This is a genomic window from Nostoc sp. EspVER01 (assembly GCF_034530635.1).
Classification (GTDB): Bacteria; Cyanobacteriota; Cyanobacteriia; order Cyanobacteriales; family Nostocaceae; genus Nostoc.
This window is the reverse complement of the sequence record NZ_JAVRCS010000041.1, coordinates 1-52316: the sequence shown is the minus strand read 5'-3', so window position 1 is coordinate 52316 and position 52316 is coordinate 1. Positions and strand designations below refer to the sequence as shown.

At 41.1% G+C, this 52316-nt stretch carries 47 protein-coding genes and 2 pseudogenes; 24 read left to right on the top strand and 25 right to left on the bottom strand.

Translation table 11 applies throughout. The features are described from left to right. Positions 1-407: 407 nt before the first annotated feature. Both RMX69_RS25040 and RMX69_RS25035 read right to left on the bottom strand, forming a co-directional pair. Positions 408-4547, bottom strand: a complete 4140-nt coding sequence (locus RMX69_RS25040; protein ID WP_322639043.1) for a PAS domain S-box protein — start codon at positions 4545-4547, stop codon at positions 408-410. Position 4548: 1 nt separating this feature from the next. Beyond that, positions 4549-4869 (bottom strand): helix-turn-helix transcriptional regulator, encoded by a 321-nt coding sequence (locus tag RMX69_RS25035; protein WP_322639042.1) that lies wholly within the window; start codon positions 4867-4869, stop codon positions 4549-4551. A gap of 472 nt (positions 4870-5341) precedes the next feature. On the opposite strand from RMX69_RS25035, the gene RMX69_RS25030 reads away from it, so the two are divergent. Next, on the top strand, positions 5342-6373 hold the full coding sequence (locus RMX69_RS25030) for a 1-acyl-sn-glycerol-3-phosphate acyltransferase (RefSeq protein WP_322639041.1): 1032 nt from the start codon (positions 5342-5344) through the stop codon (positions 6371-6373). A gap of 50 nt (positions 6374-6423) precedes the next feature. Here RMX69_RS25030 and RMX69_RS25025 read toward each other — a convergent pair whose 3' ends face one another. Together RMX69_RS25025 and rppA are read right to left on the bottom strand one after the other, a co-directional pair. Continuing rightward, the gene (locus RMX69_RS25025) at positions 6424-6579 is read right to left on the bottom strand and encodes a hypothetical protein (RefSeq protein ID WP_322639040.1); all 156 of its coding nucleotides are present in this window, start codon (positions 6577-6579) and stop codon (positions 6424-6426) included. A gap of 113 nt (positions 6580-6692) precedes the next feature. Then, positions 6693-7391: a two-component system response regulator RppA gene (rppA, locus tag RMX69_RS25020; RefSeq protein WP_322639044.1), complete on the bottom strand. Its 699-nt coding sequence runs from the start codon at positions 7389-7391 to the stop codon at positions 6693-6695. Between the two features lie 76 nt (positions 7392-7467). Between rppA and hisG the strand changes: the two genes are divergently transcribed. The 3 genes from hisG to RMX69_RS25005 all read left to right on the top strand — a co-directional run bounded on the left by hisG (position 7468) and on the right by RMX69_RS25005 (position 11104). Next, positions 7468-8112 carry an ATP phosphoribosyltransferase gene (gene hisG, locus RMX69_RS25015; protein WP_289795750.1) on the top strand — a complete coding sequence of 215 codons (645 nt, stop codon included), beginning with the start codon at positions 7468-7470 and terminating at the stop codon, positions 8110-8112. A 487-nt stretch (positions 8113-8599) separates the two neighbouring features. Continuing rightward, positions 8600-10054: a HAMP domain-containing sensor histidine kinase gene (locus tag RMX69_RS25010; RefSeq protein ID WP_322639039.1), complete on the top strand. Its 1455-nt coding sequence runs from the start codon at positions 8600-8602 to the stop codon at positions 10052-10054. 336 nt (positions 10055-10390) lie between these two features. Continuing rightward, complete coding sequence (locus RMX69_RS25005) at positions 10391-11104, top strand: hypothetical protein (protein WP_322639038.1); 714 nt, start codon at positions 10391-10393, stop codon at positions 11102-11104. A gap of 97 nt (positions 11105-11201) precedes the next feature. On the opposite strand, the gene RMX69_RS25000 is transcribed toward RMX69_RS25005, so the two are convergent. Both RMX69_RS25000 and RMX69_RS24995 read right to left on the bottom strand, forming a co-directional pair. Beyond that, positions 11202-12281 (bottom strand): tetratricopeptide repeat protein, encoded by a 1080-nt coding sequence (locus tag RMX69_RS25000; RefSeq protein ID WP_322639037.1) that lies wholly within the window; start codon positions 12279-12281, stop codon positions 11202-11204. An 89-nt stretch (positions 12282-12370) separates the two neighbouring features. Further along, positions 12371-13009, bottom strand: a complete 639-nt coding sequence (locus tag RMX69_RS24995; protein ID WP_289795752.1) for a sigma-70 family RNA polymerase sigma factor — start codon at positions 13007-13009, stop codon at positions 12371-12373. A gap of 332 nt (positions 13010-13341) precedes the next feature. On the opposite strand from RMX69_RS24995, the gene RMX69_RS24990 reads away from it, so the two are divergent. Then, the gene (locus RMX69_RS24990; RefSeq protein WP_289795753.1) at positions 13342-13938 is read left to right on the top strand and encodes a glyoxalase-like domain protein; all 597 of its coding nucleotides are present in this window, start codon (positions 13342-13344) and stop codon (positions 13936-13938) included. A gap of 155 nt (positions 13939-14093) precedes the next feature. After that, a pseudogene (locus RMX69_RS24985) lies at positions 14094-14378 on the top strand (Uma2 family endonuclease); the annotation flags it as partial. 25 nt (positions 14379-14403) lie between these two features. Here RMX69_RS24985 and RMX69_RS24980 read toward each other — a convergent pair. From RMX69_RS24980 to pstS, 5 genes are all read right to left on the bottom strand, one after another. After that, positions 14404-14685: a hypothetical protein gene (locus RMX69_RS24980; RefSeq protein WP_289795754.1), complete on the bottom strand. Its 282-nt coding sequence runs from the start codon at positions 14683-14685 to the stop codon at positions 14404-14406. Between the two features lie 119 nt (positions 14686-14804). After that, the gene (pstB, locus tag RMX69_RS24975) at positions 14805-15611 is read right to left on the bottom strand and encodes a phosphate ABC transporter ATP-binding protein PstB (RefSeq protein ID WP_289795755.1); all 807 of its coding nucleotides are present in this window, start codon (positions 15609-15611) and stop codon (positions 14805-14807) included. A gap of 57 nt (positions 15612-15668) precedes the next feature. Next, positions 15669-16550: a phosphate ABC transporter permease PstA gene (pstA, locus tag RMX69_RS24970; protein ID WP_289795756.1), complete on the bottom strand. Its 882-nt coding sequence runs from the start codon at positions 16548-16550 to the stop codon at positions 15669-15671. 19 nt (positions 16551-16569) lie between these two features. Further along, positions 16570-17520 carry a phosphate ABC transporter permease subunit PstC gene (pstC, locus tag RMX69_RS24965; RefSeq protein ID WP_289795757.1) on the bottom strand — a complete coding sequence of 317 codons (951 nt, stop codon included), beginning with the start codon at positions 17518-17520 and terminating at the stop codon, positions 16570-16572. Positions 17521-17665: 145 nt separating this feature from the next. Then, positions 17666-18847: a phosphate ABC transporter substrate-binding protein PstS gene (gene pstS / locus RMX69_RS24960; protein WP_289795758.1), complete on the bottom strand. Its 1182-nt coding sequence runs from the start codon at positions 18845-18847 to the stop codon at positions 17666-17668. A 594-nt stretch (positions 18848-19441) separates the two neighbouring features. Between pstS and RMX69_RS24955 the strand changes: the two genes are divergently transcribed. Together RMX69_RS24955 and lspA are read left to right on the top strand one after the other, a co-directional pair. Then, on the top strand, positions 19442-20029 hold the full coding sequence (locus RMX69_RS24955; protein WP_289795759.1) for a biotin transporter BioY: 588 nt from the start codon (positions 19442-19444) through the stop codon (positions 20027-20029). Positions 20030-20258: 229 nt separating this feature from the next. Then, a complete protein-coding gene (lspA, locus tag RMX69_RS24950; protein WP_289795760.1) occupies positions 20259-20735 on the top strand; it encodes a signal peptidase II in 477 nt (158 codons plus the stop codon). Between the two features lie 223 nt (positions 20736-20958). On the opposite strand, the gene RMX69_RS24945 is transcribed toward lspA, so the two are convergent. Next, entirely contained in the window at positions 20959-21588 is a 630-nt protein-coding gene (locus tag RMX69_RS24945; protein ID WP_322639036.1) for a hypothetical protein, read from the bottom strand. 435 nt (positions 21589-22023) lie between these two features. Here RMX69_RS24945 and RMX69_RS24940 point away from each other — a divergent pair, with 435 nt between their 5' ends. The 3 genes from RMX69_RS24940 (at position 22024) to RMX69_RS24930 (ending at position 25405) form a co-directional block, all read left to right on the top strand. Beyond that, positions 22024-24294, top strand: a complete 2271-nt coding sequence (locus RMX69_RS24940; RefSeq protein WP_322639035.1) for a transglycosylase domain-containing protein — start codon at positions 22024-22026, stop codon at positions 24292-24294. Positions 24295-24576: 282 nt separating this feature from the next. Beyond that, entirely contained in the window at positions 24577-25101 is a 525-nt protein-coding gene (locus tag RMX69_RS24935) for a J domain-containing protein (RefSeq protein ID WP_289799929.1), read from the top strand. Positions 25102-25132: 31 nt separating this feature from the next. Next, a complete protein-coding gene (locus RMX69_RS24930; RefSeq protein WP_094351119.1) occupies positions 25133-25405 on the top strand; it encodes a DUF3143 domain-containing protein in 273 nt (90 codons plus the stop codon). A gap of 70 nt (positions 25406-25475) precedes the next feature. Here the strand turns inward: RMX69_RS24930 and RMX69_RS24925 are convergent, their stop codons facing one another. Further along, positions 25476-26594 carry a glycosyltransferase gene (locus tag RMX69_RS24925; RefSeq protein WP_322639034.1) on the bottom strand — a complete coding sequence of 373 codons (1119 nt, stop codon included), beginning with the start codon at positions 26592-26594 and terminating at the stop codon, positions 25476-25478. Positions 26595-26739: 145 nt separating this feature from the next. Here RMX69_RS24925 and RMX69_RS24920 point away from each other — a divergent pair, with 145 nt between their 5' ends. After that, positions 26740-26946, top strand: coding sequence for a hypothetical protein (locus RMX69_RS24920; protein ID WP_289795764.1), 207 nt, complete (start codon positions 26740-26742; stop codon positions 26944-26946). Between the two features lie 239 nt (positions 26947-27185). Here RMX69_RS24920 and RMX69_RS24915 read toward each other — a convergent pair whose 3' ends face one another. The 3 genes from RMX69_RS24915 to RMX69_RS24905 all read right to left on the bottom strand — a co-directional run bounded on the left by RMX69_RS24915 (position 27186) and on the right by RMX69_RS24905 (position 29131). Further along, positions 27186-27743: a methylmalonic aciduria and homocystinuria type D protein gene (locus tag RMX69_RS24915; protein ID WP_289795765.1), complete on the bottom strand. Its 558-nt coding sequence runs from the start codon at positions 27741-27743 to the stop codon at positions 27186-27188. A gap of 382 nt (positions 27744-28125) precedes the next feature. After that, the gene (locus tag RMX69_RS24910; protein WP_322639033.1) at positions 28126-28332 is read right to left on the bottom strand and encodes a glycogen debranching protein; all 207 of its coding nucleotides are present in this window, start codon (positions 28330-28332) and stop codon (positions 28126-28128) included. Positions 28333-28477: 145 nt separating this feature from the next. Next, the gene (locus RMX69_RS24905; RefSeq protein WP_289795767.1) at positions 28478-29131 is read right to left on the bottom strand and encodes a MotA/TolQ/ExbB proton channel family protein; all 654 of its coding nucleotides are present in this window, start codon (positions 29129-29131) and stop codon (positions 28478-28480) included. A 176-nt stretch (positions 29132-29307) separates the two neighbouring features. Here RMX69_RS24905 and RMX69_RS29520 point away from each other — a divergent pair, with 176 nt between their 5' ends. Next, positions 29308-29487, top strand: a complete 180-nt coding sequence (locus tag RMX69_RS29520; protein ID WP_416211627.1) for a DUF6888 family protein — start codon at positions 29308-29310, stop codon at positions 29485-29487. Beyond that, positions 29484-29708 carry a DUF6887 family protein gene (locus RMX69_RS24900; RefSeq protein ID WP_322639032.1) on the top strand — a complete coding sequence of 75 codons (225 nt, stop codon included), beginning with the start codon at positions 29484-29486 and terminating at the stop codon, positions 29706-29708. The genes RMX69_RS29520 and RMX69_RS24900 overlap by 4 nt, the downstream gene beginning before the upstream one ends. Before the next feature lie 3 nt (positions 29709-29711). Here the strand turns inward: RMX69_RS24900 and rsmH are convergent, their stop codons facing one another. Both rsmH and RMX69_RS24890 read right to left on the bottom strand, forming a co-directional pair. After that, positions 29712-30596 (bottom strand): 16S rRNA (cytosine(1402)-N(4))-methyltransferase RsmH, encoded by an 885-nt coding sequence (gene rsmH / locus RMX69_RS24895; protein ID WP_322639031.1) that lies wholly within the window; start codon positions 30594-30596, stop codon positions 29712-29714. 170 nt (positions 30597-30766) lie between these two features. Further along, the gene (locus RMX69_RS24890; protein ID WP_322639030.1) at positions 30767-32677 is read right to left on the bottom strand and encodes a M48 family metalloprotease; all 1911 of its coding nucleotides are present in this window, start codon (positions 32675-32677) and stop codon (positions 30767-30769) included. Between the two features lie 330 nt (positions 32678-33007). Here RMX69_RS24890 and RMX69_RS24885 point away from each other — a divergent pair, with 330 nt between their 5' ends. Next, on the top strand, positions 33008-34192 hold the full coding sequence (locus tag RMX69_RS24885; protein WP_179072694.1) for an NAD(P)H-quinone oxidoreductase subunit H: 1185 nt from the start codon (positions 33008-33010) through the stop codon (positions 34190-34192). Positions 34193-34566: 374 nt separating this feature from the next. Here RMX69_RS24885 and RMX69_RS24880 read toward each other — a convergent pair whose 3' ends face one another. The 3 genes from RMX69_RS24880 to RMX69_RS24870 form a co-directional block, all read right to left on the bottom strand. Next, positions 34567-35748 carry a catalase gene (locus tag RMX69_RS24880; protein ID WP_289795770.1) on the bottom strand — a complete coding sequence of 394 codons (1182 nt, stop codon included), beginning with the start codon at positions 35746-35748 and terminating at the stop codon, positions 34567-34569. Between the two features lie 125 nt (positions 35749-35873). After that, positions 35874-37505 (bottom strand): peroxidase family protein, encoded by a 1632-nt coding sequence (locus RMX69_RS24875; protein ID WP_322639029.1) that lies wholly within the window; start codon positions 37503-37505, stop codon positions 35874-35876. Between the two features lie 80 nt (positions 37506-37585). Further along, the gene (locus RMX69_RS24870) at positions 37586-38593 is read right to left on the bottom strand and encodes a DUF2235 domain-containing protein (RefSeq protein ID WP_322639028.1); all 1008 of its coding nucleotides are present in this window, start codon (positions 38591-38593) and stop codon (positions 37586-37588) included. Between the two features lie 364 nt (positions 38594-38957). On the opposite strand from RMX69_RS24870, the gene mtnA reads away from it, so the two are divergent. Then, the gene (mtnA, locus tag RMX69_RS24865) at positions 38958-40025 is read left to right on the top strand and encodes an S-methyl-5-thioribose-1-phosphate isomerase (RefSeq protein WP_322639027.1); all 1068 of its coding nucleotides are present in this window, start codon (positions 38958-38960) and stop codon (positions 40023-40025) included. A gap of 688 nt (positions 40026-40713) precedes the next feature. Here mtnA and RMX69_RS24860 read toward each other — a convergent pair. After that, positions 40714-42135, bottom strand: coding sequence for an NADP-dependent isocitrate dehydrogenase (locus tag RMX69_RS24860; protein ID WP_069070841.1), 1422 nt, complete (start codon positions 42133-42135; stop codon positions 40714-40716). 275 nt (positions 42136-42410) lie between these two features. On the opposite strand from RMX69_RS24860, the gene RMX69_RS24855 reads away from it, so the two are divergent. From RMX69_RS24855 to RMX69_RS24835, 5 genes are all read left to right on the top strand, one after another. Beyond that, on the top strand, positions 42411-43130 hold the full coding sequence (locus RMX69_RS24855; RefSeq protein WP_289795774.1) for a GUN4 domain-containing protein: 720 nt from the start codon (positions 42411-42413) through the stop codon (positions 43128-43130). Between the two features lie 107 nt (positions 43131-43237). Then, positions 43238-44359, top strand: coding sequence for an ABC transporter ATP-binding protein (locus tag RMX69_RS24850; protein ID WP_322639026.1), 1122 nt, complete (start codon positions 43238-43240; stop codon positions 44357-44359). A gap of 518 nt (positions 44360-44877) precedes the next feature. Beyond that, positions 44878-45501 carry a Uma2 family endonuclease gene (locus RMX69_RS24845; protein ID WP_322639025.1) on the top strand — a complete coding sequence of 208 codons (624 nt, stop codon included), beginning with the start codon at positions 44878-44880 and terminating at the stop codon, positions 45499-45501. A 242-nt stretch (positions 45502-45743) separates the two neighbouring features. Then, positions 45744-46511, top strand: coding sequence for a superoxide dismutase (locus RMX69_RS24840; RefSeq protein WP_289795776.1), 768 nt, complete (start codon positions 45744-45746; stop codon positions 46509-46511). A gap of 816 nt (positions 46512-47327) precedes the next feature. After that, on the top strand, positions 47328-48209 hold the full coding sequence (locus RMX69_RS24835; protein ID WP_322639024.1) for a hypothetical protein: 882 nt from the start codon (positions 47328-47330) through the stop codon (positions 48207-48209). Between the two features lie 35 nt (positions 48210-48244). On the opposite strand, the gene rsmG is transcribed toward RMX69_RS24835, so the two are convergent. Together rsmG and RMX69_RS24825 are read right to left on the bottom strand one after the other, a co-directional pair. Continuing rightward, a complete protein-coding gene (gene rsmG, locus RMX69_RS24830; RefSeq protein ID WP_289795778.1) occupies positions 48245-48982 on the bottom strand; it encodes a 16S rRNA (guanine(527)-N(7))-methyltransferase RsmG in 738 nt (245 codons plus the stop codon). An 81-nt stretch (positions 48983-49063) separates the two neighbouring features. After that, positions 49064-49738 (bottom strand): ABC transporter ATP-binding protein, encoded by a 675-nt coding sequence (locus RMX69_RS24825; RefSeq protein WP_094353410.1) that lies wholly within the window; start codon positions 49736-49738, stop codon positions 49064-49066. Between the two features lie 332 nt (positions 49739-50070). On the opposite strand from RMX69_RS24825, the gene RMX69_RS24820 reads away from it, so the two are divergent. The 3 genes from RMX69_RS24820 to RMX69_RS24810 all read left to right on the top strand — a co-directional run bounded on the left by RMX69_RS24820 (position 50071) and on the right by RMX69_RS24810 (position 52018). Beyond that, positions 50071-51027 carry a Sll0314/Alr1548 family TPR repeat-containing protein gene (locus RMX69_RS24820; RefSeq protein WP_322639023.1) on the top strand — a complete coding sequence of 319 codons (957 nt, stop codon included), beginning with the start codon at positions 50071-50073 and terminating at the stop codon, positions 51025-51027. Between the two features lie 98 nt (positions 51028-51125). Next, a complete protein-coding gene (locus tag RMX69_RS24815) occupies positions 51126-51578 on the top strand; it encodes a DUF3531 family protein (protein WP_322639022.1) in 453 nt (150 codons plus the stop codon). Positions 51579-51586: 8 nt separating this feature from the next. Next, a complete protein-coding gene (locus tag RMX69_RS24810) occupies positions 51587-52018 on the top strand; it encodes an NUDIX hydrolase (protein WP_289795781.1) in 432 nt (143 codons plus the stop codon). Between the two features lie 63 nt (positions 52019-52081). On the opposite strand, the pseudogene RMX69_RS24805 reads toward RMX69_RS24810, so the two are convergent. After that, positions 52082-52316: pseudogene (locus RMX69_RS24805) on the bottom strand (hypothetical protein); the annotation flags it as partial.

Sequence of the window (52316 nt, the reverse complement as noted above, 5' to 3'; positions counted from 1 at the left end):
TTCATACTAAAAGCCCCATGCTCCACAGCTTGGGGCTTTTTGTTTATTAAACTTGTTGGGTAATGTATCCCTCTTCATCCCGTTTAGAAGACTGTATAATTCCGTCAACCTTGGTCAAGGCATACTCTCAACTTTGATACTGCTTGAGACAAGGGGAACTAAAATGAAGAAAAGAAAAAACAGAAATCTTCAGTTCCGAATCGCCAATCTGTAACCAGTACATTGAAGCTTAATCCAATTCATCCTAATGCTGCTGGTATTGATATTGCTTCCCAACATCGTTTTATGTAGCTATATCCGTCAACATGATTGCTTTGGGCACGTTTTATCGTCATTTACGTTCTCGCTTTGGCGCTCCCAAAGCTATTACTGCTACCGCTCATAAGATTGCACGGTTTTTCTACCAATCAACAATTGCTACAACTATAAATTAGGTTAGCGATCGCACGAAGTAATTTAGCTGGCTCCACTGGTTTGGTGATATGCTGCCCAAATCCAGCGGCAATTGCCTGTTGATAATCAACCTCACCAGCATAAGCTGTAAGGGCGATCGCGGGAATTTCCCCTCCTTGTTCTGATGACATAGCTCTAATTTTACGAATCAGCATATAGCCGTCTATTTCTGGCATTCCAATGTCGCTCAACAGCAGATTTGGCTGGAACTGAGGCATAATTCGTAGTGCTTCCATTGCAGATGCAGCCTGGATTACTACCGCACCAGACTGCTCCAAAATGAAGGCAATTAACTCTCGTGTATCTCGCTCATCATCCACAAGCAGAACTTTCAACCCTTTGAAATTGGGCAAATCATCGGTTTGAGAGGCAATCTGATGGCTATTTAGATCGACCTCGATTAACGGTAGCATGACTGTAAAGGTTGCTCCCTGTTCTTCACCCAAACTTTCTGCTTGAACTGTGCCGCCATGTAGCTCGACAATGTGACGAACAATAGCTAATCCTAAGCCCAGTCCGCCGAATTTTCTAGTGGTTGCGCCATCAGCTTGTCGAAAGTAGTCAAAGACGAATGGTAAAAAGTCAGGGCTAATTCCCTTACCTGTATCACTGACTCGCAATTGAACCTGAGACGCAACAGACTCTAAACTGATTTCTATCTTTCCACCCTGAGGTGTAAACTTAATAGCATTGGAAACTAGATTCCAGATGACTTGCTGCAAGCGACTGGAATCACCTCTGACTAAAAATTTAGAATTTGAAGTTTGGTATTTTAAATTGTTAAGTTGCTTATTAAAATCGATTGAGTCTAAATTTATTTGAGAATTGTCTAATCCCAAATCGTTCGATGGTTCCTGAGCCTTGTCGTTCGCGTAGTGTCCCACAGAGAAAGACTGAGTACCCGCGTCGAAGTCTGAAATCGTAAATCGCAAATCGATCGATTTGGCTTCAGCGGCTAGACGTACAGTTTCTATTGCTGCGGCGATCACAGTTTCTAGATTTACAGGAGCAATATTCAGACTCAGCTTACCTTGAAGAATGCGAGAGACATCCAGTAAATCTTCGATTAATTGGGTTTGTAGCTTGGCATTGCGCTCAATGGTTTCGAGAGCGCGAGTAGTGGTTGCTTCATCATACTTTTTCGTTTGTAGTAATTTCGACCATCCCAAAATCGGGTTTAGTGGCGTGCGAAGTTCGTGGGAAAGCACCGCTAAAAACTCATCTTTAATTCGATTAGCTTGGATTAATTCTTCTTTCCGGCGCTGTAACGAAGCCATTAACTGAGCGCGTTCCAGAGCAACCGCCACCTGATCGGAAGTTGCTTGTAATAGAGCTATTTCCCCAGAAGTGAAATTGGTACGGGTGCGACTGGCAAAAGAGAGGACACCAAGCAGCTTTCCCTGAGCAATTAACGGTTGACCTGCATAGGCTGTAATTCCTAAAGCATGGAGGATGTTGGCATGGGGATGGGTAGAGTGCGGCACATTATTGACGACGATTTGACGGCGTTCTTGCACCACTAGTCCGCATATCCCTTCATCAAATTCTAGGTATTCAATTGCTTTAAATACTTCATCACTAATACCGTTCCAAGCTACTAACCGGAGTTTCTGCTTATTTTCGCGTGTCTCGATTAAATAGTGAAAGTAACAATGCAAATCCATTTGCGCCGAGAGTTTGCTAAACAAGCTGTTCATTAGATCCAAGGGGCGCTCGGTTGAAAGCAAATCGCTGGTTGTTTCCGAAAGCAGTTTAAGTCTTTCACTGCGTTCTTGTAAGGCTTGTTCTGCAAGCTGTCGTTCGCGAAGGGCACGTTCGCGTTCGGTAATGTCAATTGCAACCCCTCCTACCAGGCGTTGACCAGACGCATTGGCAATGGGAAACTTATAGACCAAAAATTCGCCAAGGGTGCCATCTGTGCGTGGGACAGACTCAATCGTTTGAATAACCTGATTAGTTTCGGCAACTATTCTAATGTTATCGAGGAGGGGTTGAGCGATTTGGACTGGGTATAGGTCAAAAATGTTTTTATTGATCGCCTTATTTATTGGCACATTGAATGTGCTGAAATAAGTTGGACTTAGGTAAAGTACACGTCCGTCTGCATTTGTAATCCATGCGGCGGCGGGAATATTGTCCATAAAAGCTTGAAATTGCTCTTGACTCTGACTCAGCGCTTTTTTAACTTGTTTGAGATCGCTAATATCCAGAATGAATGCGACTGATTTATGCCGAGATTCTCCTAAAAGGGAGTAGCCAATTATAACTGGGACGCTGGAACCATCTTTGCGAATAAATTCCTTCTCATAAGGAGTACAGGTTCCCTTCGCTATTGCTTCGGCAATAGCCAGTTCATCTAAATATTGATACTCAAATGGCGTGATATCAGCCCAGCTTAATCTACCTGCTTGGATATCCTCTTGGGTATAGCCGACAATTCGCAAAAACTCGTCGTTGGCTTCAGTGATGCTACCATTCACATCACCAAAGAGAATGCCAACTATATTCGCTTTCACAAAACTCCTGAGCCGTTCCTCACTTGCTTGGACTGCCTTCTCTGCATGTTTGCGTTTGCTAATATCTGTAGTGCTGCCAACTAAACGTAACGGGTTTCCATCTGCATCCCGTTGTACCACTATCCCTTGATCTAATACATAGATATACTGATTGTTTTTGTTGCGAATTCGGTATTCGGCAGCATAGCGATCGCTATTTACCAATGCAAGTATCGCCTCTTGTACGCTTGGCAAATCCTCTGGATGGATAAGCTCAGACCACCAATTACCAGTTGCTTCAGCTTCTAGCAGGGAATAGCCCAAAATTCGGGTTAACCCATCGGTTCTTTCAACGCTATCCTGTTGGATATTCCAGTCATAAATCAGACAGTTTACCGCAGATGCTGCTAACTCAAACCGCTCGTTTGCTAACTTCAGACGTTCCTCTTTCTGTCGCAAAGCTCGTTCTATTTGTTTGCGATTGCTGATGTCGCGATAGAAAATGTCAAGACCATCTTCACTAGGGTAGGCGTGAATCTCCAGCCACAAGTCATATTTGGGTGGTAAGTAGTAGTGATGCTCGAAATGGACGGGAATTTGCTCTGCCATCGCCCGTCGGTACTGATGCTCTACATTCGTACCTAATGATATAGGCCACTCCTCCCAGTGTGACTTACCAATGACCTCTGTCCGGGGTTTACCGTTAATTCGCTCTGCTTCGGCATTTTGGTAGATGATTCGCCAGTCTCGGTCTAAAGTAATAAATGCATCACTCATGTTTTCTAGAGTGCGTGTATTCCGCTGATTAGCTCGCTGTAATGCCGCTTCTGCTTGTTTGCGTTCGCGTAGCGCAGCTTGCTGTTGGCTCAAATCAACAACAAAGGCAATGACCGTTTCTTGAGTGTCTCCCAGCATCACAGAACCGAGCAGAACGGAAATGCGATCGCCATTTTTACAAATGTATTCTTTTTCAAAAGGCTTACATACTCCAGTAGTTTTTACTTCTTGCACAGAACGTTCGCTCAAAAGAAGATACTCAGGTGGGGTAATTTCGTGCCAGTTTATTTGGTTAGCCGAGAAATCTTCTCGCGTATAGCCGAGCATTTTCAGAAAAGCATCATTGGCTTCGATAATAAAGCCGTTGTTCATATCAGTTACGATTACCCCAATGATGTTGGATTTTGCCAGTCGGCTAAACCGCATTTCGCTATTTTGCAACAACTTGAGGCTTGTCTCTGCTTTGCGTCTAGCAGTTCGCAACTCTGAAGAAAGCGCAGTAATTAAGAAGGATACTAGTGAGAATGTGGTTAATCGTACCAGGACTTTCAGGCTGAGTAAATCGAAGGAGTAGACTGGATCGATCGAGAAATAGAGTGTAGTTGTAACAGATAAAGCGATCGCTAGCACTCCCAGTCTCATACCGCCATACCAAGCGCTGACTGCCACAGCAGCATAAAATAATGTAAATACGCTCGGATCAAAAACTGGCAGTAAGACTTTTGTCAACAGCAGCGCCGTTATCACTGCCAAAATCATCACACTAAAAGCTATGAACCGATAACGCATTATCAAAAATTTTTCAGGTACTTTCACCATCATCTTAAGAGTCCTCCCGTTGCTCCGATTTTGGGAGATACTCGTTCGCTAATCTTTTATCTGCTTTGCCCATCCTCTCTAACATTTCTTCAATCAGCTTTAGTGCCATCTGTGAAGGCACTGTAGATCCGTTCTCCCAACGATTGATTGTTCGTTGGGAAACTCCTAACTTGGCTGCAAACTTTTCTTGAGAAAGATGGAGTTGCTGCCGAAGTTCACGGATCAAATCTGGAGTTTTGAGTGGTTTTCTTAGTTCCATAGTAGGAAGAGTAGGACAGATGTCTCGCCATTCGTCTCCAGCTTGAGGATGAATTTTAATAATCATCAGTCGTTATCAATTTCATCTTTTGGCGGAACATCAATATTCAGTTATCAGTGTTTACGGCTTACTGTTGCCTGTAGAAGGTATATCTAAAATAAACATTAAATTTTGCCTAGTATAAGATTCCCAATAGTATTATTTAAGGCGATTTAACTAAATAATTACCAGCCATCGCACACAGCTAAAAATTTGGTGATGCATCATGTTTTCATGAATTGTATTGAGATTAATTTTTCATATTTTTTATATATAAAGTATTTATATGCAAGTTCATTTTGTATTGGATGAAAGCTTTTATATCGCTAGTTTAGCAACTACAACAGATTGCAAAATGGTAAGTTACAGATAATCGTAAGGGCAGAATATGTTGTGCCCCTAACCGTGTACTTCTATGGTATGATGGCAGTTACAAAACTAAGAAGCTATAATGCACTTTTAATAAAGTTCTTTTGCCTAATCCTAATCTTTAACTGTTTTGATTAATCAACGCTCCGAAAAGTTAGTAAACAGTCAACTAGAAAATGCACCAGGTGAAGGCTATATATTTAACTGGTTTGATTGGTTTTGTCTTTGGTATCCTCCAGGGTGGTTAATTTTATTCAATCGCCATTGGCAGCACTATCACCCAGATCCAGATGGTTGGAATTGGCTAGAATATGGATTATTCTTAATTCCTGGCGGATTTTATCTAGCGTTGCTGAGTCGTTGGTTACGTCTGGGTTTTCGTTCACCTCGAAAAGAAGTTGGTGAATTCGATCCTAAATATCAACAAGCTTTTGGCAAAGAAATTCTAGCCCCTATCGTTAAATACTATTTTCGGGGAGAGTTACAACAAGTAGAAAACTTGCCGCCAACAGGGCCATTGATTGTGGCAATGAATCATGCCGGAATGTGTTTTCCTTGGGACTTTTTAACCTTGGCTTATTTATTAAGTGAAGCCAAAGGATGGGTAGTACAACCCATCGCAAATACAGCGTTATTTGAGCATCCTTGGGTGATTTGGTGGCTACCATCTCAATGGTCGCAGGTTTTAGGTGGTGTGCGAGCCGAATTAGATGATTTTGAATCAGCTATTGCCCAAGGTAAAATTCTTTTATATGCACCCGAAGGTATTCGCGGGCCTTTGAAAGGTTGGAGAAAACGCTATCAACTAGAAAAGTTTAATGTGAGCTTTATTCAGTTGAGCGATCGCTATCATATTCCGATTCTGCCAGTAGTTTGCATCGGCAGTGAATCTCTGCATCCTTGGGCTGTTAATTTCATCAAGTTACAACGACTAGTCAAACTACCATTCTTACCTTTGTCGCCTTTGATGTTTGCCTTACTTCTGTTTCCCTCAATGGGAGTTTGGGCAATGAAAACTCGTTTGCGTTACTTTATTCAACCTTTGCAACCAGCAGGATTAGATAACCACTCAAAGAAAGAGCGTGCAGTAGCCTATCAACAGGCACAACAATTAAGAGAAAAACTGCAACTTCAAATTAATCAACTTTTGGGTAAATTTTAATAGTACAAGCTGAATTTTTGTGATTTTAACAGGTTTACGCTGTGGTTCAATTAAATGAAAACTGCTGTAAGTTTGTAGTGATGACGAATGTTGGGAGTGCGATCGCCACTATACTGTTGACTAAGCCAATAATAGAGAAAATCGTTGAAAATATTGGTAATGCTGTATGGACGTGTTGTTAGAAATAAAGTTATTGTTCTTACCACAGCTTGTCCGTTATACCAAATCTATGTGAGCCTGCATAGAATAATTACCTTGTCTAGCATGGAGCTTCAAGTGTGTTATTCTGTGCATCTTCATAGAGAATTGGTATTAGGCACTAAACTAACTCTACTGAGGAAGCACCGAAACGATAACCTTTACCGTAGACTGTGTGAATTAGCGTAGTTTCTTTACCTACCTCAATCTTACGGCGCAGCAAACGAATTAATGCCGCAATTACATTACTACTGGGTTGTTCTGACTCTTGCCACAAATTTTGCATAATCTGGGCATGAGTCAGAAGTTGTCCAGTGTGTTCCATAAAATATTGCAACAACTGGCTTTCTTTTTGCGATAGCTCAATTATTCGTCCTTGGCGATAGGCCACTTGATTTTCACAATCCAGTTCTAAATCAGCAACGGTTAAACGTCCGGTGGTGGTTTCATAGGTTTGAGTACCGGAACGACGCAATAAAGCACGGACTCTTGCTAATAATTCCCGCAGCTCAAAAGGTTTCACCAAATAGTCATCAGCACCAGCATCTAAACCTTGTACGCGGTCATCGAGAGTATCTTTAGCTGTGAGAAACAATACGGGAGTGGTTTTGCTTTGGCGGCGCAATTCCTGACAAATCTCTAACCCCGTTTTTCCTGGCAGCATCCAATCTAAAATAAGTAGGTCATAACTACCTGTCTGTGCAAGTTCGCTGCCAGATGTCCCATCATAAACGGCATCTACGGCATAACCCTCACGAGTTAACAAGCGGCTCAAGGGTTGAGTTAGTTCAACTTCATCATCAACTAATAAAATTCTCATGCTGCTTGTGGTAAGCATATAGAGATATTCTCAATATTATTCAACTGCCAAGACGCTAAGGATACCAATAAAAAAAATGCTGACTGTTGCATTGCCAAAAGGGGAACTACTTAAAAATAGCATCCGCTTGCTACAAGCTGTCGGATTAGATTTTAGTGCTTTTTTAGATTCAGGAACTCGCCAACTTCAAATTCCTGACACTAAGGGAGTTGCAAAAGCTTTACTGGTGCGGGCACAAGATGTACCTGTTTATGTGGAATATGGTCAGGCACAACTAGGGGTTGTTGGTTACGATGTACTGCGGGAGAAGCAGCCGCAAGTTGCTCACTTGGTAGATTTACAGTTTGGTCATTGTCGGATGTCAGTGGCGGTAAAAGAATCAAGTTCTTACCGATCGCCTTTAGATTTACCACCGCATGGTAGAGTTGCTTCAAAATATGTGAATTGCGCTCGTGAATATTTCCATAGCCTAGATTTACCTGTGGAAATAGTGCCATTGTATGGTTCAGTGGAATTAGGCCCAATTACTGGAATGTCAGAAGCGATCGTAGACTTGGTTTCTACAGGGCGGACTTTACGCGAAAATGGTTTGATTGAAATTGCTAGTCTGTATCAAAGCACGGCGCGGTTGATTGCCCATCCTCTGAGTTACCGCCTGAATACAGGTAATCTGAGTGATGTGATTAGCAAGCTGCGCGAGGCCGTTTTGGTAGAGGTTTAATATCATGTACGCTTCTCCAGATGCTCGTTCCTAACTAACGCTGCACTACTCGTTCGTACAGCGTCTCGTATTCAAGTGACTTGCAAATAAAAAATACTCAATTGTTATACCAATTCAATTAATGATTGCAACACATTCTTGGGTAAAGACGCGATTCCTCGCGTCTCTACAAATGGTCTATTTGTTGTATTCTTTTTTTAAATTGGTATAACTTTTAGCTAAAAACTAGGTTTTAAAAGCCCTTACCCTTTGTTGCATAAGACTTGTAGAAACTCACCGCATACAAAGATTAAATTTTTGTTTTGATTTAACCCCTCAGCAAATTGAATCAAAGTTATATTTATATTATTTTTGCAGACAAAGTAATATTTTTTTGAACGTCAAAATTTGATGCGATCGCAAAAAATCAAACTAGTATTGTTTTGAGCAAAATTGTTAATCATAAAAAGCACTTTACAATTATTCTTAACACGAAGTAGGTGGAAATATGTTTCAAGCTACTCGCCGCCGTCTTGCAATCTGGTACACTGCCGTCACTGCTGTATTACTACTACTGTTTGCCAGTGGCGTTTATTTATACGTCCGCAGTACACTGATTGAGCGGATTGATGACACCCTTAACCATGTAGTAGAAATAGTGGAGCGTTGCCTGACAACCAGTGGTTGTGCATCTACACTAATATTTGAGCCAATTAATGCTGATACAGATAAATTTCGCATTAATGTAGAAGCCAGTTTTGGCGATAATACCGATACTGTAGAAGATGATCACATTGACCTAGAATGGTTTAGTCCAACTGGTAAATTACTTTGGTCAACGCTATCTGAACCCCTAAATATTCCCATACGTGCCAATCGCACTGGTGAAACTGTGCGCGTAGTCAAGAGAGAAAGTGAAAATTCAAAATTTAAAATTCCTAACTCCCCACTCTTATTGCGACAAGTTACCGAACGAGTAGAAGTGAGACGACAAGTATTAGGATATCTGCGCGTTAGTCATCCCTGGTTTGAAGTTACTAAACCTAGTCGCCAGTTAATTTTTGATTTGGCTTTAGGTATTGGGTTAATGGTGCTTTCTGTAGGCGCAAGTGGTTGGTTTCTTTCGGGTAAAGCGATGGAACCGGTGGGTGAATCTTATCAACGTCTTAAACAATTCACTGCTGATGCTTCCCACGAACTTAGAAGTCCGATCACTTTGATTCAAACTAATGTGCAAGTTGCCCTTGCTGACTTGGATTTAGCAGAAACAGAAACGACTAGTTCTTTGCAATATCGACAACAGTTAAAGGTGGTAGAACGGTTAACGCAGCGTTTGGGTAAGTTAGTCAATGACTTACTCTTCCTAGCAAGGCAGGATAGTGGTATTAGCAAAGATACTTTTTCACCTTGTCCGTTGGACGCTTTGCTAATAGAAGTAGTTGAAGAACAACAATTGTTAGTCCCTGAGAAAAAAATCGCCCTTTCTCTAGACTTAGTTGACCCTCCTATCTCTGAAACTAGCCCCGAATTACTGGAAAATTGGTTTACTCTTGTAGGTAATTGGGATCAATTGGTGCGGTTGTTCACAAATTTAATTGCTAACGCTTTGCATTACACTCCAGCAGGTGGACGGGTGAAAGTGGAATTGGCGCGGATAGAAGGAATAAATCGTGTTTCTGGATTACGTAACACCAGTGCCCAGTTGCAAGTTAAGGTGAGTGACACCGGAGTTGGAATTCCAGCGGAAGCACTACCACGCTTGTTCGATCGCTTTTATCGAGTAGATCCGGCACGTACTCATAGGACGGGGAATACAGCGACAGCCAGCGCTACAGGTTCAGGATTGGGATTAGCGATCGCTCAAGCTATTGTCGAACATCATCACGGTCATATTCAAGTTGAAAGTACCCAAGGCATTGGCACTACCTTTACTATCACTTTACCAATAACTCTTGAGTCTTAATTTGCTAATAAATTTTTATTTCCTGTGATAGATGTAAGATTTTAGTCTATTCAACTGGACTTTAATTTTTAGCGAAGAAATTTATTTTCTAGCGGTATATTGAATTTGACTGTTACAAAAACGTGCTTCATGACAATGGTTAAGATTGTAAATCTTGAGAATGAAATATTTCAAGTTTTTTAGATTATTTCTTTATCCTTAGCTAGATGCGATAAATCGAGTAGTTTGTTAAATGTTTAGATGTAGTTAACGACTGATAAAACTTAATTTAATTTCCGGCTGGAGAAATTTTTAGTAAGAAAAAAATTGAAGTTTTTTTAGGAGTCAAGAACAAATATGAAGTCTCAAAATTTTCGCAAGTCTAGCAAGTTATTTGGCGCTATTTGTGGGGGATTGCTAATTAGTCTGCCAGCAATTCCTCAAGCATTAGCACAAGAATCTACTGTCAAGGTTAACCCAAGTCCCAGTATTTTTAGCGAACCACCCTACAACCGCTCTCAGGCTCCCGTATCACCTCGCCCAGTTCCGCCGGCTGAAGGGCAACTGTCTCCCGTACCACCACAACCAGGTGCTAGAACACCACGCCCAGTTCCGCCGGCTGAGGGACAAGTGTCTCCCATACCACCACAACCAGGTGCTAGACCACCACGCCCAATTGGCGATCAAAATCAAGAACCTTCACCACCTACAGTTTCCAATGACCAACAACCACTGTTAGAACCACGGCAAACCCCCAGTGCGACGATCGCACTCACTAATGGTATGGTTAATATCAGGTTGGTGAATGATACTGCGGCTAAGATAACTTTCCAAGTGATTGGCGATACAGCACCGCGATCGCTAGAAGGTAAGTCAGATGTAACGCTACAAGCTTTAAAAGCACCAGTAACAGTAACATTTGAACGACAAGATGGCGGACAATTAATAGTGACTCCACAAGGTTCTTCAGAACCAGGAAGCTTGGAAGTCACATTTAAGGAAGCCACCAATGCAACACAGGGCAGAAGTGCGATGAGAATTGAACGAAACGGTTCAGTGTTCTTGAATTAGTAGAACTAAGGCGTGGATTAACTTATACAAAACTGTAGGGGCAATTCATGAATTGCCCCTACTTTGAATAATGCAAAAGATTTTCGGTGTCTTATTGCTACTTTCGCTGAAGCATTTTGGTTAATTGATCCCGCAATTGCACTTCTTGCCTGCTATCTTGCAATGTCTGCGCCAGTATAATTGCCCTTTCGTAAAAATTGCGGGCAGTTAGGTAGTTACCTTGTTGCTTATATAACTGGGCATAAGATTCAAAAGATTTTAATTCTTCGCGTAAATTTTGCAATTCTTTAGCGAGTGCTAAACGCTGCTCTAGTAAGTCAAAGGCGCGTTCGTAACGTCCTACAGCAGTATGAGCCGTAACTAAACCGTCAATTGCCCGTAATTGATTAGTGCGATCGCGGTTGGTTTTAGCTGTGCGCATTGCTTCACCATAAGTAGCAATGGTATCTTGATAATTTCCAGATGCTAAATAAGCATCTCCTAAGTTATTCAAGGTATTTGCTTCACCGATGGCATCGCCAGTCTGACGGCGGAAAGTTAAAGCATTTTCGTACAGTTTAATCGCCTTGTTATAATCTCCCAACCTGGCACTTACCAAGCCCAAATTACTCAAAGACAGTCCTTCACCTTCAATATTTTTCACCCCGTGAGCAATTGCGAGTGCATCTTCAATTGTTTCACCAGCAGCAGCAGATTCACCTTTTTGCAGCAGAAATGTACCGATATTATTCAGCACAAAAATCTGAGATTGAAAGTCTTTAGTATCACGAGCGATCGCTAATCCTCTTCTGAAAGCATCTTCTGCCTCTTTTGAACTACCAAGCTGCACATAAGCCTTCGCAAGCAAATTATACGTTAGACCTTGTGCTTTCAGGTCGCCAATAGAATGATATAGTTCTAATGCCCGCAAACAAGACGCAATTGTTTTGTCGGCATATCCTGAAGTGTATTCTTGTTGACCAATACGCAGCAAGCTGTCTGCTTCATTTCTTGATTGTCGTCCAACGGAATTATTTAAAGGGCGATGGAGTTGTTCGGAAATATCAACCGCACCCGCTACAGGACTCAGCAAAAAAGCAAACAGTAAAAAGCTGTGTAAAAGTACCTGGGGAGAAGAAATCGCACCTACACAAATTAAGCCTACCTTTGGGCAGGGAAATACAAGCCGTTGTTTCATAAAAATTACCCGTAAAGTTGCGGGTTTAAGTAGAAGGTCTAAGAAAAAGTTTTAAGTTTTAAAATTGAAGACAACTAATATACGCATTTCTACTTAAGTTGTGATTGAGCTAAATCTTCCCCAAAGTATATAGCGCGGATATCTGTGGGCAATTTGTCCTCTAGCATACGATAGCCTTCCTGGAGAAAATTGGCTACTTCGTTAGGAGCGATCGCTTCTCCTTCAGCTTGTAGATAAGCAGCGATTCTAGTTTCACTCCAGTGGAAGGTTTGAGCCATTAACACGATTAATCTTAAAATTGGTGGTAGTTGGTCTAATGCCTGTTGTACATAGCACCATAGCGGCGGTGAAGTCGCTTGCAGAGAATAATGAATTGCTTCTGTGGGTGGTAGTTTAATCTCATTTATACAGAAAGCTGTCATATTAATTAACCAATTCTGCATGGTTAAAGCTTCCTCACCTGATTCTGAATCAGTTAACTTTAGTCCACCGAGTTCGTAATAAATATGTCGCCAGGTGAGGGCAAACAGATAATCTGCCTGCACAGGCGATCGCGCCGAATGCCGAATTAAGGTGTAGACTATGGGGCTATAGCGGCAAAAAATCACCGTAAAGTACTTTCCGGCATCTGGATAGCGCTGAAACAGAGTCAGTAGTTCATGGTCACTGTGATGGAATAGCGACTTCACCAGTGGGTGATTAGCTTCGGGAAAATGAGGAATTTGCACAAGTCTTGGAGTTGATAGTTGTTAAAATAGTTTTGGGAATTGCACTCCCCTAGTAGTCTGCCAACCCAAAATTGTTAGGTGAAGGCTGGGAAAAGGGTAAAGGTTAAAGGTTAAAGGTTAAAGGAGTAAACATCTTTTCCCTTTACCCCTTGCCCTTTACCCCGCCAAGTTTCCTTGGCGAACTACTAGTTAATCGCATAATATCTTGGTGTTGCTCAGTTTGTAGATAAGACTCAGACTAGTTGAGTATTGATAAACTAAAAACAAGGACTTAATTTTAGTCTTAATCGACAATCATAAAATCAACTCTCTTAAAGAATCCTTATTTGTTCATGGTTATAGCAGTTAGTGTGATCTCGTTCCTGCTCAGTCCCCTTACTTTAGGCTCCTTTCTGCCTTCCCTGCCTTTAGATAGCCTGTTCTCCACCCAAGGCATTATGGTAATGCTGCTAGCAGCTTACGCTGGTGCCATGTGGATGTTTCTCACCAGTGCCCCAAAAGTACACACTGTAATGGTGTCAGATTTGGAGATTGCCCGACAGTTGTATGAAGGACTGCTAGATTTGCCAGCAGCTGAGGTGCCATTGCACTATTACTACAACTACGAACAAACTATAGGCGCAACTGGCATCGATCCGTTATATATGTCTACTGGGCCCAGCTTGTCTAGCAAAATGATGAATAATGCTAACGATGGGCTGTGGTATCAATTGAAGAAAAACACCCAGCTACACGTCATTACTGGTGCGAGTTTAGGTAGCAAAAATCAACAACGCCACGTTTGTTTTGACCATGACTGCCTGGAAATGATTTTAATGCGAATCGAAATGCGCGGTTTGAAATTGAAGATTCGTAACCACAAACCCCTGAATTTTTTAGTCAAGGACTATGAAGGGCGAGTTATTGAGGTGGCTGAGGTAGCGAATTAGTAGTTAATGATTAGATTATTTTAGGTTGGGTGGGGCGAGCGCTCCACCCAATATTTTTGGAATTTAGATTTTGGATTTTAGCTTTACTCCTAACTAATGTCCCATTTTCACCCAGGCTAAAATAGGTAAATCCCCTAACCGAGATGATTTATGAACTGACTGGTGCGCCAGAATTGGTTGTAGAGGTATTATCTGCTGGTAGTGAAAACGAAAAACGGGACAAAGAACTAAAACTTAAGCTCTACTCATCACGAGGAGTCAGAGAATATTGGATTGTAGATTGGCGTAAGCAACAAGTGGAAGTATATCGACGCGAACAAGCAAGTTTAAAGTTAGCTGCTACGTTATTCAATGGTGACGAATTGAGTTCACCCATATTGCCTGATTTTACTTGTGCGATGTCTACGACGGGCTACGCCTACGCACAACTATTTAATTAATATAAAATTACGAATTACGAATTAGTTAATTGTGTTGTAAAAACTCAATTTTGGGCAATAATGGGTCAGTCACAATACCCACACCGCTAAAACCCCAGCGTTTAAGCAAGTTTCCCAGCTGTGTACGCGCAATAGATTCCACCGCAAAGCGATTTGCCACTTCTGCTGCGTGGGTGTTGAGATAGCTAAGGGCGTCAAAGTTTTCTTGAAACAGCAATAAATAACCCGATGTTTCAGCATCAGGACGAGCTATCAGATAATTCCCGTCAGTTTTTGAGCGCACTAAGTAATAGACATCGGACAACATGAATATGAAGTTTGTTAGGGAAAAAAAGTACTTCAAATAAAAAACATAGAGGAATATCGCACAGCTTTAATTTCCGAGTATCCCTCATTGCTTTAATATCAACAATGTGAAATAAATATTTATCCAAATTTGCCGCTGACGTAATCTCTGGTTTCTTCCTGTTGAGGATTGTTGAAAATTAATTCTGTTGCGTCGTACTCAACCATGTAGCCGCTACGGGTTCCTTTCTCTGAAGTCCGAACATTAAAAAAGGCTGTCTTATCAGAAACACGGGCTGCTTGCTGCATGTTATGGGTGACAATGACAATAGTATATTGCTCTTTAAGTTCGTGAATCAGTTCTTCAACACGCAAGGTGGAAATGGGGTCAAGAGCGGAGCAAGGTTCATCCATCAGTATAATTTCAGGTTGGACTGCGATCGCGCGAGCAATACATAATCGCTGTTGTTGTCCACCAGATAAAGACGAGCCACTTTGCTTTAGTTTATCCTTGACTTCATCCCACAAAGCTGCTTTTTTGAGACTGGTTTCTACTAATTCATCTAAATCACCTTTGTAGCCGTTGATTTTAGCTCCAAAAGTAATATTGTCATGAATTGACTTGGGAAATGGGTTTGGTCTTTGAAATACCATCCCAATTCTCCGACGCACTTCTACAGGGTCAATATCGGGTGCATACAGGTTTTTATCGTAAAAAAGTATCTTACCTTCTGCCCGAAATGACTCAATCAGATCATTGAGGCGGTTATAGCATCGCAACAACGTACTTTTACCACAACCGGAAGGGCCGATAAAAGCAGTCACCTGATTTTTCGGTATATCTAGCCAAATATTCTGTAAGGCTAAAAACTTGCCGTAGTAAATGTTGAGATTTTCAGCCCGTAAAACGGTTTCAGTGTCATTCACTGTCTTAGTGTTGGTAGCCATAAATTAAATCTAGTGTTACTTTAAGCGATGGGGATCTGCAATGTATATGGTTGTTTACTAAGCTTTTTGACGAGTTGCCCAGCGAGCGATGATACTTGTGATTAGAACCATCAATACCAAAATTAAAGATGCTGCCCAAGCTAGAGATTGCCAATTTTTAAACGGAGAAATGGCGTATTTGTAAACTAAAACAGCCAGTGAAGCTGTTGGTTGGAATAAACCATCTGGCCAAAAGTTAGAAAATAGAGCAGTAAATAACAAAGGTGCGGTTTCTCCAGAAGCTCTGGCGATCGATAGCGTTGCCCCAGTTACAATAGCTGGTAAAGCTGCTGGTAAGACTACTTGACTTACAGTTTGAAAGTTAGTCGCTCCCAACCCTACAGATGCTTGTCGCAAATCTTGCGATACTAACTGCAACGCTTCATCAGTAGTTCGCAGAATAATTGGCAACATCAAAATTGCCAGTGCAAACCCTCCAGCTAGAGCTGAATACGATCCTAAGTTCAACTTTACCATTGTCAAAACTACAATCCCATAGGCAAATACCCCAGCAATAATGGAGGGGACTCCGCTAAGGACGTTAGCCGAAAAACGCACCCATCTAGCTACTCTCGCCGAACTAAATTCTGTGATGTAAATCGCCCCTAAAACTCCAAAGGGGATACTAATCAAGGCAGCAATTCCTACCATCAGTAGCGTGCCTAAAATTGCATTACCAAAGCCTCCTCCTTTTTGGAGAGCTTTGGGTGGCAATTCAACAAACACGGCCAGATTCAGACTGCTAAAGCCTTTAATAATAACGTAAGAAAGCACTGCTAGCAAAGGAATAAGTGCCAATACTCCGCAAGTAAAAGCGATTACGGTCATCACTGTATTAAACAGTGTTCTTTGAGACATGGCGGAGCGAGTTAAACTGCGCTCTGGAAAATTAGAAGTCATAATTTAACCCAAAACTAAGCTATATTCGCTTGACTCTCAGAACGATCAACTCTGCCAGAATATTGACTACTAGTGTCAAGAAAAATAGAATTAAAGCCGCATACATTAAAGCCGAAACTTGCAAACCACTAGCTTCTGAGAATTGATTTGCCAATAGAGAAGAAATCGTATTGGCTGGTGCAAAAAGAGAGAGACTGATGTTGTTGGAGTTGCCAATTAACATCGTTACAGCCATTGTTTCTCCCATTGCGCGGCCAAGTCCCAACATCACAGCACTAACTATGCCCGAAAAGGCTGCTGGGATAAGAACTTGCAAAATCGTTTCCCAACGGGTTGCTCCTAATCCTATAGAGGCTTGGCGCAAGCTGGGGGGTACAGAAATCAAGGCATCACGGGATAAAGCTGTGATGATGGGCAAAGTCATAATCGCTAATATGACTCCCGCTGGCAACATTCCTGGCCCTGTAGGAGAAGTGCCAAAAAATGGCAGCCAGCTAAAGTAAGCATTAAGCCATTTTCCCAAGCTGGTTAGTATTGGCACTAAAACGAAAATACCCCAAACGCCATAGACAACGCTGGGAATAGCTGCGAGTAGTTCTACCGCAAAAACCAGTACCAGTCTCACTTTTGCAGGTAAAAAATCCTCGCTCAGTACAATAGCAGTACCAACACCAATTGGGACTGCTATCAGCAGCCCAATAAAAGAACTCACGAGAGTTCCATAAATTTGAGGTAGCACCCCATAGGTATCATTAACCGGATTCCAAGTGGTATTGGCCAAAAAGCTGACACCAAACTGTTGAATGGCAGGCCAAGCACCAATTGCAACCTGCGACCCAATCCATAATAAAGTACCAGCAACCCCAAAAGCGAAAATTTTAGTCAGCCAGATAAAACCCAAATCTAGGGATTTTTCGGCGTCAGAGCGATTTTTCATCGCTGATGACAGATTTTGAGAATTTGTAGTCATGAATACCGACTTTCAGAATTAAATCAGAGAAAAATATGGGAGGCAACCAGATTAGTAAAATTGTCGCCTCATCATCTATTTAAACTGACTTATACAATAGTAACTCCGTGTGCAAAGTTACTACTGGATAGGCATGTTTTATTGCTTACTTGCTAGCACTACTACCACTGGCAACAGAAATTTTGTACTCTGGACTGATTTGGTCAGCAGCAGCAGCTACCTTTGTGATGACATTTGAGGGTAGAGGAACATACCCTAGTGGAATAGCCTGCTTCTGACCTTCAGTTAAAGCGTATTCGATAGCGGCTTCTATGGCCTTAGCTTTTGCTGCATTAGGATATTTTTTGTAAACTAAAAGCCAGGTATAGCTCACGATAGGATATGAATCAGCCCCTTCGGGATCTGCAATAAAGGCCCGAAGATTTTCTGGCAAGGTTACTGCTTCTAAAGTTTTAGCGGCTGACTGTTCAGTATCAACAATAAAGTTTCCTGCTTTATTTTCCAAAGCAGCAAACTTGAGATTGTTTTGTTTGGCGTAGCCATATTCAATGTAACCAATAGAACCTTGAGTTTGTTGGATTTGGGCTGTAACACCCTCATTACCCTTTGCACCAACTCCTACAGGCCAATTGACACTTTTTCCTTCGCCAATCTTGCTTTTCCACTCCGGGCTGATAGCACTGACGTGTTTTGTAAACACACCAGTGGTTCCGCTACCATCAGAACGATAAACGACCGTTATTGCCTCTTTAGGAAGTTTTGCACCTGGGTTAGCTTTGGCAATTTGAGCATCGTCCCAAGATTTAATTTTACCTAGTAGGATATCAGCATAAACGGCTCTTGGCAGCTTAAGTTCTGGAACATCAGGCAAGTTGTAGGCCAGTACGATGCTACCAGCAGTCACAGGCAGTAAAATAACACCCCTATCTGCTGGTACTTTCTGAATTTCTTCATCCTTCATCGCAACATCACTGGCCCCAAAGTCTACAGTGCCTTTGATAAATTGCTCAACTCCAGAACCGCTACCAACTGATGCGTAGTCAACTTGCAGATTTGGATATTTTTTGTTTAAATCAGTGAACCAGGTATCGTATAGTGGTGCCGGAAAAGTCGCACCAGCTCCGCTTAACTTTACGGTTCCGCCAAGGTCTAATTTAGCTGGGCTAGAGGCAGTAGTATCGGTAGCTGTACCAGAAGGCGTATCCTTGGTGGCTGTACCATCTGGTGTTTGTTGTCCGCCACAAGCTGCTAGGCTGATTGTCAGTGCTAACACTGAAATTGAACCTGTGAGGCGATGAGTTTTTATTGCACTAAGACGTGAGAGCATCGCTATCAATTTTTTAGTAACTTTTCAGGTGAGCGTTTCTAAGATACTCCCAAAGAGCAACAATAGAGATTAACGAAAGGTTAACAAAGCAAAAAGATACTTGTTTTTTTGATGAAGAGCAAACCCTTGTTTCTAGTTTTTATTGATAAATTTTATACCTTACTTTAAGTTTAAGATAGAAATATTACTAAAGGAAGTTTGTTATACCTGTTTACAAAAATTTATTGTTAGTGTATCTCTGTTGGTCAAGTCATAAAAAAGTATATAAATATTAATTAAGAATTAAGATAAAGCATTAAATACTTTGTAGCCAAATTTAGGCACTGCTCTGCAAAATTAGTATAAATACTTATATCCATAATGTTAATTTACCATATTTTAGGTTTAATACCAGAATTAACAGCACGTCTCAGCCAAGAAAATCAGATAATAGACACCTCAGCTACAATTCTTAGAACTGAAAAATTACAATACCAAAAAAGCAAAAGAAAATATGCTAGTTCTTAAGATGTAAGCACAAATTTCATTTCAATATTAATGAATATGCTAGTTGCTGTTGGTTTTCCCTTTTGCTTTTCCTTGGTTGCCTGATAAATGTTTGCTGCTTCCAATCAATTACTATGGTCTATGATTGGCTTACTCCTGACAATGGGTGGTACCTTCTTAGAAGTTTATGGCATCACCTTTCCTTGGACTTGGAGTCAGCACGGAATTCAGACTTTTTCTTTAGGTGTCACTTTTCAAATTGGCGCAGTATTGTTAGTGGGTTGTTTAGGAGGCAAAAATGCGGGTGCGCTCTCGCAAATTGCCTATTTAGTCATAGGGTTAACCTTATTACCAGTATTTGCCGATGGCGGCGGTATTGGTTATGTCAAGCTGTCTCAGTTTGGCTATCTACTAGGCTTTATTCCTGGAGCTTGGATTTGTGGCTTAGTTGCCTTTAAAGCAAGACCTCGACTAGAAACTCTTGCCTTTAGTTGTGTCTGTGGCTTGTTAACTCTCCACCTATGCGGTATTACTTATTTGATTATTAGCTATTTTTTTCAGTGGAAAGGCACAGAAAATCTACCCTTGATGCAAGCAATCCTTAGATATTCCTGGTTTGCACTACCAGGTCAACTAACCGTGGTTTGTGCAGTTACTGTAATAGCATATATATTGCGTCACTTAATGTTTTATTAGTTTATTGCCTTTCGTCCTTTGTCATTTGTCAAAAGCTCATGACTAATAAAACTCTTGGAGAGGCTGCACTTCTCTACGAGACGCTGCGCGAACGACTACGCTCTGTTACCACGCCAACGACTACGCTCAGTACACGTGACCAATGACTAATGACCAACGACCAATACTTAGGCTTCTCTACGAGACGCTACGCGAACGCTCAGTACAAGTGACCAATGACTAATTCGCCATGCATTTAAAAAATCGTCTTTTCTGGATCGCTGCCTTCATTGCTTTTTTCTTAGACCAAATAACAAAGTACTGGGTAGTACAAAGCTTTAGCCTGGGGCAGACACTACCACTCTTGCCTGGGATATTTCACTTCACGTATGTTACTAACACTGGTGCGGCTTTTAGTCTGTTGAGCGGGAAAGTAGAGTGGTTGCGCTGGCTATCTTTAGGAGTGAGTTTAGTATTGATAGCATTGGCGTTAATTGGCCCAACATTAAATTTGTGGGATCAGTTAGGCTATGGCTTGATTTTAGGTGGAGCTATGGGCAATGGTATCGATCGTTTCGTTTTAGGCTACGTCGTTGATTTTCTTGATTTTCGCCTGATTAACTTTGCTGTATTTAATGTGGCAGATTCATTTATTAGTATCGGTATTGTTTGCCTGTTAATCGCTTCCTTGCAAAAAACACCCACTTCAACTGGCAGATCCCATTAAACTATTAAGCCTGGGATGATTAATCCCAGGCTATTGACTTAGTGAAACCCTTGCTTAGTCTTATATGCGAAGACTTTACGTATAAGGTTTTATCAATTTTTATTTGTCACCTGACACCAGTTTACATAACTGGTGCAAGAGTTCAAGAAACAAGAGTTCAAGAAAGATGCACCGACGATCGCTGATGGCACACTAGTATTTAGATTATGCCCCAGCTTTAGATTTAGTTACCTGTGGTAGGAGCTTTTGGCAAACTAGAGCCTGGAGTACTAGGAGAGCTACCTGGTTCAGTAGTGCTGCCAGGAGTGCCAGGTTGTTCTGGTGTAGTTGAGCTACCTGGTTCGGTAGTGCTGCCAGGAGTAGTAGGTGCGCTTTCAGGAGTGGTTGGGCTTCCTGGCGTTGGAGCTAAGTTGCTAGGTGCGCCTTCAGGTAGGGTTGGAGTAACGCTTCCTGGTGTTGGAGTTAAGTTACTAGGTGCGCCTTCAGGTGCCGGTGCTGGAGTGCTTTCGGGAGTGCCAGATTCAGAAGGAGCGGTTCCTGGTGCAGTTGTGCTATCAGGAGTGGTAGTGCTATCAGGCGTTGTTGTTTCTGCTGGTGTTGTTTCTGCTGGTGTTGTAGTGCTACCAGGAGCGCTAGGGGTGAGTGCTGTGCCGCCGGGACAACGTGAATTAAGCGGAGATTTTTCACACAGAATTTTCATCCCTTCTGGTGATATCTTAATTTCCGCTGGTGCACTAGTGGAGTCGCTACTAGATTGGGCTATGGGGGATTTACTGGATTCGGCTACAGCAATATTAGTGGTAAGTGCCAAAGATAAAGCTGTACCAATCAGGGTCAGAGATTTTCCCATCATTCTGAAATTAACCTCAACGGAACACTCGCCCTATTAAAGCAGATAATCAAGATTTAGAAAATCCTCCTAAATGAAGATATTTAGGTTTGTTTCAGAATATGTGGATATGTAAAATTGGTAAAATTTAAATCAGTTCTTTATTAATAACTGGTGTTTAAAAATACAACAATAAAAATTGTACTTGTAGCTACTGAAGGATTAATACTAGCTTAGATAAGCTTCTGAGAATACATAAACAATATTTCCTTATGTAGAGAAGTGATGAAAATTACAAATATATTATAGTTATAGTATAATTTTAAGTATAAATTAAATCAAAAAGCTCCGTAGAGCTAATTTATGCTTTGGCTTATGAGTAAAATGATGAAAGACTAACATCTAAAATTGATTGTAATTCGCCCGATTCTTCATTAAAAACTGTGATGTGAATAGCCGATGAGTTCTCCCCAACCCCCTCACAAGCCACAAACGTTACTAGGTCAACTGACTCAAGCAGTACATACGATTCAAGCTAGGGTCGATTTTTCAAAATTGGCGCTCAAGCCTAATGCCAAAGTACCAGAACTTTGGGTGCAGGATGCGGGGGCGGATAAAGCAGAAGTATATCCACTGTTGGGCGATCGCTATATTCTCGGTCGTAGTTCCAAATCCAGCGATATCGTTATCCGTAACCCGGTTGTCAGCCAAATTCACCTGTCACTATCGCGGAATTCTACTCAACGCACACCAGTTTTCACGATCAAAGACGAAAACTCCACCAATGGTATTTATCGTGGCAAGCGTCGTGTTAGTTCTCTAGAACTGCGTCACGGCGATATTCTGACTCTGGGACCCCCAGAACTCGCCGCTTCTGTGCGGTTGCAATATGTCGATCCACCAGCATGGTATGTCAAAGCTGCAAGTTGGACAGCTTATGGAGTTGGTGGTGTCAGTGCCCTATTAACGTTAGTAATTGGCGTCGAATGGCTGAAATTTTCAGTCAAACCTCTACCAACAGCGACACGCGCCCCAGTAGTTGTTTACGCCCGTGATGGAGCCACTCCCCTGAGAGAGCCTCGGACAATCTCTCATGTAGACATGAAGCGATTAGAGGAATTTGGCCCTTATTTGCCTGCTGCGGTAGTGGCTTCAGAGGATAGTCGTTATTACTGGCACTTTGGGGTTGATCCTTTAGGGATTTTACGAGCTGTGTTGATTAATAGCCGTAGCGGAGATGTGCAACAAGGAGCCAGCACTGTTACCCAGCAAGTTGCCCGCAGTTTGTTCCGCGAGTATGTAGGTAGACAGGATACCCTTGGCCGCAAATTGCGGGAGGCAGTTGTCGCCCTCAAGCTCGAAACCTTTTACAGCAAAGATGATATTTTGCTGATGTACTTAAATCGGGTTTTTTTGGGAGGGGATACCTCTGGCTTTGAGGATGCAGCCCGATATTACTTTGAGAAGTCGGCTAAAGAATTAACTTTGGCAGAAGCAGCAACATTGGTAGGAATTTTACCTGCTCCCAACGCCTTCGATTTTTGTGGGGATGGGCCAAATAAACTAGAAGCGGCTGAATACCGAAATCGTGTGATTAAGCGGTTGCTGGAGATGGGCAAAATTAAAGCAGAGGATGCGAACCGCGCTAGACGCTCCACTGTCCAAATTAGTCCTAAAGTCTGCGAACAGCAAGCTAAAACGATCGCACCTTATTTTTACAGTTATGTCTTCTCTGAACTCGAATCAATTTTAGGGGAGGGAGCTGCAAGAGAGGGAAACTATATCATTGAAACCAAGCTCGATCCAGCCATACAGAGACAAGCAGAAGCAGCATTAAGTAATTCGGTCAACAACTCTGGTAGAAATTTTAATTTTTCTCAAGGAGCAGTAGTCACTCTTGACTCTAGTACAGGCAGTATCCTCGCAATGGTAGGCGGGACTGATTACAAAAAAAGTCAGTTCAATCGTGCTGTTCAAGCCAAAAGACAACCAGGTTCCACTTTCAAAATCTTTGCTTACACTGCTGCTATTCAACAGGGAATTCCAGAATCAAAAAGTTATTCTTGTGCCCCTTTAACTTGGCAAGGGTTTACTTATAAACCTTGTCGTGCTGGTGCTGACGCAAGTTTAGATATTGCCACCGGGCTGGCACTTTCAGAAAATCCCATCGCCTTGCGAGTTGCCAGACAAGTCGGGCTGGATAAAGTTGTGGCCATGGCGCAGCGTTTGGGGATAAAATCAAACCTCGATCCAGTTCCCGGCTTGGTACTGGGTCAAAGTGTAGTTAATGTTTTGGAAATGACTGGTGCTTTTGGCGCGATTGGCAATCGCGGTGTGTTGAATCCTCCCCATGCCATTAGCCGAATTTTAGACAGTGGTGATTGCAGCGATCGCAATGATATCAAAACCTGTCGTGTAATCTACTCTTTCGACCAAGATCCAGGTGCTAACAAACGAGTGTTGACAACTAATGTCGCCGATGAAATGACTAGTTTGATGCGCGGTGTAATCGCAAGAGGCACTGGTCGTAGTGCTGCCATTGGACTAGGGGAAGCTGGTAAAACTGGCACAACTGATAAAAACGTTGACTTGTGGTTTATTGGTTTTATCCCCAGTCAGCGACTTGTAACTGGCGTTTGGCTGGGAAACGACAATAATTCCCCGACATCTGGCAGCAGTGCTCAAGCGGCTCAGTTGTGGGGAAATTATATGCGGAGAATTACAAGGTAAACGGGGATTGGGCATTGGGAACTATTGATCTTGTGAGGAGACCTGATTTTGAGGACTTAGAATAGACGGTTCGGTTAAAGGGTAAGGGGTAAAGGTGAAAGGTTTTGAATACATCCTTTCCCCTTTACCCGCAAACCCATTCCCCAGACCACAAAGAAAGTGAAAAATACTTATCCGAACGTATTGAGACCTGCTGTGTCTTCTCAAATTCACAAAGGATTTAAAATATAAAAAATATCTTTGAGCAAAGTGACTCAAACAGATGTGAATCAAAACGGGGCAATGCCACAAAGCAGCGAACCAACTTATTACTCTCTGCTAGGACTGCATCCCTGGGCATCGGTAATTGACATTCGTCGCGCTTATCGGCAACTGAGCAAGCTTTATCATCCTGATACTACAGACTTGCCGACTGCGATCGCCACTCCCAAATTTCAGCAAATCAACGAAGCTTACGCCACCCTTAGCCATCCAGAACGCCGATTAAGCTACGATTTCAAAATTGGCTATTCCCGCTTTGGAGTGATTCAACCACCCCCTGATTTGAATCATCCCGTCTCGCGTTCTCATGACTGGTCAAAATCAGCTTACCTCGATGCGAGCGATCGCCCCTTATCATCTGGCGAAATCTTTGCTTTATTTATGCTGGTGTTAACATTTGTAGGTTGTCTGTTATTAGCAGTTGCCATTGGCTTAACTCGTGGCGAGGCTGCGCTCCATTCCCATTTGTTGCAATCAACTACATCTGTACAACAGCAGATTACCTATATGTCGCAACTAATTACCCATCTGATAATTAAAAATTAAACAATTCCCTAATCCAAAACCTAAAATTCCTATGGCTCTTCTTCCCTCTGATACTCCTCTATATAATCATCCCCTGCCACAAATTGAGCAGTGGCTAAAAGACCAAGGCTGTCAACAAGACGAAACACAAAGGCATTGCTGGCGTGTACAGCGACCTAATTGGCAAGCTGAATTATGGCTCGATGTTGAGCAAATTGTAGTGCGATATGTTCAATCTGGAGAAAATGGACAAGATATCCAACGCTCATTTAAGTATTCTCTTAGTCGGGATGATGTAGAACAAGCTGTCTTTTCTGGGCCATAAGGAAGTGCTTATTGTACTATGGTAGAGCTTCCAATGAGCCTGTTACAGGGCAGCAACCTTGTAACGGGAATTATGTATCAGATTTTGTTACCAATGCTTTAGGAGTAAGTTGGCTACAAATTTCCAGTAGTCTATTAACAGCACGCGCAGCCGAAAACTTTTCCGCAACATATTGGCTGGACTGAAAACCTCGGTTAATTGCTTCATCTGGATTATCTAAGCAATATCGCATACATTTAGCTAATTCTTCTGCATCTTCATTTTCAAAAAATAGGCTGTGCGGCCCTCCTACTTCTGACAATCCTCCCATTTTTGAGACAATCGAGCAGGTTTGAACGCTAGAGGCTTCTTGCACTACGTAAGGTGCTGGATCTTGCCAACGAGATGGAGCAATTAAAGCCAAAGCATCTTGAACTTTTAGAAGTACTTCTTTTTGAGGAACTTTACCTAAAAAATTAACTTTGTTGGCAATTCCTAAATCAGACGTTAGTTGTTTTAATTCCTGAGATTGTTCGCCATCGCCAATAATAGTAATTTTAAATTCTTTATTTTCATCTTGTAAAATTCGCGCTGCTTTTAATAAAATATCTACACCTTTGTCTGTAGCTAATCTCCCGACAAAAATAAAATTAAATGGCTGAGATAAATTTTCTAAAGTTTTCAGATGGTTTTCCGACTTGATTTCAATCGGATTATATAAAGTATCAACTGACCAAGGAAAAGCAGAAGATTCTCCTAAAAAGTTACTACAAGCCGTATGATAATCGGCTAAGAAGGCAGTAGAAAGGCGGGTGCTTAGGCGTGCCCATTTGATAAAAGTGTGTAATTTCCACTTTAATGGATAATTAGCTTTGGGCAATGTATGTTTAAATTCAGCTTTTAAACGTTGCGTCAACTTCATCTGCTCATAACTCGTATGAGTAGATTGATAAAGAGAATAATGATATTTAATAATTATCTTTTTTCGCAAGATTTTACATAACAAAGTAAACAATAAATCATTTGAATTCATGTGTACTATATCTGCCCAAACAATATAACTAAACCATTTAGCGATATTATCTTGTCTGGTCGAAATAGTTTTAACTTCAATTAATCTAGCTTCCAACTCAGGAATAATAGAATAAATATAAGTTAAAACTCCACTAATTTCATTGTCATAATGACGGTGTTGAATTAATATTTTCATACATCAGGTATGTCAAATTTTGTATTTATGGGAATTGGGATTGAGCATAACTATGAAACAAGTATTTCACTTTGCTCAGAATCAACTTGGTTTCTAAGGTAAGTAAGTACAAATAAATCTAACTATCTAACGAGATATAAAAAGCTTGAAACCCTTGCGATTGCTGCACTTCGCTGATTCCCAACGAGACACGCTTTGCGATCGCTACGGACATAGTTATAAATTTCCTCACCCATCTACTTATATGCAGAAAGTTGGGAACAGGATTTTTGCCGATAGTGATAGTTATATAATTCCCGCAGATGCGGCTAAATTACCATTCCCTTTGCTACTGGCTAAAAGTTTAGTCTGACAGTAGTGGGTAAGATTATCATCAATTTGAAATACCTGCCGATCAGCCTGAGATGTTACCCAAATAGGAACCAAAAACCATTATCTCCAACTTGACTTCGTAGCGTCTACTTATGAGAGAGAAGTAACAAGCCGCACTATCGCTTCGACTGTCATAGCTTCTTGGAAGAATTTGTTTGGAGAAACAAGTGCTGATATACGCCTTTACATACCCAATGACCAATGACCAATGACTAATGACTAATAATTAATTTCTTTCCACCCATGCATGGATGCTATGCCTTTTGTAACCCATTCGATCACAATTGGGGGAGCTTCTGATATCAAAATACTAGGATAAACTGCTGCACCCCAATCGGGATGAACTAACACACGGCATTGATTTTTAATTACTGGATAGTTGAGCAAAGCTTTGACAACTGCTGTATCGTCGTGGGGAATTGCTCCGGGATGGGAGAGTAAAGGATAGCCTGTACGAGGGTCAATCAGGTCAGTTAAATAGCCGCGATCGCGCAGATTAAATGCTAAATCACAGCCAAATCTCATAAACTTTTCTCGTAAGCGTTCTTTCTCTGACTCTACTTGTGCTGTCTTTTCGACTAATTGATAACGCGATTGTTGTAATACAATCACTACTCGTAAAAATGGCTGCCGTTTCCAATCTGGTAATATCCGTTCGCAGTTGGCACAGATATATTGACTGGGAGCATGAATTGAAATTTGAACCGCTTGTCCTGTTTCGCCAACTAAATTAATGGGACAGGCTTGCTCCGAAGTGTAAACTTTGGGATAGTTCACTAAATTGATTCGGCTTATACAAATTTTTTAATTTAATCTACGGTATAGATGATACCTCTTAAAAGTTAAGAAAAATCATCATTTTTCTATAATATGTTACTTTTTTGGGAAGCAGTTAATAATAATTTGAGAAATTTAATCCGAATTTTATCCTTTATTAACCTGTTCTCATGGAATTTGTTGCGATCGCTCTGGGTATTGGCATAGATACAGCGTGTAGTAGACAAGCGATGCCAATGCCTAGCTACGCCTACGCAGATGAAATATATTCGATCAAAATCCCAAAAAAGCAACGCAGGTTGGAGTAAGCAGAAAATAACAAAATTAGTTATGTCTGCCAGGAGATACTTCAGCTATGGAGTCTAATTTCTATAGCACCCAATTAATTGAGTTTTAAAGAATTCACCGGCACTTCATCCCAAGAATCGACTGTCCGCAATCGCGCCATCCAACCTGAGGCCTTTTGCCTCTCGGTCAAATTATTCTGAAATGAATCATGACAATCTTTGGCTTGAGATTCATTACAAGTGGCAATACAGGCATGAATCATCCCAGACGGATCGATTTGCTCATTTACCCAAATAGTCATGGAATATTTCCTCAATAACTGTAGCGAACAAAGCTGTTCGTTATTTTAGAATACTATTAGAGTCAAAAGTTTTAGAGCAAAATCGGTAACAAATAATGAACTAATCGCAATTACCGATTACTAATTTACAATTACCAGTTCCGCTTCATTTATTCGGCAGATATGATTTATCTCCTCTTTCGTAGCGACGGCGGTAGAGTAATTCTAACTGTCCACCATATTCTTGAATCCAGGCGATCTGCCGCTGGTAGAGTCCTCGGAAGGTATTGGCAAATAATAGTGTAAAGATTGCCACTACCAACCCTGATGCTGTAGATACTAAAGCTTCACTAATTCCAGCTGTCACACCTGTTGTTTTACTACCTCCCACATCTCCGATATTCAGAGAGGCAAAGGAGTTAATTAATCCTAATACAGTTCCTAAAAGTCCTAATAGGGGCGCAAGACCAATAATTGTCTCAAAAATATTTTGGGAGCGCTTGAGTAAGGGGATTTCGGCTTGTGCTTCACTTTCTAATGCCAAACGAAATTCCTCTGGTGTCGGCTCCTCCAATTCTAAAGCTGCTAAAAAAATTCGAGCCAGGGGTAAATCAGTATTTTTCTGCAATTTATCTAAAGCACCAACCACATTATCAAGACGATAAAGGTGTAGCACTTCTCGCACCACCTTGTTTTGCCGATTATTTATCTTTACCCAAAAGATGATCCGTTCGATAATTAGCGCTACCCCTAACAAAGAAAATGCCAGCAGAGGCCACATGACCACGCCACCTGCTGTAAACAGATTACTAATGTCCATCTATTATTTTTTCACTCTTCAACAACGCTAGATTAGCAGATCGTTGAGATGGAGGTGTTTAACGCTGCGTTGTAGTTACAGCAGCTTTTGGGCTATCCTCAGTTTGGCCGATCGCGATCGCGGCTTATTGATAATTTCTTTTTAGCGCTAACTTTAATAAATGTTAAGGAGTTCAGATTATTCCTACACCAGAACAAAAAACACAGTGCTACATATTGTGCTGTTGGTTTACTAAGCTTTACTTGCCTATTAATATCGTTCGTATGGATGAACGGACAAAAAATCTATTTTTCTTGGCAGGTGAGGAAAATATTATAGAAATATACCCTAACGGTAAATGGAGATACATAAGATGAGCAAGCCTAATTTTCATACAATGAGCCAGAAAGAGTTACATGATTACGTTCTTGCTCATCGGGAAGATCGGGAAGCCTTTTATGCTTATGTGGATAAGCTGCATATCGAAGGTAATTGGATTGAAATGCCACCGTTAGAGTCAGAACAAGATTTAGAAAATTATCCTCAGTTCATTGAGCGTATTCGCAGCAGTTCTGAGCCACGAGATGGAGCAGTTTAAGGCTTACAACACCTTTTCAGCTATTCTCAGTTTGGCCGATCGCGATCGCGGATTCTGACTAATTTCCTCTTCTTGGGCAATAATCGGCTTTTTTGTCAATACTTTTAATAAAGGTGAATTTCTTAAACCATGCTTCACCGGACGGTCTTCCAAACTGTGGAAACTGATAATTGCAATTCTGCCGCCAGGGACAAGGGCATTTGGTGCTTGATCCAAAAAGGTTTCTAAGGATTTTAACTCATCGTTGACGACAATTCGCAGAGCTTGAAAAACACGGGTAGCGGGGTGAATTCTTCCATAACGGTATTTGGGAGGAACAGAAGAAGCGATCGCTTCAGCCAATTCTGTAGTCGTGTGCAATGGTCGCCGTTCTACAATACGTCTAGCAATGCGCCGCGATAATCTCTCTTCACCGTACTTAAAGAAAATATCTGCTAATTCTGCTTCATCCCAATTATTAATTACATCGGCAGCAGTTAGCGATCGCCCCCGATCCATTCGCATATCCAAATTTGCAGCTTGGCGAAAGCTGAAACCCCGCTCTGCTTGGTCTAAATGGTAAGAACTTACCCCCAAATCGGCTAAGATACCATCGAAAGTGTTGGGGGGAAATTCGTAGTCAGCAAAATTGCGATGAATAAATTGTACGCGATCGCCAAACTCTGCTAATTCTTTCCTCGCTGCTGCTAAAGCATCCTCATCTTGGTCAATTGCCGTTACCCGCACATCCGCCGCCGCTTCTAAGATTAGGCGACTATGACCACCACCGCCTACAGTCGTATCAAGATAATGACCTCCTAGAGATACCGCTAGACCTGCAATCACTTCTTGCGGTAATACTGGTAGATGAGAAAATATCGGTTCTTCAAGAGCTAGCTGACGATTCATGAGACTTAGGGCAAAAAACCACAGATGAACTTTAATTATGTATTCTTTTGTTTGTGTCTTTGTGGTTCCTAGCTAAAAAATAGTTTTAAACCACTAAGATACAAAAGAAAATATCATAAGCTCAACACTCAGTGTCAGCTTTAATTGTTGAGCTTTAAGCATCTGTAGTGCTATTTTTTACCTTTTTTTTGGTAAATCATCGAATTCGGTATCCGTTTTAGTTTTTTCTCCATATTTAAATGGTCATTTAAAATAAAAATAAATACATTACCGAGAAATTCGTTTTCCTGTAACAAGCTGTTCACAAGTTTAGAGTGATCTGTTTCATGAATACCTTCTAAAAAGCTCACTTCTCGCTTTAAAGCTAGAACGTAAAATGGTTTTTCAGGAAAAAATTGCATATTTTTTTGCACCAAGTAAGCAGTTTTTATATCCGGGTGATGAGAAAACTGCTGACGAAGCTTATTTACCTCTATATCTGAGGCATTATGAGATTCAAGTTTATCCTTTTCTCTCACACTGGAACGTTCTTCCTGTGCTTTTAAAATTAATTCATGATAATTTACGGCACGTTCTTGATAAGATTTTGCTTCATTAATTTTTCCTTGTTGTTGAAGAAAATAGCAAATTGTCTGACAACCTTCTATAACTATACTTGAGTCTTGCTCTATTGCTCTCTCAATGTATTCTATCCCGGTTGTATCCTGTTTATTTAGTAATATTTGACCCAGTAAATAATTAGCTGAGGCGTGGTGAGCATCACGATGAATAATTTCTTGTAATAGTGGTATAACCGCTTCTTCACCCTCAAACTCAAATGTCAAAAATGCCCGTTGAGTAGCTTCATCTAAAGTTAGCTGTTGTGTTTTTGCTTTTTGATTTAAGTCTTTTAAAGTAGCTATTGATTGTTGAAAATCAGCATATTTTTGTCGCCAAGGTGTTGCTATTTCTTCTCGCCAAGCTTGACTAAAATGTGCGATAAATTTTTCTAACCTATTTCCCAATAGTTTCTGAGCAGCACTGATTTCAATTGGTGCAAATATAGCTAATTCCTGCTGAGGATTGAAGATGTATCCCAAGGCTTTTAGTCTATCTGTTAGGCAAGGATGAGTATCAGCATTATTAGTTTCTTTTGTTAAAGCTTCCATTAAATAACTACTTGTTATTTCCTGATGAAGTCTCTGACTTAAAGCCTGTTGCATAGCCATATAAGTCATTTTTGGTGGTTCGATTTCTGTTTCAACTTGTTTATAGATGCTAGACCAAAAATATCTTTCTAGAAATCTAGCTTTGACCTCCACATTTATCAAAGCTTCAGCAGCATTTTGTTCTCCCGTTAGCTCAAGGGCACATCTATCTGCTTCATACTCATCCATCCGTGCCAACACAAAAGAATAGGCATTAAAAAAGGGGCTGTACCATGTCAAAAATCGTTCAAAGATTAACGACGATACTTCATTTCCACCTTGTCCTAGCCCTTTAATAATGCGATACCATGTTTCGCGTTGGCGATAAATCCAACCACTAAAACGGCTGTGATTTCCTGATAAATGTCCTAGTTCATGAGCTAATACGGCACGAAATTGTTCGGGTGGTAGTGCTAGCATGAGCGGTAGACCCACAATTAAGTAATTTTGCTGCCATCCCAGCAAACCTAAGCGTGGTCTTTGGACAACTGCTGCATTAAAATCGTTGGTCAGCAGAATGTGATGAAACCGTGGAGCTTTCAGTTTTGATGAGATTTCGTTGGTTAAAGAATAGAGATTGGGTACATCTTTGGGTTGCAGTGGTAAACCTGTAGGCGGGGGAAAAGAAACCCAAAGCGATCGCACCAACACTAATGCAAACACCAGCAAAAATATAACACCTTTCAAAGATGACGCATTAACTGACTGAGCGTTCAGCATCAAAAAGATAATACTTACCAGCAGAGTCAAGGTTACAGCTAGAACCAAAAATATATATGCGTAGCCCAAGGTAGCCAAAAAAGCAACGTGCAATTTATAAAGATGCGGTTGTTTGTTAGCAAAAACTTCTAACTTCTGAATTAGCCGATCAAAACGCTCTTGATTGAAAGCCATAAATATGTGTCAGCCTTATAAAACTGTAATATAGCTGACACAATATCTCTATAGCTTACGTATAAACTCAGAAGTCAATAGTTATCATTGAGAAAACGCATCTTCTTTTACCCCGTTCTCCCAGCACCATGAGATAAAAAAATTCGATGCCTTAATTAAGTGGATATCGAGCTTCCATATAATAGTTGAAGAAGTGCAACAAAATTAAACATCAAATCAAATCTCTCTTCCCACAACCCTTACTTTGGCTTGACAAACAAGATAAATTGGGTCTAGTTGGCATCTGCGCGGTTGAATTCAATATTTTCACGAACGGAGAACACGAAATCTATGACCAGACTAGAAACCCGCACTGAACCAATGGTGCTAAACATGGGGCCACACCACCCCTCGATGCACGGGGTTCTGCGGCTAATCATGACTCTGGATGGCGAGGATGTTGTTGACTGTGAACCGGTCATCGGCTATTTGCACCGAGGAATGGAAAAAATTGCTGAGAACCGCACTAATGTAATGTACGTCCCTTACGTTAGTCGCTGGGACTACGCGGCGGGAATGTTCAACGAAGCTGTCACTGTTAACGCCCCAGAAAAGCTTGCAGGTATTGCTGTCCCCAAACGCGCTAGCTACATCCGCGTCATCATGCTGGAGTTGAACCGCATTGCTAACCACTTGCTATGGTTTGGCCCCTTCCTCGCTGACGTAGGCGCACAAACTCCCTTCTTCTACCAGTTCCGGGAACGGGAGATGATTTATGATTTGTGGGAAGCTGCCACAGGTTATCGGATGGTGAATAATAACTACTTCCGTGTTGGTGGAGTAGCAGCCGATTTACCTTACGGTTGGGTAGATAAGTGTCTGGAATTCTGCGACTATTTATTGCCAAAAGTTGATGAGTACGAACGCTTGGTAACAGATAACCCCATCTTCCGGCGGCGTGTTGAGGGTATTGGTACTATCACGCGAGAAGAAGCAATTAACTGGGGACTTTCTGGCCCAATGTTACGCGCATCTGGCGTGCAATGGGATTTGCGGAAAGTTGACCATTACGAATGTTACGACGATTTCGACTGGGATGTGCAGTGGGAAACTGCCGGTGATTGCTTTGCCCGTTACGTAGTGCGGATGCGGGAAATGCGCGAATCTGTGAAGATTATTCGCCAAGCAATTAAAGGACTTCCTGGCGGCCCTTACGAAAATCTGGAAGCAAAGCGTTTAGCCGCAGGTAAAAAATCTGAGTGGGACGCATTTGATTACCAATTCATCGGTAAAAAAGTTTCCCCCACTTTTAAGATTCCCAAGGGTGAAATCTACGCCCGTGTAGAAAGTGGCAAAGGTGAATTGGGAATTTATTTGGTTGGCGATGATAACGTCTTCCCTGCACGTTGGAAGATTCGCGCCGCAGATTTCAACAATCTCCAAATTGTTCCACATTTACTGCGCGGGATGAAGGTTGCAGATATTGTGGTGATTCTCGGCAGTGTTGACGTAATTATGGGGTCTGTGGATAGGTAGAGTAAATATCTATCTCAGTAATTTTTAGAGCAGTTGTATTACAATGCAACTGCTCTATTTTTTTTGATTTTTTAGTAGTTATACCAATTTGAAAAATGATTGCGACAGATGGAAAACTGAAACACTTATCCAATGGATGTTTCAAAATCTAAAATCTAATACCAATTCAATTAATGATTGCAACACATCCTTGGGTGAAGACGCGATGAATCGCGTCTCTACAAATGGTCTATTTGTCGCATTCTTTTTTTAAACTGGTATAAAATCTAAAATCCAAAATGGTATTAACTGTGTCACTAATCGATCAAACGCGCTTAACAAACGAATATACATTGCTGAAGATTTGCAAACCTGTCGTTTTAGTCTATTGAAAGTCAGACAGTTGGTTCCTGGTATTTGACTCCTCGTTTTTGATGACGGTCATTAGCAACGATAGGATAAACAATGCTGCGTAACCGATTGATTGCACCGACTGGACGATGCACTGCTAGACCATTTCCAGGCGAAAAACTGAGATTTTCTCCAAAGTCATTATCTTTAGCAGAATTAACTTTCTGATGCTTAACTGTTAGGCGACCAACTGTAATGAAGGGTGATTCCTTTTCACTCCAAACAATGGTGGTATCATCAATAGACATTTCTGGGCTAGTTTGAAATTGAATTTGAAAGTCCCAACAATATTCAGCATCAGGCTTTGCTAAAGCTTGAATGATATCATCTCGGTAATAGTTGTCCTCTGAATCTGAAGCTTTGGCACGCTGAAGCTCACTTTCTGGTCTAGATTCGAGAGGAAGTTGTTGATGAGGTAGTTGACTGGAAACTGGAGTAAATGCATATTTAATCACAACCGGATATTCTACAGGAACTCGACCTGGTTGGGATGGAGCAAAATCAGATTTGAGTCCTAAAGAATACGCTGAAGCACTCCAATAGCGTTCTGTGAGCAAACTCTTGGGAAAACGTTTGAAACTAGTTTGCAAAAGAGTGGATTCGTAGGGATGCAACTTTAGCCAAAAAAGCACCAACAGCTTAAAAAGCGGAAACAGCCCTGCTCGATAAACTGCCATAAAAAAGCTGTGGAAGTCTTTAATGGTTCTAACAAAAAAGAATTCAGTATTGTGGACAATAATATCTTGGGTTTTTAACTCGTGACTTTGCGGTAGTCTTTCTCCTTCTACCCCTATCACTTTTACGGACATGGAGCGCGTATCCCCTTCATAATCATTCTTGACTGAAAACGCACCATTTGCAAATCGTAGCCAAACCGGATATTGCTTGGGTTGGGCAAATAAACCTTGTTTTAGAGAAATGGCTTGAAGTTGAGCTTCAGTTAATGAGGTGCGTTTGCTTAATTCCTGCTTAATTGTGGCTTCATCAAAGTCAAAGATTTCTAGAGTTCCTTGTACAGCAGCGTTAGTTTTAGAGTGGGTATCTCTCTTTGCAGTTTTTTTCTTCTCACCTCCGTAAAGATTTTCCATGTTCTTTTTGACTAGCTCACTCATGAGAGCACAATATTTGGCTTCGTCTTTTTCTGGGTATTCGGTAAATAGTTTCATTTCTTTTGAAAGCAAGATTAATTAATAAATTGAGTTTGTTCCAAGCTGCGATCGCTAGCTTGTTTGCAGTATTGTCCAGTCAGCTTCGAGTGACACCAATGAGCGATCGCACTAAAAACCAATGTTTATTGAAGGTCAAAAGTAACTTTGTACTTTTTACCTGATGGCGGAACGTTGCGATTAACTAAATCTGAGACTGTGTTGGTATTTTGAATTATTTTCCAACCCACAGGAGAAAAAGTCTTTTCATTGAAGATATTGGGTGATAGTAAAGGATTAGTTAGCGCTTGAGAAAAGGCATCAATCCCTATTAAGCGTGCTACTAGGGAAGGAATAGTTGAATTTTTCCGCCCATCTTCGGCGTAAAGTCCCACAAAGAACTCAATATTATCAACATGACCATATAATTCTTTGAGTTTCTCTTGAACAAATTCATCGCCGCTAATTTGCTCAAATCTCGTCACTCTGGGGAAACCACATAATTGGCGATAATCGTTGTAGCTTGCTAATTGCAGTTTTCGTCCTAATTTAATAGCGGGTAACTCGGTTAATTCAACCAATATATCAGGGGTGTTGAATAAACCAATTTTTGTACCTGCTTGGGAACAAGTTTCCTCCATTAATGCTCCCAATCCTTGATCGATGAACATCTTGTTGTTCCAGAGAGATGCAACAATATGGGTTGGTTTCCCGTTATATTTAAAGGTTTCTGGAATCGCACTATGCCAGCGATAAACAAAGTCAAACTCAATTGCCATGTAATTAGGACGATGCCAACTTTCCTTAGTAAAAGCTTCAGGATCGGCAAACAACTTAAAGTGATAAGGAGTTATGTGGTTAATGTACTCCTCCATAATAATTTTGAGAATAATCGCCATGAGAATATTTCTCGCGGTTTGGAAGAGGCGCTCATCATCCCAATCTGGATAATTGCTTGCTAATTCATCACAAAGACGATTATGCTCCCGAAAACATAGAGTATTGAGCATGACATAGCCGATTTGCACATTTGCTCGTTCTACTCCCATCGCAAACAGATATTGTTTTTTTTCTACGGGCTGTCTTTTTTCATCATTGACAGGTTCATAAAGACCCTCAAATTGAGCGTCAACTTTACCCTGCGCTGGATCGGCATAATAAAATAAGGGATATTCTTCTTCTACACCATCTTGGCGCTGAAGCTTTTGAGATTTGAGTTTACCTCCTTTAAAGCTTCTTAAAAGGTGTGTTTGTTTTCTGGTTAAACCATAAACATTACACAAATCAATTTCATGGTTGGAAGTATTTTTGAATTTATTGTAGTGATCGAGGCGGAGAAAACTATCAGTAAACCACTGCACCCAATAGGGAAACAGCATAGTTGATTTGGTAGAATAAATGGTTTTACCATCTCTTTTACGGAATAAGATAGCTAAGTCTTCAACTTTGGGTAAGTTGCCCTCAGCGTTTAACTTGGGATCGGGTGGTAGATGTCGTCCGGTATAAGTGCGATCGTTGAGTGATTCCCAGGAAGTATAAGCATCAGTTTTCTTAGGAATTTTAGTATCAGGAATATACTCATCTAGAGTCATCATACTGTAGGCATTAGGACGAGTCGGAATTTTGTAGATGAGACTATTGAGTAGAGTTTTGTTAACTTTACGCTTTATAGATTCGTTACTTTGTAGAAGTTTCCAAATCGGTTTAAAGTTTGTTAAAACTAATGTTTGAATTTTGTTACCTAAGCCATCTTTAGATGTATCTCTTTTTCCAGTCATAATTTTTTACCTTATTTTTTGCAATTATGTATTCAACGCATCCTAAATTTATCTGCTGCAATTACCCAAATTAATTCAACTTATTTCAGTTTGGAAATAATCTTTTGTAGATTTTTTGGTCGATAGTCCTTGCGACTTTTCAAACGGTAGATCGCACTTTCATGAAGGTCTTCAATGACATCGCTGACCTCACGAAACTTGATTCCTGCTAATTTAAAGAATCCAGCATCGTTCTTAAAATCACATTCATAATTAGGGTTGATGCCTGTCGGAATCACATTTGGATCTAAGTCAAGCCCTAATCCTAGTTCACCGATGGAATCAATCATCCACTGTAAGGCGGAATCTGATAACCCACTATTTTCTTCGGTTCCACCACCAACGCAACCGTGTACACCTGGAAACCACTTTTGAATCACCCGCTGGTTTTCAGCATCAGGATGCTTTTTCATGGGAGTGACATCAAAGATTTCGCGGATTTCGTCAATCGCTATCGCGTGCAATGCATTCTGAACACATTTGTTTAAAGTAGTGTCATGGAATCTGTAGCGCATATTAAGCTGTTTACTTAACCTACTAAAGGCTGGTATCCCAGGAATACCAAGGGCACCAACGGTGTCAAAACAACCGAGTAAGGTGATAGGGACGCGATCGCCATAAGCTTGACGGTATTCTACTGCTACATTATCTTTGGGTTTAATATTTCGGTTACGGTAAAGCTCGTAGGCTTCATGTGCTTTAGTAACATGGGGGCGATCTAGAAGACCAGAGCAATAGATCATGCCGGCTAAACTTCTAACTGTGTAAGCACCACGACTGAAGCCGAATAAATAGATTTCGTCACCAGAAACATAATTGAGACTAAGAAATCGGTAGCAATCTTCTATATTTCTATCGATTCCTAGTCCGGTAGCTCCGCCTAAAACCTTTTGACCCTCGGTTCCAATGCCCTCATCATAAAAGACGATTTGTGTAACGCCGTCACTAGCAATCGATTTCACGGATTGAGCTAACTTAACAACATTACTTGGGTAAAGACTTGTTAATTGTTGCCAAGTTCCATCACAGCAAATGACAAGACGTTTCATAGTTTTTTTTCAAAGTATTTGAGTAATTAAATCAACTTTTTATCCAATGTAGATTCGGCATGGAGTTAGGGCAAATAGGACAAAAGCATTTATATATAAATCCTTTAGCGAAATATCCTCCCACTTTTTTAATAAGAATGCAAGGACAGTTAAGACAGTTAAGCAGGAAATTAAATAAATAAATATTAAGTAATCATTCACCACATATTTGGGTCTGTTCGCGAAGCGTCTCGTAGAGAAGCCCCGTGCTTCACGCAATGCTTTAAAGTAATGAGTAATGAGTAATGAGTGGATGAAAAATGGGTATTTACTCATTACTTATTACTTATTACTTATACTGATCCTTTACTAACGACCTTTTTCTATGACACCTTCCACAAACCAGGTTTATCCCGTTATTTGGCACAATGACTCAGTGTCACTAATTGATCAAACCCGCTTACCAAACGAATATACATTTGTGGAAATTCACCGCAGTGAAGATATGGCACGGGCGATTAAAACTATGATTGTGCGAGGTGCGCCAGCAATTGGAGTGGCTGCGGCTTATGGAATGTATCTTGGTGCTAGAGAAATTGAGACTAGCGATCGCCACGAATTTCTGCAAAACTTAGATAAAGTAGCCCAGTTGTTGCGTTCTACTCGTCCCACGGCGGTAAATTTATTTTGGGCAATTAGCCGGATGCTGAAAGCCGCCTACGAAACGCTGGGAACAGTAGAAGACATCAAGCAAACCCTTTGCCAAACAGCCCAAGCAATCAATAGTGAAGATTTGCAAACCTGTCAGGCGATTGGTGACAATGGTTTGGCAGTCTTACCCAATACTCCAGAAAAGCTGACTTTGCTTACCCACTGCAACGCTGGGGCGCTAGCGACTGCTGGATATGGCACTGCTTTGGGTGTTGTGCGTTCCGCTTGGAGAGAAGGACGTTTAGAACGTTTATTTGCTGACGAAACCCGTCCCCGCTTACAAGGTGCAAAACTCACCACTTGGGAATGTGTGCAAGAAGGTATTCCAGTTACATTAATTACTGATAATATGGCAGCCCATTGCATGAAACAGGGTTTGATTCATGCTGTAGTTGTGGGTGCCGATCGCATTGCTGCTAATGGCGACACTGCTAATAAAATTGGTACATATAGTGTTGCGATCGCAGCTAAAGCACATAATATCCCTTTCTTTGTCGCTGCACCCCTTTCCACCGTTGATTTTGAATTAGCTGATGGTAGCCAAATTCCCATTGAAGAACGCGAACCAACAGAAATCTATCAAGTTGGCGATACTATTCTCACACCTGCTGGTGTAGATTTTTACAACCCAGCTTTTGATGTCACTCCAGCTGAGTTGATTACAGCCATCATTACAGAAAATGGAGCGATCGCACCTGATAAATTAGCAAAATCACAGTTAAAGAAATTACCGATTGGGTGAAATCCGAATTAATCGAGAACTTGCGCCGAGTTATCGATAACTCTAAATCCGAATAACGGAAACTTTATAGGGCAATGCCCCAAAAAAATCTCCGACTTTTTAGAAAAGCCGGAGATTTTGTTTTTTGACTAATTTTTTCAATAATTTTATCTAAACTTCATATTCGGACTAAATTCAATAAGCAAAATCCGCAATTACTTTCTCAAAAGAAGCTTTGACTTTCTCAAACCCCAGTTTACTTTCTCATTTTGGTGTTTTCCGTAAGTAAAAGAAGCTTTGACTTTCTCAAACCCCAGTTTGCTTTCTCATTTTGGTGTTTTCCGCAAGTAAAAGAAGCTTTGACTTTCTCAAACCCCAGTTTGCTTTCTCATTTTGATGTTTTCTGTAAGTAAAAGAAGCTTTTGCTTTCTCAAAATGCCATTTGACTTACTCAAACCCCAGTTTGCTTTCTCATTTTGGTGTTTTTTGCAAATAAAAGAAGCTTTTGCTTTTTTAAAATGGTTGATTTAGTAAAAATACTGACCTAGCAAATAGAAATTGTTAAAGCTTTCTCAAAGTCCCCCTTTTTAAGGGGGATTTAGGGGGATCAATACACATATTTCGTGAAAAGTTAGATCCCCGATTTCTCAAAGAAATCGGGGATCTGGACATCGCGGATTTTTACAACTCAGATAGGATTGCTATAGACTTAACCAAAATGCTGAATAATTGCGTCGGCAAATTCAGAACATTTTAAGGGTTCAACAGGCGGTTCTAGCAACCGGGCTAAATCGTAGGTGACTTGACTATTTGCGATCGCATCGCTTAAACCTTTCTTAATTAGGTCTGCGGCTTCTTGCCAACCCAAAAATTCCAGCATCATCACACCAGACAAAATCACTGAACCAGGATTAATCCGATCTAAGCCGGCGTGTTTGGGTGCAGTGCCGTGGGTAGCTTCAAATATGGCACTAGAATCACCAATATTTGCTCCTGGCCCCATTCCCAATCCCCCAACAATGGCAGCAGCAGCATCAGACAAATAATCGCCGTTCAAGTTCATCGTCGCCAAAATCGAATACTCATCCGGTCTGGTTTGGATTTGTTGAAAAATACTGTCAGCAATTCGGTCATTCACCAAAACTTTCTCTTTCCATTTGCCATCGCCGTGGGTTGCCCAAATTGTGTTAAGAACAGTTTCAACTTCCTTGACAACTTGCGCTTTCTTATCTGGGGTAAGATTATCAAACCCAGGCTCAATCTGGCGGGCGTTTTCTTCCAAGGAAATATTCGGATTTTTTTCCTTGTTACTCAAAATCCAAGATTCTTGTTCAGTGACAGTTTCTTGGCGAAATTCGCTGGTTGCTAATTCATAACCCCAGTCGCGGAAAGCGCCTTCGGTGTACTTCATGATGTTGCCCTTATGCACCAAAGTCACTTGTTGTTTGTTTTTGGGCAATAGCAAAGCGTGTTTGATGGCACGTCTGACTAGGCGCTGAGAACCAGTTTTGCTGATGGGTTTGATGCCAATACCAGAATCAAGAGGAATGCGTTTTTTCCCATGTTCTGGGGTGGCGGGGATTAGTTCTTCATTGAGAATTTTAATTAAGCGATCGCCGATTTCGCTACCTTGTCGCCACTCAATGCCTAAATAAATATCTTCCGTATTTTCCCGATAAACAATTACATCCAGCTTTTCGGGATTTTTGTGGGGTGAGGGCGTACCTGCATAGTAACGGCAAGGACGCACGCAAGCATACAAGTCAAAAATTTGTCGCAGCGCCACATTTAAAGAACGAATTCCCCCGCCAATGGGAGTAGTCAAAGGCCCTTTAATAGCTACACCATATTCTTCAATTGCTGTGAGCGTGTCTTGAGGTAAATACTGATAAGTACCGTATAAATCACAAGCTTCGTCTCCAGCGTAAACCTTAAACCAGCTAATTTGACGCTGACCCTTATATGCTTTAGCTACCGCAGCATCGAGAACTTTTTGGGTAGCAGGCCAAATGTCTATACCTGTGCCGTCGCCGCGAATAAAGGGGATAATTGGATTGTCCGGTACGATTGGTTCACCATTTTTGAAGGTGATTTTTGCTCCGGCTGCGGGGGGGGTAATCTTTTCGTACATCGTTCACACACTCCTAATCGATACGCTGCTATTCAAAAAATCTTATGTGGCAGGCTTGTATATTTTGCTATGTCTTTTGTTCACCAAGCCAGAAGGCACAGATTTTCCCCCTATTCCCCTTGTACATTATTTGGGGATTAAGTGTGAGATTTCAGTGAAGCGATCGCAATTTTGTACGATCAAAAATAGTAAACTACTTTTCGCTATCAGTGCTTCACTTTAGAGAATGCCCGATAGCTTACCGCTCTTTCACTGACCGTTAACACAAGAATGGCATGACAGACCCAATGATTTTATCAGGCCCTGCAAATGACATCGACTCCCTCCGACAACCGTTAATCGCTGGGTCTGAAAAAGTCCAACAGCAGATAATCCCACAGTTAGCTGAGTTGGGTAATGAGGGATTAGACGTGTTGATGGAATTTTTACTGGAACGACGTGAGAACCCAGCGACTTGGATTGATGGCAAAGCTTACCAAGTCCTTTACAGTTCTGATGCACCTCAAGTCAAAGAATTTTTGCGCTCCTGTTTTCCTGAAGGAATTGTACCTCTAAAATCAGAGTGCGGGATTAACTACAATTCTTTGCAACAGCTATTGGCTGCTCAAGACTTCCAAGCAGCCGATCGCGTCACCATCGAAAAAATGTGCGAACTATCAGGGCCAACGGCTGTACAACGAAAATGGTTGTACTTTACTGAGGTAGAAAATACCTCGGCTGTTGACTTGCAAACCATTAACAATCTCTGGTTAGTTCACTCCGAAGGTAAATTTGGTTTTTCAGTGCAGCGAGAAATCTGGTTAAGTTTGGGTAAAAATTGGGAGAATTTCTGGCCGAAAATTGGCTGGAAAGCAGGTAATAACTGGACGCGATACCCTAACGAGTTTACCTGGGATTTGAGTGCGCCTAAAGGTCACTTACCCCTTTCTAATCAACTTCGGGGAGTACGAGTTTTTGCTTCTTTACTTTCTCACCCAGCTTGGACGCAGTTATGAGTTAAAAATTATTAGTTATGAGTTAAAGAGGTTTTAAATTTAAAACTCAAAACTCTAAACTCAAAATTCCTAACTCCTAACTCCTAACTATTAACTTTCATCAGATAATGGCAAACGTTCGTCTAGAAGATATTAAACGTAGATTCAATAATGTCACTGCTATTGAGGATATTACCTTTGAAATCCCTGATGGCGAGTTTTGGGTTTTAGTTGGGCCATCGGGTTGTGGTAAATCTACAATTTTGCGAACGATCGCCGGTTTAGAAACCGCTACATCTGGCAAACTCTTTATTGGCGATCGCTTGGTAAATAATATCCCAGCCAGACAACGAGATGTGGCGATGGTGTTCCAAAACTATGCTCTCTATCCTCACATGAGTGTGGCGGAAAACATCGGCTTTGGCTTGCAAATGCGTAAGGTTGACCGAAAAATCATTCAAGAACGAGTGATGAATGTGGCGCGATCGCTTTCTCTCGATCACCTGCTAGATCGTAAACCCAAACAACTTTCTGGGGGACAGCAACAAAGAGTAGCATTAGGGAGAGCGATCGCTCGTGAACCCCAAGTATTTTTACTTGATGAACCTTTATCTAATTTAGATGCCCAATTGCGCGATGATACCAGGGCAGAATTGAAACAGTTACATCAAGAATTAGGCATTACAACTATTTACGTTACCCACGACCAAGTTGAAGCGATGACTTTGGCTGATAAAATTGTCGTACTCAATCGCGGACGAATTCAACAAATCGGCGATCCCCAAAGTATTTATGCAAGTCCTGCTAATCAGATGGTGGCCAGTTTTTTAGGCAGTCCGCCAATGAATATTTTGCCTGCAATTTATCAAAATAATAGTTTTGATGTGAGTGGACAGTTATTAGCAATTCCAGCAGTTGTAAATGAAAAATTACAGTTGCGTCAAGGACACAGTTATGATTTAGGGATTCGTCCAGAACATATAAAAATAAACACTGGCTCAAAACAGGTTGAAGGCCCCGCTACCGATAACAGCACTCAAAATTCAGAATTATTATTAGTTGAAGTGAAAGTTGTAGAACCTTTGGGAAGAGAAACTTTGATTCGTGCTGGTTTACCTGGTTCGGCGGTGATGTTAAATATTCAGGTAGGCGGTGATGTGCGTCTTCGTCCAGGCGATCGCCTTTCTCTACAGCTCGATTTAGATTACTTGTTTGTATTCGATCCCAAAACTGGGGACAGAGTATTATAAGCGCTTCGGAGTGTAAAATATAATTGTTTTGTGTGCGATCGCTGTGACGGGGTGTAGGGGCAATCGCTGTAATTGGTGGCGAGGGATAGGTTAGCGATCACATCCAGAATGAATTATCACATATTTGGGTCTGTTCGCGAAGCATCTCGTAGAGAAGCCCCGTGCTTCACGCAATGCTTTAAAGTAATGAGTAAGGAGTAATGAGTAATGAGTGGATGAAAAATGGGTATTTACTCATTACTTATTACTCATTACTCCAGAATCACCGCACCTTTAGTTCGGTGAAGATGTCAACACACCGCCGTTAATCCAATGTTTGACTGTAACTCTGACCTTGCGTTTGCGATCGCGGTCATTTGTTAATTAAATAGCGAAAATTTGCTGTATCTATTGCTGAGTAAGAACCTTGGCGCGTCCATGCCGATTTATTTTCACCTTTGGCCGCTACACCCCGTTAACTCTTAATTTTCAGGTTACAGCAGTGAGAAGTAGTTTATATCCATAATCAGGATGAAATAATGATTCAATCACTACAAAAACTATTTACCTTTGATGAATATTTAGAGTTTTTAGAAACACAACCGGAAAACATTCGTTATGAATTACACGATGGAGATATTATTCAAATGCCGCCACCATCAGGGAAACACGAGCAAATAGTAGCATTTTTAACAATGATATTAGGGTATGAGTGTCTTCGTCTTAAACTTAATTACGGTATACCTAAAACCGCTACAGTGAAGCCAGAAAAGAAAATGTCAGGATACTATCCTGATGTTTTATTAATTAATTTTTCTAACTTGGGTAATGAACCATTATGGGAGAAACAATCTATTCTTAGTAAACCAGATTCAATTCCATTAGTGATTGAAGTGATCAGTACTAACTGGAGAGATGATTATCATAAAAAGTTTGCCGATTATGAAGAAATGGGTATTCAAGAATATTGGATTGTGGATTATGCTGCTTTGGGTAGCAAGGAATTGATAGGCGACCCCAAACAACCAACAATCACAATTTACTCTTTAAGTGATGAGGGTGAATATCGTGGTAAACAGTTTAGAAGAGACGACCGTATAGAGTCCCCAACATTTCCAGATTTAAATCTAACTGTTGAACAAATTTTTTCAGTGCGTTATTGATAAAAATCTATGTGGCGACGGAGTTTATTTTTTGGTGGTTGGGTGCGAACCTATGATTAGTTGTAAAAAGATAGTTTAAATAAAAATACATAACGTTTTGAATGTTAGTACTTAATATTATAAGTATTGTAAATAGTTTCTTAAACTGCCAGAAATAATCACAATTAACAATTTTTCTTAGCCAAAATCTAAGAAAATAAAAACTGCAATAGAGATTTAATGGATTAGCTGCAAAAACTTATATGACTATTAATCGACGCCATTTCTTGTTTTTACTCACAGCAGGTGCGGGTGCTTTTGCATTAGATGCTTGTGCATTGGCAGAGAAATCTCCTAATGAAAATACTGCAACACCAAATACAACACCAAATATAACAGCAAATACAACAGGGGCTATCCAACTACCGCCTTTACCTTATGCCTACGAAGCCCTAGAACCACACATCGATGCCAAAACGATGCAATTTCACCACGACAAACACCACGCAACTTATGTAAAAAACCTGAATGCAGCCTTAGAAAAACATCCAGAACTCAAAGGTAAAACTGTTGAAGAACTATTGCAGAAACTTGACAAAGTACCACAAGATATCCGTCGAACAGTACGCAATAATGGCGGTGGTCATGTCAACCACTCAATGTTCTGGCAAATTATGAAGCCAAAAGGCGGGGGAGAACCCACAGGAAATATAGCCTCTGCAATTAATCAAAGTTTTGGCTCTTTTGCAGCTTTCAAAAAACAGTTTAACGAAGCTGGTGCTGGTCGTTTCGGTAGTGGTTGGGTTTGGCTAGTACGTAACAAAGATGGTAAGTTAGAAGTGACAACTACAGCTAATCAAGATACTCCCCTAAGTGCAGGTAAATATCCCATCCTGGGTAATGATGTATGGGAACATGCATATTATCTCAATTACCAGAATCGGCGTGCTGATTATTTAGATGCTTGGTGGAACGTGGTTAATTGGGATGAGATTAACAAGCGGTTTGCAGCAGCAAGTAAATTTGCCTGAACACCAGACAACAATTTAGGATTATATAGCAATCCTAAATCATTCGTGAAAAGTTAGATCCCCGACTTCTTTAAGAAGTCGGGGATCTGGACACTGAGAATTTTCACAAATCAGATAGGATTGCTATAGGCGCTTAAAAATTGGCGACAGAATATTGTTTCTGTTGCCAGTTTTTTGATTTTGATAATCCAACAGCCTCTACCCACGTTTTTGTGAGAGTGAAACTGTTACACTCACTGACATCCCGCCCAGAACTGAAGTTCAGGGCTGATAGCGAAAGTCCACTTTCAGCGGACTTGGGCTATGAGACTCGGAATTGATTCCGAGGCGGGATAGAACACACAGCGAGATTCATTGGTTGCGGCAAGACTTGTGTGTACACCGTAGCCAATATATTGGGGGGATTAAGGAGGATCAAGATATGTGCAACTTCACATTAAATTGGTATTACGCATTTAATTTGTACATTTACCTGATGACTTCAGTGAACGACCATCAAGAGTGTTTATATACTTTAGACGCGCATCAGCTTATTCATCTTTTTAAAATTATTGCTTTTAATAATTAGTTTTCTTCAATTATTGCAGGTATTTTTTTTATTTTTTGAGATTTAATATAGCTTGATTTTACGTTAAAAATAAGAATATATCTCAATAAATCTTGTAATTAATCTTACCTGTATAGTGCTAAATTATTTATATTGACAAAATTTATATAAAATTGCAATTTCGGATTTAATCATCACACACAATACATGAAATTTAAAATCTTTCTTTAAATGTCGAATTTAAATTTGATTATAAGGAGGATGTTCTCATGAAGATTAGTTGCAAATTATTAACGGTTGCTTTAACTGTTCCATTGCTTCTGGGAATTGTAAATTTTAAAGCACAAGCTCAAGTTACTAGACAATGGGGTGTAGGTGGCGATATTCCCGTTCCTGGCGATTATGATAATGATGGTAGAACTGATTATGCAGTCTGGCGACCAAGTGATGGTATTTGGTATGTAATTAACAGTTCTACAGGTGTAGCAGTTACTAGACAATGGGGCGTTGGTGGTGATGTTCCTGCACCTGGCAGATACGATAATGACGGTAGAACTGATTATGCAGTTTGGCGACCGAGTAATGGGACTTGGTATGTAATTAACAGTTCTACAGGTGTAGCAGTTACTAGACAATGGGGCGTTGGTGGTGATGTTCCTGCACCTGGCAGATACGATAATGACGGTAGAACTGATTATGCAGTTTGGCGACCGAGTAATGGGACTTGGTATGTAATTAACAGTTCTACAGGTGTAGCAGTTACTAGACAATGGGGCGTTGGTGGTGATGTTCCTGCACCTGGCAGATACGATAATGACGGTAGAACTGATTATGCAGTTTGGCGACCGAGTAATGGGACTTGGTATGTAATTAACAGTTCTACAGGTGTAGCAGTTACCAGACAATGGGGCGTCGGTGGTGATGTTCCCGCCCCTGGCAAATACGATAATGATGGTAGAACTGATTATGCAGTCTGGCGACCAAGTGATGGGACTTGGTATGTAATTAACAGTTCTACAGGTGTAGCAGTTACTAGACAATGGGGCGTTGGTGGTGATATTCCTGCCCCTGGCAATTATGATTTCTCTATTAGGAATGACTTCGCAGTTTGGCGACCGAGTAATGGCACTTGGTATATTTTTGGGAATTAGGGCTAATACTTAGTCTTTTTTCTCGCACTTACCCCTCAAAGAGGCTTTTGAGTCGGTACACCTACAGCACGAGGAAAATTAGCTGGAGTGGTAGCTACCTTACGCAAATACACACAGTGGCGGATGCTGTGACTCAGGGGTGTCGTAAATTGTTTGATTGATTCAATAACGCCACCCAACTGGTTCACAGCATTCTTTAAAGCAGCTGTTTCATCCTTTGTCCAATTACCGCGATAAATTATAGCTAAACCTCCCTGTTTGAGCAGTGGTAGGGTATATTCTGCACAGACAGAGGCTGCTCCTACAGCACGGATCAATGCAATATCATAACCTAGTCGATGTTGGGGGTGCTGACCGATTTCTTCCGCTCTACCAACAAGAGTTTTGGCATTGGTAAGGGCAATTTCACTTAATATATTGTCGATAAAAGTAATTTTTTTCCGAGTGGAATCGAGAAGAGTAATTGGGCAATTAGTTACAGTAATTGCTACGGGAATACCTGGAAAACCTGCACCTGTACCAATATCGATGATAGTAGGGGAAGCAGGGGAGAAATTTCCTGATAACAGGGGTACAATTCCTCGCAGAGAATCCCAAAGATGTTTTTCCCAAAACTCTTGGGGATCAACGATCCGAGTTAAATTGAGTTGGCGATTACCTTCTAGGATTAACTCATAAAGCTTTTGGAATTGCGCTTGTTGTTGAAGAGTGGGTTGCCAATTGAGAGTTTGCTGCCAGATTTCTGCCATTTCAGGCAATTTTTCATTTGTCATTTGTCATTTGTCATTTGGTATGAGACATGGGGCATAGTTTTTCTCTTTGTCCCCTTGTCTCTTTGTCCTCCTGTTCTTTTCTCACACCGTTGGTAGAGGTTCTTTAACTTTAGATTCTAGTGACTTTGGGTCTACTGATTCTAGTTCGCCGTGGTTGAGTGTCCAGCAACGGTCTGCGATCGCTAACAGATCCCCAGCGTCGTGTGTCACTATTAACAATGTCCAATCTTGTTTCAGTTTCGCTAATAAATTTACCAGTTGCCGACGCATTGACCAATCTAAACCAGCTGTGGGTTCATCCAATAACAGCAAATTTGGCTGGCGAATTAATTGCACTGCCAAAGCTAAACGTCGTTGCTGACCACCACTCAAAGCATGAGGGGCAGCGGAAAGCGATAAATGCTCTAATCCCACCTCACTTAGGGCCTGTCTGACTCGTTCTGACCCTAACTCAGGATGTCCTAAACGTAATTCTTCTAAAATTGAACCACCGCAAAAGTGCCGCTCTGGAAACTGAAATACCAACCCGGCTAATTGTTGTAGCTGTTCGGCTATAAGTTCTTGTTCCCGCCAGAAGAGAGCGCCAGTAGTGGGTTCGGCTAGTCCCGACAAAATTTCTAGTAAGGTACTTTTACCGGAACCACTTGGGCCAATAATTAGACCTAGCTGCTGGGGTGCTAATTCTAAATTGATCGATTTGAGAATCGCTGTTGGGCACGCTGTAGGATGATAATTTACATTTCGGAGATAAAGCATTTGTTAAGATTACCAAAAAGTCAGCAAATTACTGATTAGTTACACTGAGAATGTCTGGAAAATTCTGGAAAAACAATTTATAGCGCCTTACCTGGATTAACACCTTAATTTAGCAGCAAGAATTATCCACTTTTTCTCCATTGTGGCAGACTAAGCCTGAAATAATGGCTAGAGCAAGCCTGGAAACATGAAAGATTACCAATATATAAGAAAATTTTGGTTGAAGCAAAGGCAAGTTAACACTTCGACTTCGCTCAGTGTAAAAATTAACCATCTTTGCATTCTAAGTAACACATACAACTATTTCAACCGCAATTATTCTGAGGGTTAAAATGACTAAAAGGTTTTCTTTGCCTCGATTAGTAGCGTCTGCTAAATTCACTACCTTTGCTCAGACTTCTTTTGCAACTGCGATCGCCTTTGGCGTTGCCCCTTGGGCAATCGCACTTAATCTGTCGGTAAATCCCTCCTTGGGTGGCGATCCGTTTCGCAATAGCGAACCTCATCAAATTGGCGACCAAACAGAAGCCGCTTTTAAAGCGATTTTCCAACAGGGCAACTATCCAGCAGCAGATCGTTATTTGGAACAAGCAATATCCAAAGAGCCAAATGAACCTCTAGCTTATGCGATGAAGGCATCTTTGGCATACGGAAATAAGGATTGGGCTAAACTCGACACATACAGTCAGAAAACTCTAGAAACAGGACAAAAACTGATTCCTAGCGATCCATTGCGTGGAAATTTATACACTGCTGTTGGTCATTTTTTAGAAGGTGCAGTAGTTATTACGCGTGAGGGTACTGTCAACGGTGTAGCCCAAGCCTTGGGTAGGCTACGACAAGTTTATGAATATTTAGACAAAGCCGAAGCAATTTCTGCCAACGATCCAGAACTGAATTTAATCAAGGGTTATATGGATTTATTATTGGCGGTTAATTTGCCTTTTGCTAGCCCAGATCAGGCAATTGGACGCTTAGAGCAAAATGCTGCTCCTCAGTATCTAGTGGATCGGGGTATTGCTCTTGCTTACCGGGATTTAAAACGGTATCCACAGGCGCTAGAGTATGTCAACCGAGCGATCAAAACGACATCTGATAATCCAGAAATTTATTATCTTAAAGCCCAAATACTGAAGCGACTGGGGCAAAGAGAAAAAAGCCAGCAGATAATCCAGGAAGCGATCGCTAATTTTGATAAAGCATTGACTAAAAAATCCCAACTCCCAGGCGATTTAGTCAAACAAATTGAGCGTGAACGCAGAAGTGCTGTTAGCTTGAAGAATCCTTAACCCCCATTCCCCACTCCCGTTCGGCTACGCTCACGACAAGCCCACTCCCTACTTTGATATGCTTATTTGCAGAAGAGTACTTGAGATATTAGACCAAAATGGAGATTCAGTTCCGCGAAATTAATCCTTTTGATATGTGGATTTGGCTTAAATTCAGCACAAATCCTTCTGCGCGTGAAAAGCAGTATGTAGAAGAAGTTTTCAATTCCTGGTTTTATTTAGGTAAATTGGGTGCATTTAATGCAGAAAATCTCCAGGTGCAGGATACTGGACTTGATATCAGCTACATGAATTATGATGAACAAGGCTATGATAAAAGCCTATTAGCACTGATGCACAACATTGGTGAGTTTGAATATGAGGGACAGTGGGCGCGTTGTTGGTTTGACTTAGGAACCAGTGATGCGATCGCATTGGATATTTTAATCAACGCTCTCACCCAGCTAAGTCAGGAATATGTCACCATTGAGGAATTGTACATCGGTGGTGAAAATCCAGATTGGCCTATTGAGGATAGTGAAAGTCGTCCTCAGTCTATCTATGATAATTAGTTATAAAAATGAGTAAAGCAGGTGAAATTCGGGTAATAGCCTTGGGGCTAATTCGGAATGGCGATCGCATATTTCTTTCTGAAGGCTACGATCCCGTAAAACAAGAAACATTTTATCGTGCTTTAGGCGGTGGTGTTGAATTTGGCGAAACCAGCCGCGCCGCCTTAGAACGGGAGTTTCAAGAGGAAATTCAAGCAGACTTAACGAATATTAAATATCTCGGTTGTATAGAGAACCTGTTTATATTTAATGGCAGGCAAGGTCATGAAATTATTCAGCTTTATCAATGTGACTTTGCTGATTCCAAATTTTATCAACTGGAAAGTTTAATTTTTTCCGAATCACCACATCATAAACATAGAGCATTCTGGATAGATATCTCTCGCTTGAAATCTGGAGAATTCCGATTAGTACCTGAAGTATTTTTTGAATATTTATAAAACATCTGGAAATTGACTAAGATTGCTTTGCTGTTAATTATTTGGATCTTATTTGAAGACGCGCTATGCCTCACAGGTTTGCTCTTGAACTTGCTCAGGTAAATCGGCAAACCCTTGACGAAACTGAGCGGTGATACGTGACTTCACAATGTATCTGGATCTAATATCATGTCCGCTTGATTGCTTATTAAACCCGAAGAACCCCACCCCGCCAAAGCTGTGCTTTGTCTCCCCTCCCCGCAGGCGGGGAGCAGGGTGGATTAATTGTCGAGAGAGAAAATATAACATAGAAGGATGA

What these genes read in the sequence shown, in the direction of transcription:
- RMX69_RS24980 (WP_289795754.1), bottom strand. Translation starts at nt 14,685, where the DNA reads ATGTTGTCCGATGTCTATTACTTAGTGCGCTCAAAAACTGACGGGAAT.
- rsmG (WP_289795778.1), bottom strand. Translation starts at nt 48,982, where the DNA reads ATGACAAATGAAAAATTGCCTGAAATGGCAGAAATCTGGCAGCAAACT.
- RMX69_RS24945 (WP_322639036.1), bottom strand. Translation starts at nt 21,588, where the DNA reads ATGATGGGAAAATCTCTGACCCTGATTGGTACAGCTTTATCTTTGGCA.
- RMX69_RS24890 (WP_322639030.1), bottom strand. Translation starts at nt 32,677, where the DNA reads ATGGCTTTCAATCAAGAGCGTTTTGATCGGCTAATTCAGAAGTTAGAA.
- RMX69_RS24905 (WP_289795767.1), bottom strand. Translation starts at nt 29,131, where the DNA reads ATGGACATTAGTAATCTGTTTACAGCAGGTGGCGTGGTCATGTGGCCT.
- RMX69_RS25035 (WP_322639042.1), bottom strand. Translation starts at nt 4,869, where the DNA reads ATGATTATTAAAATTCATCCTCAAGCTGGAGACGAATGGCGAGACATC.
- RMX69_RS25005 (WP_322639038.1), top strand. Translation starts at nt 10,391, where the DNA reads ATGAAGTCTCAAAATTTTCGCAAGTCTAGCAAGTTATTTGGCGCTATT.
- rsmH (WP_322639031.1), bottom strand. Translation starts at nt 30,596, where the DNA reads ATGAATCGTCAGCTAGCTCTTGAAGAACCGATATTTTCTCATCTACCA.
- pstC (WP_289795757.1), bottom strand. Translation starts at nt 17,520, where the DNA reads ATGACTACAAATTCTCAAAATCTGTCATCAGCGATGAAAAATCGCTCT.
- RMX69_RS24855 (WP_289795774.1), top strand. Translation starts at nt 42,411, where the DNA reads ATGACAGACCCAATGATTTTATCAGGCCCTGCAAATGACATCGACTCC.
- RMX69_RS25000 (WP_322639037.1), bottom strand. Translation starts at nt 12,281, where the DNA reads ATGAAACAACGGCTTGTATTTCCCTGCCCAAAGGTAGGCTTAATTTGT.
- RMX69_RS24820 (WP_322639023.1), top strand. Translation starts at nt 50,071, where the DNA reads ATGACTAAAAGGTTTTCTTTGCCTCGATTAGTAGCGTCTGCTAAATTC.
- mtnA (WP_322639027.1), top strand. Translation starts at nt 38,958, where the DNA reads ATGACACCTTCCACAAACCAGGTTTATCCCGTTATTTGGCACAATGAC.
- RMX69_RS24955 (WP_289795759.1), top strand. Translation starts at nt 19,442, where the DNA reads ATGTTTGCTGCTTCCAATCAATTACTATGGTCTATGATTGGCTTACTC.
- RMX69_RS24870 (WP_322639028.1), bottom strand. Translation starts at nt 38,593, where the DNA reads ATGAAACGTCTTGTCATTTGCTGTGATGGAACTTGGCAACAATTAACA.
- hisG (WP_289795750.1), top strand. Translation starts at nt 7,468, where the DNA reads ATGCTGACTGTTGCATTGCCAAAAGGGGAACTACTTAAAAATAGCATC.
- RMX69_RS24810 (WP_289795781.1), top strand. Translation starts at nt 51,587, where the DNA reads ATGAGTAAAGCAGGTGAAATTCGGGTAATAGCCTTGGGGCTAATTCGG.
- RMX69_RS24825 (WP_094353410.1), bottom strand. Translation starts at nt 49,738, where the DNA reads ATGCTTTATCTCCGAAATGTAAATTATCATCCTACAGCGTGCCCAACA.
- RMX69_RS24925 (WP_322639034.1), bottom strand. Translation starts at nt 26,594, where the DNA reads ATGAAAATATTAATTCAACACCGTCATTATGACAATGAAATTAGTGGA.
- RMX69_RS24930 (WP_094351119.1), top strand. Translation starts at nt 25,133, where the DNA reads ATGGCTCTTCTTCCCTCTGATACTCCTCTATATAATCATCCCCTGCCA.
- RMX69_RS24910 (WP_322639033.1), bottom strand. Translation starts at nt 28,332, where the DNA reads ATGACTATTTGGGTAAATGAGCAAATCGATCCGTCTGGGATGATTCAT.
- RMX69_RS24845 (WP_322639025.1), top strand. Translation starts at nt 44,878, where the DNA reads ATGATTCAATCACTACAAAAACTATTTACCTTTGATGAATATTTAGAG.
- RMX69_RS25010 (WP_322639039.1), top strand. Translation starts at nt 8,600, where the DNA reads ATGTTTCAAGCTACTCGCCGCCGTCTTGCAATCTGGTACACTGCCGTC.
- pstS (WP_289795758.1), bottom strand. Translation starts at nt 18,847, where the DNA reads ATGCTCTCACGTCTTAGTGCAATAAAAACTCATCGCCTCACAGGTTCA.
- RMX69_RS24815 (WP_322639022.1), top strand. Translation starts at nt 51,126, where the DNA reads ATGGAGATTCAGTTCCGCGAAATTAATCCTTTTGATATGTGGATTTGG.
- lspA (WP_289795760.1), top strand. Translation starts at nt 20,259, where the DNA reads ATGCATTTAAAAAATCGTCTTTTCTGGATCGCTGCCTTCATTGCTTTT.
- RMX69_RS24940 (WP_322639035.1), top strand. Translation starts at nt 22,024, where the DNA reads ATGAGTTCTCCCCAACCCCCTCACAAGCCACAAACGTTACTAGGTCAA.
- RMX69_RS24885 (WP_179072694.1), top strand. Translation starts at nt 33,008, where the DNA reads ATGACCAGACTAGAAACCCGCACTGAACCAATGGTGCTAAACATGGGG.
- RMX69_RS24835 (WP_322639024.1), top strand. Translation starts at nt 47,328, where the DNA reads ATGAAGATTAGTTGCAAATTATTAACGGTTGCTTTAACTGTTCCATTG.
- RMX69_RS24840 (WP_289795776.1), top strand. Translation starts at nt 45,744, where the DNA reads ATGACTATTAATCGACGCCATTTCTTGTTTTTACTCACAGCAGGTGCG.
- RMX69_RS24990 (WP_289795753.1), top strand. Translation starts at nt 13,342, where the DNA reads ATGGTTATAGCAGTTAGTGTGATCTCGTTCCTGCTCAGTCCCCTTACT.
- pstB (WP_289795755.1), bottom strand. Translation starts at nt 15,611, where the DNA reads ATGGCTACCAACACTAAGACAGTGAATGACACTGAAACCGTTTTACGG.
- RMX69_RS24860 (WP_069070841.1), bottom strand. Translation starts at nt 42,135, where the DNA reads ATGTACGAAAAGATTACCCCCCCCGCAGCCGGAGCAAAAATCACCTTC.
- RMX69_RS24880 (WP_289795770.1), bottom strand. Translation starts at nt 35,748, where the DNA reads ATGAAACTATTTACCGAATACCCAGAAAAAGACGAAGCCAAATATTGT.
- RMX69_RS24900 (WP_322639032.1), top strand. Translation starts at nt 29,484, where the DNA reads ATGAGCAAGCCTAATTTTCATACAATGAGCCAGAAAGAGTTACATGAT.
- pstA (WP_289795756.1), bottom strand. Translation starts at nt 16,550, where the DNA reads ATGACTTCTAATTTTCCAGAGCGCAGTTTAACTCGCTCCGCCATGTCT.
- RMX69_RS24875 (WP_322639029.1), bottom strand. Translation starts at nt 37,505, where the DNA reads ATGACTGGAAAAAGAGATACATCTAAAGATGGCTTAGGTAACAAAATT.
- RMX69_RS24850 (WP_322639026.1), top strand. Translation starts at nt 43,238, where the DNA reads ATGGCAAACGTTCGTCTAGAAGATATTAAACGTAGATTCAATAATGTC.
- RMX69_RS25040 (WP_322639043.1), bottom strand. Translation starts at nt 4,547, where the DNA reads ATGATGGTGAAAGTACCTGAAAAATTTTTGATAATGCGTTATCGGTTC.
- rppA (WP_322639044.1), bottom strand. Translation starts at nt 7,391, where the DNA reads ATGAGAATTTTATTAGTTGATGATGAAGTTGAACTAACTCAACCCTTG.
- RMX69_RS24935 (WP_289799929.1), top strand. Translation starts at nt 24,577, where the DNA reads ATGCCACAAAGCAGCGAACCAACTTATTACTCTCTGCTAGGACTGCAT.